Here is a 57,671-nt window from a genome sequence, read left to right as displayed (position 1 = left end):
ACACCCTTACCATCAGCAGAGAGCGGCATGTCTACCCGCATACGCTAAAAGATATGTGCGACCGTTACGCCATCCCGCTCGTCGGCGGACATCGTGCTCTCAACGACGTTATCGCTTGCTGGGAGCTGTTCCGCACATTAGATGAAGAGCAGCCTGTACACGATTATCTCAACACACTAGGCTACATGCGCAAGTACGGCCCGCCAAAGTGGAGCCCTCCCAATGCCAAGCTCAATGCCATTGACTTGAAGTACGCACCTCGGGAAGCGTGATGATGGCAGATTGTTCTGATTGTCTTGCAAAATCGAAAAGATTGGACTACAACAGCTGTAGTCCAATCTTGATCGCAGCGCCGTCCTATTCTATTGCTTGCCCGCCTGGCGCCACCATCTTTACTTCGTAAAATGAGTAGGCGAATACCCGACATACTTCTTGAACACTTGACTAAAATACTTGTATTCCTTAAACCCTACCAGCTCCGCGATTTCATAGATAAGCTTGCCGCTATTTTCCATAAAATCAATCGCTTTAATAATTCTGTACCGGTTTAAAAAATCATTAAACGTATAATTCGTTTCATCCTTGAACTTGGCATTCAGATACACCGTGGATACCTGCAATTTTTCGCTCAGATCCGTTATCGAAACTCTATGCGGGTAATTTCCTTTAATATAGTCCAGCATGGCCGATACATAGGTGGAATGAACCGATAACGCTTCAACATCGAGCACCTCCTGATACATATGAAGGTATTCATGCTTCTTTTCTTCATGCTGCCTTGCATCGATTTTCTTTCTAATTTTCTGAATCGCTATATCAAGCAATCTAAAATCAATCGGCTTTAAAATGTATTCACTAACTCCCAGCGAAATCGCTTTTTGGGCATAATCAAATTCACTGTACCCTGAAATAATAATCGTTTCAAAATCATGTACAGCCAGTGCTTCCTCCAGCATGATAATTCCATCCTTAAAAGGCATCCTTATATCGGTGATCACGATGTCAGGCTTTAGCTCTTTTATTTTATCCAGCCCATCATTCCCATCGATCGCACTGCCAACGACTACACAGTTATTGTTCAGCCAATCCACCTTATAGGTAAGTCCTTTGCGAATGATGTCCTCATCTTCCACGATAAGCACTCTATACATGCTTTCAATCCCCTTTATTTAAAGGTATCTTGATTTCAACATTCGTTCCTTCTCCATGAACGCTGTCAATCGTCATCCCGAACTGCTCGCCATAGATGAGCTGAACGACGCGATGCGAATGAAAAATTCCGAAGTGCTCCGTGTCATTCGTTCCCCGCTCGAGCGATTGCTGAAGCAAGGCCAGCCTGTCCGGCTCAATTCCTTTCCCATTATCCTTTACAGCCATATATATATAATCGTCTTTACGCAAAATGCTGATCGCAATATCCAAATGAGCCGTGTCCTCGATGCAATGCTTTATACTGTTCTCGATGAGCGGCTGAATAATAAGCTTTGGAATTTTTATATCCCTTATAAATTCATCCGCATCTATCGTATAATCCAACCGTCGGTTAAAGCGCATTTTTTGCAGCTTCAAATAATCCTCTACATATTTGATATCGGTTTCAACAGGAACCATAGTGCTTCCATAATGGATGTTGTACCTTAACAAGTTGGCAAATGAAACGACAATTTCCGATGCATTCTGAGGATCGAATAAAATTTCAAAACGCAGCATTTCCAATACGTTAAAAGCAAAATGCGGATTGAATTGCGCCTCCAGCTGCTTTATTTCCATTTTCCTCTTCATCTCTGCTATTTCTGCATTGCTTTGCATTAAGGATTGAATTTGATCCATTTTAATTAGGAACTCATCCTGAATCATTTGAAACTCTTCAAAGGCCTGAGACTTTATCCCCTTGGAGGGCGTTTGAATAAAGTGAATTAACGAATCTACGGATTGCAGGCTTTGCCTCATAATTTTAGGCAGAACCAAATAATTAACAATAATCATAACTATGCCTATACTTATAAAAGAAATCAGCCCGATCCACACCGATTGTATGAACGTGTTAATCGATAGCATGTTTATAATATGAATATCTTGATCATGAATCGTGCGGCTCGTTACATAGTAAGTATTATTATCAATCGCAGCTGTATTTCCTTCAAGGTAGTGCTTGTTTACCTTGCCGACATGAGCCAGCAGCTTTTGATCAGATACATAAATCGCTTGGTCAAACCGGTCTGTTATCGCAACCAAATCTGCTGAATGCTGAAAGTAGCGGCCAAGATCTTCAAGAAAAAAGAATAAATAGCCTTGGATCTTTTCATCTGTCATAATCGCTTTAGCGAAAATATAGGAGCTGCTTTGTCCTTCCTTAAACAACGAATAATCAACGGTTCGCTCTATCCCATCTCTTAGATCCGTATCTCTTAGTAAGCTTTGCATCAAATAGTCACTTTTTAACGCTTCTACATTCCCTTTGTAAAGACTAGTGGTGACGATATTCCCGTTTTTATCGAAAAGAACAAAGTTCCCTTTAAATGGTCTGGAATTAATAAACGGATACAAGATATTATTTACTTCCAATAATTGCGATCGCCCCTCTGTCACCTGCTGAAAAGCTGCATTCTGGACGAGCTTATCAAGTGTATTGCGATACCTGGAAAACTCATTTGCGACAGTAGCGCGGATCTGGTCATTGACCTGATTGTTTTTCTTGACGACGACAACCATAAACGTGACGTATAGGGATAAAATATACAAGGTGAAAATAAGAGCGATCGTAATGATCGAATATTTGAGAAACACTTTTTTCATGTAGTCTCTAAAGCTTTTTTGCATATTCATTTCCCCCTTTACCCTAATACAATCACGATGCTTGAGATTCGTTAGAAAATGTGACACTGTCTTATCTGTTAAAAAGAACAGCCTCCGTTGCAAGGCTGCTCTTTATATAGTACTCTGCCGCTGCTTCTAGCCCATTTCAGCATACTTAAATACCAATTCCACGTCCAGCTAACTATACGCTTACCTCGCGTTTGCCTGTCAGCTTGAAGAATAGTAATAACGAGATAATTGACGTTACAGTCAATATTGCTGAGTATGCGGATGCATTACCGTAATTACCGCGAATGACCTCCGTATAGATCGATACAGTAAGGGTTTGCGTACCGCTCGTATACAAAATAATCGAGGAGCTCAGTTCACTTATAACCGTAATCCAGCTCATAATTGCTCCTGCCATAACCCCTGGCATCATCATTGGAACAACTACCTTACGGAATGTCTTCGCCTCTGATGCGCCAAGGCTAATCGCTGCTTCTTCAAGACTTGGGCTGATTTGGCCAATAATCGCTGTACTTGAACGAATCGTGTAAGGCATCCTTCTAATGACGAACGACATAACCATAATTAACACTGTACCGCTCAGCACAAACGGCTTATCACTAAAGGCAAAAATAAACGCAATTCCTAGTACCGATCCTGGAATAATGAACGGGAACATCGAAACCGTATCTAGTATATTCGTAATGGCATTTTTCTTCCTTACTGTTAAATAAGAAATCAATACCCCTAGCACGACAATAATGATGATCGCGATAATACCCATTTTATAAGTATTCCAAATGACAGCCGTATTTTTCATAAACAAAATATTTTTGTAATTGTCGAATGAGAAGTTCCCGGTATAAACCTGGCCTCCCTTCGTTTCCAAAAACGAAGTAAACGTTACGACTAGCTGCGGAAGAATCGCTAATAAAACAACGAAATAAACAAATGCATGAGACAAAATATTTTTAAAGCCTTTTACCTTTTCAACAGACATTGGCTTTAGCGCCGACATCGAATAAGAGAAGCGGCTGGCTACGATGCGCTGGACTAAAAACAGAACTAACGTTACAACAATAAAGATCATACATAACGCGGCAGCGAATCCATCATTACTGCCTACTTCACTCATAAACTGCGTATAGATCAAAACCGGGATAGTGCGGTAGCCTTCGCCAATCAGCATCGGCGTACCAAAGTCCGCAATGACTCTCATAAAGACAAGGAGCGCGCTAGCGAGCATGGTTGGGATAATGAGCGGGATAATGATTTTGAAAATACGCTGGATATTCGAATAGCCAAGACTCTCTGCGGCTTCATTGAGCGAGTTATCCAGATTTTTCAGCGCGCCCGAGATATAAAGATAGATGAGTGGAAACGATTGCAAAGATAGCACCAATACAATGCCTGCAAATCCGTAAATCCCATCAAACTGCGTGCCGAACAAATTATTGACGAACTCCGTGATTACACCTCTGCGTCCTAATAGCTGAATCCATGCATAGGCGCCGATAAATGGGGGAGAAATATACGAAATAATAACAAAGATTTCAATAAACTTACTGCCTTTAATTTTTACTTTCCGCATCATGTAGGCCAGCGGCAAACCGATAACCATAGATAGCAGCGTAGCAGCCACTGTTACCTTGAAGCTGTTTAAAATCGTAATCCAATAAAATTTCCGTTCGAAAAACTTGCTCAAGTATTCAAAGGTAAATTGTCCGGTCCCGGGATCAATCACACTTTTCTTTAAAACTAGAAAAAGCGGAAACGCGATGAAAAGCAAAAATATACATAAAATAAGCAAGGTGGAGGTGTTCCAAATATTAAACGGCTTTTTATTTACTTTCATTGATCCCACCTACTTTAATTAGTGTTGTCTCATCCTCGCTGCTGAAAACGTTGATTTTAGTTGGCTTTACCTTCAAATATACGGTAGCCCCTTCCGGAATTAGCTCCTCTGCGTCGGCATCCTGGATAACCTCTACCTCTTCACCATGCTCCAGATCAATAAAGTAATGCGTATTAACGCCAAGGAACATGCTTCTAATCACTTTTCCCTTCAATCCAGCCTTTTCCTCATTAATCATAAATTCCTGAGGTCTGACCGATACTAAGACGGTATCGCCGGGTTTTGCTTGATCCTTCAGATTCGCCATCTTTTCTTGATAATTATCGCTTAGTTGAACATATTTTTCGCCGTTCTCTACTTTTAGCTTTGCTTCTATTACATTTGATGTACCGATAAATTTGGATACAAAAATATTGGCTGGACGCTCATAAATGCTCTTCGGCGTTCCAATTTGCTGAATAACTCCGCCATTCATAACGGCAATGCGATCAGATATCGCAAGCGCTTCCTCCTGATCATGCGTAACGTAGACGGTAGTAATGCCAACCTGCTGTTGAATGCTTCTAATCGCATTGCGCATTTCCACGCGTAGCTTCGCATCAAGATTAGATAACGGTTCATCCATAAGCAGTACTTCCGGGTGGATAACAATCGCTCTTGCCAATGCTACACGCTGCTGTTGTCCGCCGGAAAGCTTATCTGGCATACGATCCTTATATTTCTCAATATGAACGACGCCTAAAATATCGTTAATCCGCTTCTCCATTTCTTCCTTGCCCAGCTTGCGATTTTTTAGCCCAAATGCGATATTGTCTTTGACAGACATATGCGGGAAGATCGCATAGTTTTGGAACACCATCCCCATATTACGCTTGCTCACTGGTATATGGTTAATCTCTTTGTCTGCAATTCTAATGCTGCCGCCATCGATGGAATTAAACCCGATAATCATGCGCAAAAGAGTCGTTTTTCCACAGCCTGATGGTCCTAGCAGCGTAAATAGCTCACCTGGCTTTATTTGCAAAGAAAGCTTATTAATGACCGTTGTATCTTCAAACTTCTTCACAACGTTGTCGACTATAATAGATACACTCATGTTCGTCATCCTTTCAAGCCTTAATAAAGATAGAGCAGCTTATAAGTAGCGTATAAACTGCTCTACTTTCGAAAAACGATTAATCCATTGATCTTTCTAGCAAATCCGTAAATTTAGCCGTAATTTTATCTTTGTTTTCCGAAATCCAAGCTTCGTCATAGTTTTTAGCAAGAACAATGCTGTCAGTTGGAACCATGTAATCTGCCAATTTAACGCCGTCACGAAGAGGTCTAACCGTAAGCTCAGAGCCTACTAAAGTTTGAACCTTGTCGGAAAGCACGTAATCAATAAACTTTTGCGCATTTTCCATATTTTTTGCACCTTTAATAATTTGAACGGATTCGCCAGGGAAGATAGCGCCTTCAACCGGGAAAATAACATCTACAGGAGCGCCGTTGTTCATGTATTGAACAACTGGGTCCTCCCAAGTTAGACCAACAGGGTACTCGCCGTCAGCTACACCTTTGTGAACTTGGCCAGAGCTGCCTGCAATTTTACCGTCCAAATTAGCGATAAACTTCTCTACGAAGTCCCAAGCCTTGTCGGACATGGGATCGCCGTCACCCATTGCATAAAGCATCGCTGCCAGCGATTGGAATGCGGAGCTGGATGCCGATGGATCACCGAAGGAAACTTTACCTTTTAGCGCTGGGTTCAAAAGATCTTCAAAGCCTTTTACCTGCACATCGCCGACAATATTTTTATTTACGATAAATACAGTCGGGTCAGCAAAAGCTGGCGAGAAATAACCTGTTTTATTACGGAATGCCGGAATCATTTTCTCATCTTCAGTTGATACATATTTTTCGAAATGCTCTTTTTTGCTGGAAAGCATCGTCTCGTCAGCTGCCCACAAAATATCTCCCATCGGGTTGTTCGTCTCAGATTCTACGCGCTTGATCAGCTCGCCTGTGCCTGCGACAACGATGTCGACTTTAATGCCCGTATCCTTCTCAAAGTTAGGGATGACCGCATTGTTCAAGCTCTCGCTTCGTGCTGTGTAAATCGTTAGCGTGTTTTCATTCTTTTTACCACCGTTATCCTGGGAACAGCCTGATAAAATAAGTCCAGTTGCGAGTACTAGGGTAAAAGTAAGCGATTTCAATTTCATGATTTTTGACCTCCTCATATTTGTCTTAAGCCAAAGTATACGCTTCAATTTTCCGCTGCAAAATCCTAAAATAATAAACAAATACTAAAAAAACAAAACTAAATGAGGCTGTTCCGAACCTCTTCCTTCCTAGTCTTCCCTATTTAGGCAGAACAAATAAAAAACCACCACCGAGTTACTCCTATGCTTACGGCATAGGGCAGCTCGATAGTGGGAAACTAGAAACAACAGACTACAACTTCATTCGATATACTCCAGCTTCACCGAGAAAATCATTTCTGGTCAATCCTTTTTCTCCAAGCAATATCCGATAATTCGTTATCGTACCATCATGTGAAATAATGAATATTTTTTTATAGCTCTCCCCGATCCAATCTAATAACCGCTTAGCATATCCTTCAAAAATATCTTGTTCAATCCTATTAATCCCTTCATTCCAGCAATCCAAATTGAAATCAACAATTTCAGTATCTCCATAGAGATTTGTAATTTCAATTTTAGAAAGGATATGATCACATGTCAAAAAAGGAAATTCGGGGTTCTGAGGAAACATTCTCGGACCAACAAATCGATTCCAATTTCATTTCGCAGCTGTGTGACTTGAAATTTACCGTACTCTGTAAGGCTGGGATGCAGAGTATTCAATCGATTTGGATAATCGTTGAGATGTTCTCCATGACCGTGCCGAATAAATATGAATTCCATTTTCCGCCCTCCTAACTTCAACTCCAATATTAAGTATTCTGTAATTGTATGGAGCAATCCTACCCATAAGCTTAATAAAGCAATGTCAGTCTACTTTTAGCACAAATAGCGTCGGCTCTTCATCCGCAATTATCCAAGAGGGAATATGTGGTTTAAAGAAGATGCTCCGGATCAACTAGGCTGTGATTTATTTAATTTTCCTGTTGACCACGCTTACATCAAGGATGTAATATAAACTTAATTCACATAAAACAACATGATTAATACCGTAAGTTGCGATATTCACTTTTATTTTGGCCATTTAGGTTTATAATATAAACTTAAATAACGAACAATCGATTGAAAGTAGTGTGATGACCCTATGAATGTAAACTTACCCAGCACGATACGCAAAATGAACAAAAATATTGTTCTTAACATCATCAAAGACCTGGGACCTCTGTCCCGGTCAGAGATCGCCAAGCATTCCGGGATCACGAAAGCGACCATTTCGGATATTGTCAAAGAACTAATTGAGGAAAAGCTGATCTTTGATGAGAAGGACGACGCCGATTTAAGCAAGCGCGGCACCAACCTTCACTTCTCCAAGCATGCCTCTTTCGGACTTGCTGTAGATTTAGGCGGCACGACGATTCATATGGGGCTGTTCAATTTAGCGGGGGAATGCTTTATGAAACATACAGTATCAACCTATGATCTAGAAACGAGCCAAGCTTTCCTGGATCAGATGGTGGTCGATATGAAGGCCTTTATCGAGCAAGCGAATCAGCCTATGGGGCGGCTTTCGTTTATGAGCATTGCTACCCCGGGCATCGTAGATCCTGTAACGGGAATTGTGCTGGAAGGCTCCCCTAACCTCCCAGAATGGAGGAACATTCACTTAGCGCAGTATTTTCAAGACGTGTTCCAAATCCCTGTCACGATCGAGAATGATGTGCGGGCCGCATTGGTTGGCGAGATGTATGCCGGGGTGTTCCAGCATGTAAACTCTGCGGTTCTGATCGGCATTGGCACGGGGCTGGGAGCTGCAGTGCTCATTGACGGAAAAGTCATTCGCGGCGCCAAAAATGCAGCCGGTGAGATTGGTTACATGGTTTTCAATTCCAATCAGTTGTACGCCCCGTCAACGAAGGGCCACTTCGAAATGGCGTGCTCCGGATCAGGTCTGGAAGCGGCCGCGTCGGCGCTATTCCACCAAAAAATGTCGGCCAAGCAAGTGTTCCAACTAGCTGAGCTTGGAGATATTCAAGCCGAGCGCTTGGTTAATCAATTCGAAGATCATCTGGCATTGGGTATCCTAAACATCATTACACTCGTAAATCCGGAGAAAATTTTACTAATGGGCGGCGTTACCCAATCGCTATCGCTGGAGGACCTCCGGAAGAAGGTGAATCTCCATACTTCGGAGACCACTAGCGTAGCAATCGAAATCTCAAGTTTACAGCATCAATCGGCCCTGCAAGGCATCGCGATATTAGGACTGAATCAAGCCTTTCCATCGTTGCAATTCATGAAGGACAAACAACTTTACTAGCCAAGGAGCGTGAAGCAACATGTCAGGTATTCAATTGCACCCGCACGATATTCTCGATGAAGGTATGCCGCAAATCATGTCGCACATCAGAAAGTTGCAGGATATCAAATACATCTTCCCTGAAGTGAATACGATCTTCGAAAGGAATCCTTATCCGGTCGGCAAGCTCCCTCGCAACCCTGTTCATGAGGTCGTCTACGGGACAGGCACAATGCATGCGATCCTTCCTTCATACAAGGAATCCGGTCTGGATCAGCGCCGGGAGCCTGGTTTAAGCGCTGAGCGCGATCCGCTGATGATCATCAAGGAAGCGATGCAAGATGAGGAGATTGAGGTTATCCCCTGGTTGAATATTTTGAACGGCCACTTTGAAGGTCCTCTGCTGGAGAACAATCTTGTCATCGATTTTCAAGGACAAGCTATCGCTCATTGGCTATGTCCCAACGCACCGGATGTGATCGATTTTTGGGAGAAAACATTCGTTCACTTATATGAGCACTACGGTTTTGCTTCCTATATGATTGATCGGATTCGCTACCCGGATTGGGCTGGGCAAGAAGTGAATCCAAAAGGATTGCTGACCTGCTTCTGCTCCCACTGCCAGAAGAAAATGGCTGATCAGAACCTGGATGCCGAGGCTATCAAGCATGCGCTGCAAGCCTGGGTTATCCTGTTAAAAGACAAGCGCTTCGACGAGGCTGTTTCGTATGCGGAGCAAAATCCGACGATGCAAGCCTGGATCGCTTTTCGTCAGGAAAGCGTATCGGGTTTTGTGGAACGGTTGATTGATCGCGTAAGAAAAGTAAATCACGACTTTACAATATGGCTTGATCTATGGCCGCCTGCTTACAGTTGGATGCTGGGACAAGATTATGCCAACTTGACCAAGCTTTCGCCTGCCTTGAAGCACTTCCCCTATCACAAGCTGGGCGGGGGCGCTGACGTGCAGGGGTTGATCCATCACTTGGCGGCGACCGAGCAGGAGCAGGAGGCAGCGTTTCAAGCTTTCAAAAGATTTTTCAACCTGCCTTACGACTTATCTTACGCTACCTTCAAGCAAGAAGGCTTTCCCATTCAATTCGTAGCGGATCAGAATAATATCGTTCGTACTCAATCCGCTCCGGGGACACGCATTTTCAGCGGGATTCAAATGTGGAATTTAACTCCACACAACCTGATCCAGGCCATTCAAGCCGGAGAGAGCAGCGCTGCGGATGATCTCCTGTACTATTGCTATGGCTGGGCAACAGATGACTTATTTGACGCCATACAAACTTACCGAGTGAAAGGAAGCAACTAACATCATGGAAAAACTACAACGCTCGATTATTTATTTCCTCATCTTTGCGACGATGTTCGTGCTTGGCGGAGTTCAAAATACGAAAGGTCTTATTCTGGAAAAGGTGCAGAACGATATTTCGTTGGATGTGAGCCAGGTTGGCATCATGGTATCTACTTTCCAAATTGGTTTCTTGCTGGCTAGTCTGATCGCAGGGATTTTTGCCGACCGTAAAGGGATCAAGATTGTCATGAGCATCGGTACGGTATTGATGATCGGCGGTCTCATCGGAACAAGCGCTGCCTTTACCGTAGCATTTTTCCTGGGATTCTATTTGATTGTCGGACTCGGTATTGGTTCGATGACGGTATCGGTTGCCACTTTGATTCCTACGTTCTTCAAAGAGCGAGCGGGTGTGGTGTTTAATCTGGCGAATGCGCTGTTTGGAGTCGGAATGATCGTAACGCCGCTTTTGTTAAACTTTATCTTCGCTCATAACGTGAGCTGGCGCTTCTTTTATATCGGGACTGCGGTTGTAATCGCGGTCATATTGCTCGCCCTGCTTGCCTTTAAACCGGCAAAGCAAACCGCCTCGCAAGGGCAAGACACGGTGACGATCAGCTCTATATTGAAGCTTTTTCAGGACCGCCAAATTCTATTCGTGATTCTGTTCATTCTCTTCTATGTCGCCGTTGAGGCAGGGTTCCTTAACTTTTTCCCGATCTTCTATACTGCTCTTGATATTGCAGGTATGGATGCTGCGCAAAAAGCGGCTACGGCCGGTTACATTATTGCCAGCTTTGCGTTCTTGTTCACCATCGGCCGTTTTGTAGGCGGATTTATCATCTACAAGCTTGGCGAAAGACGCACCCTCGTCGTATTCTCGCTGTTCGCGCTCGTTTCGTTGATTGTCGGACGCATCTTCATGACTGATTTTAGCTATCTCATGATGCTATTCGGTCTTGCCTTGTCTGTGCTCTTCCCGACGGCGCAAGGGATTGCCTCCAAGCTGACCCGGCAGGCCGGATCTTTGCAGGGCTTAATCTATGTGGCCTCAGGATTAGGCGGTGCTGTCATCGGTATCCTGATCGGGCAAGTATCCCAAGTCTTCGGGATTTCGAACGGATTTAATTTGCTGATTGTGCTTACCTTGGTCATCGTAGTGTTGGCTTTGCTGATTCGCACGCCGAAGGAAAGCGTTGGTTGATCATCCTATGATTTCAAGAGAAGGCTTCCAGGCATGGGGGCCTTCTTCCCTCGTCATTTGAATCGTTCATAAGCAAACGACTATCTACAAATTGAAAAAAGCAGTCTATCCTCATCCAGGGATAGACTGCTTTTGCTTTATTAACTTAACCATCCGCTTTACGTTTACCACAAATGCGGTGAGGGATGCCTAATTTGTTCCACCATCCCACATAAGAATGGCGCCAGGATCTGGAAATGCTATTTTTTGGCACCGCTCAACCAACAAAAAAAGAGCCATCCCCCGACAGGCTCCCCTATAAGCGATACCGATACCTGAATCTCCGGCTTTGCTTATAGCGGGGCCTGTCGTTATGGGGACAGCCCTTTATGTATTAAACTTTATGCTTTCGCAAGCTTAACGATTGCGCCCAGTGCTGTAACGATTTCACGTTCAACCGCGTTCGAGACAACGTCCGTGTGCGGATCATAGTCGGCTGCCAGATCGGAATCGGCATAGCCATCCAGTGCGAGAATCGCTCCCGCTCTTACGCCGCGAAGTGTTGCTACGATGTACAGTGCTGCGATCTCCATCTCTACCGCCAGCGCGCCTGCCGCCTTGAATTGCTTATGCGGCACTTCAACCACGCCGTTGAAGAATACGTCAAGCGTAACGGTAATGCCCTTCTTGACGATCCCTTCACTCTCTTGCGCCGTCTCATACAACGCATCGACGATCGCGCTGTCCGCCACAGCCGGGAAGCCGTCTGGTACGAGTTGCTTCGTCAGGCCTTCGGCACGAACAGCTGCCGTGCTGACAATCAAGCTGCCCGCTGGATGATCGGCAGAATAAGAGCCTGCCGTACCTACACGAATCAGCGTCGTAACGCCACCGCGAATCAGCTCCTCGAAGCATACCGCCGCACCCGGTGAACCTACGCCGTGGCTGACGACAGCCAGCTTGACTCCATTGTATTCGCCCACGAAAGTACGATACTCGCGAGCAAAAGCGAGCTCAACCGTATTCGTCAGCTTAGACGCGATCGCTTCCGCGCGTCTAGGGTCGCCGCATACAATTGCATATGGCGGCAAGTCTTCCGCATTCACTTGCAGAATAGGCAAGTACATCTTAATCAAACTCCTTTTTCAGCCATTCATCTTCCGGCATGCTGTTATCGTCACTGCTGAATCGCTGCTCCTGGAACGGATCAGCGTAGTTATGGAAGCCGTTGCGTTCCCAGAAACCCGGACGGTCTTCCTTCATAAACTCGATGCCGCGAATCCACTTCGCGCTCTTCCAGAAATAGAGATGAGGCACAATCAGGCGCATTGGCCATCCGTGCTTATCAGTCAGCGGCTCTCCGTCATAGCGGTGCGCCAGAATGACATCCTCTTGCAACAAGTCTTCCAGCGGCACATTCGTGTCGTAATCCTGATCCGCATGGATCATCACATGCTTAGCTTCCGCTTTGACCCCAAGCAATGGAAGCAAATCAGCAAAACGAACGCCCTCCCACTCCGTATCCAGCTTCGACCAGCGCGTCACACAGTGAATATCGCGCACAATCTTATGCTGCGGCAGCTCCAGCAACTGCTGGAAGGTAAATACACTCTCTTGATCTACCTCGCCGAATACGCGGAGCGTCCACGAATCCAGATCATATTCCGGCACTTCTCCTTCATGGAGAATCGGGAACCGTTCCGTTACCGTCTGGCCTGGTGGCACACGATGTGCGATTTCTTGCGGTACTTCGAATACTTTGGGAGACACTTTCTTCAGTCGTGCGGCCTTGTTGTGCATGTCAGTTATCACTCCTCCAAAGATGTTCAAAGGTCAGGCGAGTCACTTGCCGCGACTGGCAAGCTCCCCCGAATTGAATAAGTTGAAGCTCAATTGTTCCAACTAGCCATAAGCGGAGGGAACCCATTGTTGTGGAGAAACGAAGTGTTCGCCTTTGCAGCCGGAAGATAACCTTAACTTATATCATCATAATCTTCCGGCTGGAACAGCGATCGGAGCAACAATGGGTTCCCGCAGCGCCTTAGCTAGCAATCTTGTTAACGCGAGCTCTCATTCGCCTTGCGCGCTTCCTGCATATAATTCTTATCCTTGAAGAAGAACATCGCAATAATCGTCACCACATAAGGTACCATCATCGTAAAATGCGTCGGCAGCGCGAAGCCCTGGAGCCTGATGCTGAGCGACTCCATAAAGCCGAACAGCAAGCTCGCTCCGGCTACGCCAAGCGGATTGGACTGGCCAAGCATCGTCGCAACCAGCGCGATAAATCCGCGTCCGGCCGTCATGCCTTCCGTGAACATCGTCACATTGCCCAGCGACAGCTGCGCCCCTGCAAGTCCGCAGAGCGCACCGCTTAGAAGCACTGCGCCGTATTGAATACGAGACACCTTGATACCAAGGCTTCTTGCCGCTGTCGGATTCTCACCCGCCGCGAGCAGCCGGAAGCCGGTCACCGTCTTGAACAGGAAGTACTGCAAGCCGAGAACGATCAGAATCGACAGGTAGACAAGCGCCGAATGGCCCGACAGAATATCGCCGATATACGGAATATCTTTAATGAGCGGAATTTCCCACTTCGGCAGGCCTTTCATGCTTTTGTCGTAAAAAGCGCCCTTCACGTCAAAGATCGCGCGCAGGGAGAAGGTCGTCAGCCCGAGCGCCAGGAAGTTGAGCGATATCCCGACTACGATGACATTCGCCCTTAGATGAATGCTCATATATCCGAATAACAGGGAGTACAGCAATGTGCACATCATTGCGAACAATACTGCAACTATAATATTGCCCGTTAAGTAATTGCCTACAATAGCTGTGAATGCGCCGACCAGCATCATCCCTTCCAGGCCGACATTGAACAGTCCCACTCTGGCACAGATTGCGCCGCCAAGCGCGGCCAGCAGGATTGGGGTTACGGTCCGCAAGGCCGAAGCGAACAACGAAATATCAAAGAGCCCGTCCATTCTTCGCCCCCGCTTTCTTCCGTTTAATAAATGAATACGTTAGCTTGGCGGACACGAACAGAATGAGTACCGCCTGAATAATGCTGGATACCTCAAGCGGAACATCCGTATTCCGCTCCATCCCCATGCCGCCAGTCTGAAGCGCAGCGATCAGGATCGCAGCAAGCGCCGTACCAATCGGATGCGAGCCAGCCAGCAAGGTTGCCATGATGCCTGACCAAGCATAGCCCGGTGAAGTCAAAGCTCCATCAATGAACCGGTACTGCGTGCCCAGCACTTCGACCGAGCCTGCAAGCCCAGCGAGTCCACCGCTGACGAACATGCTTGCGAGCATCAGCTTGCCCCGTTGAACACCGCCGTAGCTGGCGAACAGCGGATTGCCGCCCAGCATCCGAATCTCGTAGCCCTTCACCGTATGCTTCATGAACAAGAACATCAGTATGGTCACAATCACGGCAATCAGGAAGCCCGTATGCAAGGTCATGCCTTGGAACAGCTTGGGCAGCCAAGCCTCCCTGCCGAGCATGACCGTCTGGGACATTGCAGCGGATCCCGTCTTGTCCTTGAACGGATAGGTTACCATATATGCCGCAAAATAAGTCGCAATATAATTAAGCAACAAGGTGGTGATAAGCAAATTCATGCGGAACTTGGCATCCAGCCATCCCGCGAACGCCGACCAGAGGCCGCCCGCGATCACCCCGGCGAATAGGGCCGCGATTATCTTCACGACGCCAGAACCCGGCATGTAGATTGCGGTGAGCGCTGCGCTTAGCGCGCCAAGCACCATCTGGCCTTCCGAGCCCATATTGAAAAATCCGGCACGAAAGGCGAGCGCTACACCAAGGCCGATCAGAATAATCGGGGTCGCCCGAGTAAGCGTGTTCGTCAGAAAGTAGAAGCTGCCAAAGGCGCCCTTCCACATCTCCGCATAGGTCTCTGTTATTGATCCGCCGACAATGACGATTGCAATCGCGCCGACGGCAAGACCTGCGATTACCGCAAGCAGCGGCTGAATGAGCGATCGCAGGGCTGTCGTAACCTTATCCAACGTGTTTACCTCCCGCCATTAGCAAGCTGATTCTCTCTTCTGTTGCCGTCTCTGCCATCAACTCGCCAACGATCTTGCCTTCGTACATAACCAGGATTCGATCGGACAGCTTCAATACTTCAGTCAACTCTGAGGAAACAAGCAGAATGGCGCCCTTCTCGCTGCGCCGCTGAAGCAATTCCTTATGAATGATTTCCATCGCGCCGACATCTACGCCGCGTGTCGGCTCCGCCGCTATGAGAAATGGCGTCCCCTGTGCAAGCTCGCGGGCGACGATCAGCTTCTGCAAGTTGCCGCCAGAGAGGAATTGAGCCTTTGTATTTAGTGATCCCGTTTTGATGCCGAATCGCTCTACCCACTCCGCTACCATCTCCCTGATGGAAGATCCGCGCAATAGACCCAGCTTCTGATGGCGGGCTGTATGGCCCATTAAGCCATTCTCCAACACATCAGCCTCCTTGGACACGCCCCACTGGTATCGGTCCTCCGGAATATGGGCTAGACCGCCTCGCCTGATTTGACCGACAGGAGCACCCGTTATATCTTCTCCAAGCAGCTTAACCGAACCCGTGTCCGGCTTCAGCAGACCTGATATGGCTTGCAGCAGCTCCGACTGTCCATTGCCGGATATGCCTGCAATGCCGACGATCTCTCCTTCATTCACTTGCAGCGAGACATCGCTCAGCAGCGGCTTGGTCCGATCGCCGCGAACCGACACTGAATGGACTTCCAGCACCGGCTTGCCCGACTGTTTCTTCTCACGGGTAAGCGTGACCAAATCCCGACCTACCATAAGCTTCGACAGTTGCTCCTCATCCGTATCTGCGGCCTGAACGGTCCCGGTCACCTTGCCGTCGCGCAGCACCGTAATCCGGTCCGCCACTTCGATAATTTCCTGAAGCTTATGGCTGATAATAATGAAGCTTTTCCCTTGAGCTGCCAGGCTCTTGATCGCTGCCAGCAGCTCCTTCACCTCCAGCGGCGTCAGCACGCCGGTAGGCTCGTCCAATATAATAATTTCCGCCCCTTGATAGAGAACCTTCAGAATCTCGACACGCTGCTGGACGCCCAAAGAACACTCGCCGACTTTCGCCCAAGGATCAACGGGCATACCGTACAGCTTGGCCAGTTCATTCGTTACCGCGGCCGCCGCCTTGCGGTCGAAGCCAATAGGTGTGGAGGGCTCTCTGCCGATCACGATATTTTCGGCAACGGTGAAGGAGGAGAACAACATAAAATGCTGATGCACCATGCCAATGCCGTTCATGATCGCGTCAGTAGGAGAGTGAAAAGAAACCGGCTTCCCGTCCAGCCTGATCCCCCCGCTAGTCGGAGTTTCCATGCCGTACAGAATGCGCATGAGCGTCGTCTTGCCCGCGCCATTCTCGCCTATAATGGCATGAATCTCTCCTTTGCGAAGATCAAAGCTTACATCGCTGTTCGCTGTGACGTTGCCGTATGTCTTCGTAATATTGTCCATTTGCAGCAGCATATCGTCGCTCCTTTCAACAAGCAAACCGGCTGCGGGTAGCAGCCGGTATCATGGAATATTCAACAAAGGGTATTATTGAGCCAATGGATTAACTACTTCAATTTTACCCGATTTGATGTCTTCCGCAATAGCTTTTACTTTATCTACCGTTTCTTGGCCAATGAACGGGCTCAGCGGAGATTTGCTGTCTTTTGTAACAAAGGTAAGACCGACGCCATCTTCCTTCACGCCATAGTCTGCGGAGCCGAATTCGAATGTTCCTGTTGCAAAAGCTTTTACCGTCTCGTAAGCTACAGCGTCTGTCCCTTTCAATTGGGACAGAACGATATGCTCAGGGTCCAGTTCTGTACGGTCAACGTCCTGGCCGGAGGAATAGAAGCCAAGTTCCTTCGCTGCTTCGAATACGCCAAGGTCGCCTACAGCAGCCATACCAGCGATGAAGTCTGCGCCTTTGGAATGCTGCAGAATGGCCAGCTCTTTGCCCTTCGCGGAATCATCGAATCCGCCAACGTAGTTCACCAGGAATTTCGCGTCCGGATTCGTGTAAGCCAGACCTTGCTTGAAGCCTTCAGTGTACTTGCTCAGAAGCGGAGCGTCGATCGCTACAACTGCGCCAACCGTGTTCGTTTTTGTGGAAAGACCAGCCGTTGCGCCCAGCAGGAACGCTGCTTCATGTTCGCGGAATACAACGCTGCGTACGTTCGGCAGATCAACCACCGTATCGATAATGGCGAACGACTTGTCCGGATTTTCTGGAGCTACTTTATTGAGAGCATCTTCCGCTTGGAAAGTTGCCGTAATGATCAGATCGTAGTTTTCAGCGACCGTTGTACGCAGGTTTTGCTCGAAGCCTGCAGGGTCTGTCGATTCAATGGTCTTTACTTCAACGCCGAACTCTTCGCCTGCGCGCTTGAAGCCTTCATCCATCAGTGCGAAGAATGGGTTCACGCCGATTTGCTCCGGCAGTACCAGCGCAATACGCTGCTTTTTGCCTTTATCCGCATCTCCGCCGTTTGCCGGAGTGTTGCCTTCACTGCCTTTATTATTGTTTGTAGAACCGCATGCCGCGAGGACGCCAATCGCAAGAACCAGTGTCAGCAGCAATACCAGATGTTTCTTCATGCCGATCTCCCCTTTTTTGTCCGTGAAATGTGCTAATTCCTATTTATCCTAGTAGTTTTATAGGAATTTGTCAATCCTATTTATTCGACATTTTTCTACTTTATTCTACATTAATAACTCGCAGAAGCAATGTCGCACGGACAAACGTTCAAAAAGTTGTAACATTGATTCCGTTTTCATTCTTCTCTTTCCATATTGCCCTTCATTGTCGAGAACAGGTCAAGCGCTTTCTCCATATCTTCTGTGCTCATGCCGCGGAACAGCTTGATCATGACTTTCTCTCTTACTTTGAGCATCGACTGGACCATCGCCTCGCCGTTTTTGGTCAGCATCAGCATCACTGCCCGGCGGTCTTCCTCGCTGCGCTCCCTCGATACATAGCCAAGCTCGATGAGCCTGTCAGCAATGCCTGTTACGCCGCCGCTCGTAATTTGGAGTCCTTCCGCAAGCGCGGAAGCTTTCTGAGGTCCGGATTCCGACAATATAATCAGCATTCTGCCGTGGGTCATGCCAAGAGCATGCTCGTTCTCCCTGTTCCACTCCGCCTGAATCAGCTTCCTAACCTCGCGGAACGATTCGTCTAGCGACTTCATTAACTCCATTCTTTCTTCCATGGAAGTCATATGGGCCGTGTCACTCCCCTCTGGACTTTAGTCCCGATTTCTTGAACACAGTATAGACTTGACTCGGTGTAACGTCAATGTCCGGAAGCAGAATGAAGCCAGCCGGATCTCTATCCGGCTGGCTTCATCTAATGGCCGGGCAGTCAGCCCGTTATCGGGTATGGCACAACCACCAGACGCGTCCCCTCCGGAAAGTCCGCCTCTACCTGGACCTCCCGAAGCATCTCGGCAATGCCGCACATCACTTGATCCTTACGCAGCGTGCTTCGCGCCAGGTCGGCAACCTGCGCCACGCTCATGCCTTCGCGGGCACCCTCCATCATCCGGGAAGTGATCAGCGCCACACTTTCCAGGTAATTCAGCTTAACACCGCGCTTTAATCGATGTTTGGCCAGATCGGCTGCTATCGCGTTAAGCAGCAGCTCCTTTTCCCGTTCGGTCAAAGCCACATCCACTCTCCCCTTCCGGAATGTATTCGCTCTTCAATCAGCCAATCATGCCGCAAAAGAAAACGTATTCTTATATGTTATATAATATAACATAAATTATTCCGTTTGAAGAGGGAATCCACAACTTCACGAAGGAAAAATAACATTTTCATCACACGATCCGATCCAATACTATCAAAAACCTAACGCTGTTCTCAGTCCTGACTTCCCTTTCACTTCAAAACCGTATTCGTACAGCTTTATCGTCTCCAAAAATCTGGAATCTATATTGTCTGCTCCCATAATGACAGAGATCAACCGCGTATCATCCTGCTTCACAGTTCCCGTAAAACAATAACCCGCATCCGGCGTATAACCTGTCTTAAGGCCGTCATTGCCGGGATAAGCGAATGGCTTGTCGGCCAGCATCAGATTCGTAGACGCCAGCGTCTGTCTCTGAGTCGATACGTTGACGCTGCCTCGGCTCGTAACCGCAAGCACCTCAGGATACTTCCCGATCAGATGTCCCGCAATGACTGCCGTATCCTTCGCTGTCAGCAGCGTATCGCGTGCACTGGCTGAGCCGTTGTACGGCGCAATATCCGATTTGCTTAATCCAGACGCATTGCCAAATACTGCCCCATGAGATAGCCCGATGCTTGCAGCTTTCTTATTCATCAAGGTCACGAAAGCTTCCTCGGAGCCTGCCAAATGCTCAGCCAACGCTACGGCCGCATCATTGGCCGAATGGATGGTCATCGCGTCGAACAGTTCTCTTACGGTCACCTCTTGACCTTCGATCAGCCCCATTCTGGCGCCAGGCACTGCGGCCGCGTAGCTGCTTGCCCTCGCTATATCGCTCCAGCGGGCTTCGCCTCTTGCTACAGCGTCCAGCACTAATATTTCTGTCATCATCTTCGACATGCTTGCCGGAGGCAGCGGCTCGTTCGCATTTTTCTCAAAAATAACCTCTCCTGTCGTCGCATCGATCAGGATCGCAGATGCTGAGGCCAGTTGCAGCACATCCTTTTTTATAAAGCCGTCTTTCAGCCATCCCGCACCTATATATACAATCGCGACTACTGCCGCGACCATCGTCAACCGCATGCCGTATCTAGGTTTTGTCTTTACGATCATCTTCAACAAAAAAATCCCCTTTCGCTCAGTTGTCTATACTGTTCAGTATAGGCAGCCAAGCTTAAGGAGATTGTAACTGTTTCATAAATAAACCTTAAGACCTTCTTAGTTTTATCTATAACCGGGCACTTCAGGAACCCACTATGGCTCCGATCGCGGCTGTAGCCGCTTCACTTCCCATCCTCATCTTACTGCAAGGGCAGAATGACGCGGAAGACCGTACGCTCCGTGTTGCTGTCCGCATCAATGGTGCCGCCGTGCTTCTCCACGATGCTCTTGCATATCGCAAGCCCAAGGCCGGAACCGCCGGACCATCTGGTTCTCGACTTGTCGGCCCGGTAGAAGCGGTCGAAAATATGGGGCAGGTCAATCGCAGAGATCGGCTCGCCATAGTTCACAATCGCGACGGAAACCTTGCCTTCAATTAAAGTAATCCACACATCAATCCGCTTGCCCTCGCGTCCATATGACATGGCATTCGAGATCAGATTCTCGAATACGCGCGCCAGCTTGCCGGCATCCGCCTTGACCGTAATTTGCTTCTCTTCGCTATGCAGCTGACTAACCATTCCCGCTTCCTCCAGCGGCATATGGTACTGCACCAGCAATTGCCCCAGCATCTCAACCAGATTAATCGGCTCCAGCTTGAGCGCAATCGTATCATGCCTCATCCTCGTATATTCGAACAGATCATCAATCAGCTCGTGAAGATGCTGCGACTTCTTATACGCGATCGCAATATAATGGCGCAGCTCCACTTCGTCCCGGTACCGGTCCTGTTCGATAAGGCCCAGATAACCCACTACCGAAGTGAGCGGCGTGCGCAGATCATGCGATACGTTCGTAATCAATTCGTTTTTCGCTTGCTCCGCGCGGCGCTCTTCCTCGAGCGCATGCTGAAGACGATCAGACAGCCTGTTAACATTGCGGGCAAGCACGCCGAACACGCTTCTTTGACGGACGGCAATCTGATGGTTCATCTCCAGCTGGCCGTCTGCAATCTGGCGTACGGTCTCGTTGATTTTGCCGAAGGCGCTGAATTGCACCCACTGCAGGATAAAGAAGCAGGCGCCGAATAGCAGCACCCATATGAACCAGAGCCCCAGCGCATAGGGTAAACCGTTAACAAAAAATATACCCAGGTCCCGCAGGAACCAAAACGATCGGAAGTTGCTGGACAGGAAGAGCGCCACAACATACAATAGCGCGACCCCCACCAAAGACAGGATGGCAGCAAAGAAAATATTCAGAAACGACCGGAACACAAGCCGGAAGACGACGTTATCCTTCAATTTTGTAGCCAACCCCCCACACGGTGACAATCAGCTTCTCGCCCAGCTCCTTCTCCAGCTTGTCCCGAAGCTTGCTGATGTGCACCATGACCGTATTGTTTGATTCAAAATACTTCTCCTTCCACACCTGCTGGAAGATATCCTCGGCGCTGAACACCCGCCCCGGCTGGCTGGCCAGCAGATGCAGAATACCGAACTCTGTCGACGTGAGGTGAAGCGGCCTGCCGTCTACGTTGGCGGAATGGCTTAGCTTGTCAATACGCAGTGCGCCTAGCCGCAGCTCCTTGCTCTCGCTCTCGCGGCTCCCGGCGGCGGAATCAGCAGGCTTGCTGTACTGATAAGACCGCCGCAGCAGCGAGCGTACGCGGGCGATCAGCTCCAGCGGATTAAACGGCTTCGTAATATAGTCGTCCGCTCCCGTCATCAGGCCCATGATTTTATCCATATCGCCAGTCTTCGCGCTAACCATCAGAATCGGCACATGATGATCCTTGCGAATTCGGCGGCATACTTCCAGCCCGTCCAGCTTCGGCATCATAATATCGAGAATGACAAGATCGGCAGCTTCCCGCTCGAACGCTTCTATCGCCTGCTCGCCGTCGAATGCGACCTCTGTCTGGAATCCTTCGTTTCTCAAATAAATTTCGATCAGTTCGGCGATTTCACGCTCATCGTCCACGATCAATACGCGACGCTCCACACCATTCATCCTCCTTGTTTTTGTTGATTCTACTATACATGAACCAAAGTCGAAACGTAATCGGGAAAGCCGTATTTTCACAAAGCTTAAGTCATTCTTAAGGATTAATTAATGAAGCGGCCGGATATTGGCAGTGGTTCCCTTTATATAGCCAACGGTTGTCCGTTATGATAAAATTATGAGTATTCATTATTTTAGGTCATAAGCGCCGGGGCGCATGCAGCGCTCTGGCTATTTTTAAGGAGGTTCTACATTAATGGCGGCCAAAAGAATGCGTTCTGACATGATCAAAAAAGGCTTCGACCGCGCGCCACACCGCAGCTTGCTGCGTGCTGCGGGCGTGAAAGATGAAGACTTCGGCAAACCGTTTATCGCGGTATGCAACTCTTATATCGACATCGTACCAGGCCACGTTCACTTGCAAGAATTCGGCAAACTGGTCAAAGAAGCAATCCGTGAGGCGGGCGGCGTACCGTTCGAGTTCAATACAATCGGCGTAGACGACGGCATTGCCATGGGCCATATCGGCATGCGTTATTCCCTTGCCAGCCGCGAGATTATTGCGGACTCCGTAGAGACAGTTGTGAACGCGCACTGGTTCGACGGCATGATCTGTATTCCGAACTGTGACAAAATTACGCCGGGCATGATTCTGGGCGCACTTCGCGTTAACATTCCGACAATGCTAGTCAGCGGCGGACCGATGAAAGCCGGCAAAACATCCGACGGACGTCCGATCTCCCTCTCCAGCGTATTCGAGGGCGTAGGCGCGCACCAAGCAGGCAAGATCAGCGACGACCAGCTGCTTGAGCTTGAGCAATACGGCTGTCCGACTTGCGGCTCCTGCTCCGGCATGTTCACAGCCAACTCCATGAACTGCCTTGCGGAAGCGCTTGGCCTTGCTCTTCCGGGCAACGGCACGATTCTGGCGGTTGCGCCTGAGCGCAAAGAGTTTGTTAAAGAAGCTGCTCGCCAGCTGATGAAGCTGATCGATCTTAACCTGAAGCCGCGCGATATCGTAACCAAAGAAGCGATCGACAATGCTTTCGCTGTCGATATGGCGATGGGCGGTTCCACGAACACCGTGCTTCATACACTTGCCATCGCTCATGAAGCAGGTATTGAATACCCAATCGAACGCATTAACGAAGTTGCTGAGCGTGTGCCGCATCTGGCTAAGATCGCTCCGGCATCCGATTATCATATCGAAGACGTTCACAATGCGGGCGGCGTAAGCGCCGTATTGAACGAGCTCTTTAAGAAGGAAGGCGCGCTCCACGGCGATACCATGACCGTGACGGGCAAGACGCTGCGCGAGAATGCTGAAGGTTGCGAAGTGAAGGATAACGATGTGATCCGTTCCATCGACAACCCGCATACCGAGCGCGGAGGTCTAGCTGTCCTGTTCGGCAACCTTGCACCGAATGGCGCCATCATCAAGACAGGCGCAGTCGACAAGTCGGTTGGCGGCTACCACAAAGGTCCTGCGATCTGCTTCGATTCGCAGGATGATGCGCTCGCTGGCATCGCTGGCGGCAAGATCAAAGAAGGTCATGTCGTTATTATCCGTTACGAAGGACCAAAAGGCGGCCCAGGCATGCCTGAGATGCTTGCTCCAACATCCCAAATCGTCGGCATGGGTCTTGGCGCCAAAGTCGCTCTCATCACGGATGGACGCTTCTCAGGCGCATCCCGCGGTATTAGTATCGGCCATGCTTCCCCGGAAGCGGCTGAAGGCGGACCGATCGCATTCGTTCGCGATGGCGATATCGTTGAGATCGACATGAACAACCGCACGATGAACCTGTTGATCAGCGATGAGGAGTTCGAAGAGCGCCGCGCCGCATGGCCGGGCTTCGAGCTGAAGATCAAACGCGGCTACCTTGCGCGTTATGCTCATCTCGTTACATCCGCCAGCACTGGCGGCGTTATGAAGATGTAGTTAGGATGTCCCAAGCAGAAAGAACAAAGAAAGGGCCCAATGAGGGCCCTTTCTTTTGTTATAGTTATTTATCCAATATCATTCTTAAAAGGCCCGGCTTATTGGTAATTATTCCCGCTACGCCCAAACTTATAAGTTTTCTCAAATCTGCTTCTCCATCCACCGTCCATGGATAGACGGCTTTGCCGGCAGCATTAGCGGTCTCCATATAGGATTCAGTGACGAACGGGTAATGCGGATGCAATGAAAATACTTCAACGCCCGATTCCTCTTCGAATTTTTTGCAGTCCGCAACCTCTTGATGATATAGCAAACCAATGCGAATTTCAGGCAATTGTTTTTTAAGCTCCGCCAAGCTGCCATAATGAAACGATGATACGACCGTACTTCCGATACGATCCGTTTTTCTTAATACATCCATTAGGCTGCTTACCAAACCTGGCGTTCCCGCGGCTTTTATTTCCACATTAAACTGGACATGGGCAGGCACTTTCGTCAATACTTCTTCAAGCAGAGGAACATATTCCCCAGCATATTGAACGCTAAACCACTTGCCGCAATCAAAACCTTTAATATCCTCGTAATTAAGATTAGCGATGTCGCCTACACCGTTAGTCGTGCGATCTAACGTGTGGTCATGAATAACGACGACCTGCTTATCCTTCGTAAGATGAACGTCCAGCTCGATCATATCGCATTCCTGCATTACACCTAGCATAAATGCTGCTAATGAATTTTCAGGAGCCTCCGCAGAAGCACCGCGATGTGCGATTACAAGTGGCTTTGCTGCTTTCATTTTGTTTCCTCCATTATAAATAAAAATAACGGCGCATAGCTACGGCGTAAAGGGAATCCCGCCCGCCGCATTAATTCTCACCTTATAGCTAGCTGTTTTTCCTTGATAAGAAGCGGTAATCGTGACTGCACCCGGACGATGAGCGGTTACCACACCATATTCGGATACAGATGCTGTCTGCGGCTTGCTGCTTGTATACATAGCGCCATCGCTTATCGTTTGCCTTGTTCCATCCTCATAGATGGCGGTAAGGACTAAACTTAAGGTAGAATTGGCCTGCATTCGCGGATCCAATCCGCTAAGCTCCAAGCGATTCAGCTTCTTGTCGGGCTCATCTTTCTTAACAACGATCAGCTCATAGGATGAAATCAAACCTGCATACTCTGCCGTGATGAGTACGGTTCCTTCCGACTTCGCTGTGACTACACCGCTAGCGCTGATCTCCGCTATAGTTGGATTACTGCTTGTATAGGCAACATTGGTCTCCACGTTTTCACGGGTTCCATCGCTGTACACAGCGGCAGTCATCGTCTGGTCATTCTCTCCAACGACCAGTGTAAGCAGCCCTTCGAGCTCAAGCTCAATCAGGCTAACTGGCTCTTCTTCGTTGCCCTCTGATACGGATTGTAAAACAGGACGTTTGGCTATATTATCCCATCTCCAAATCTCGTTAAAGTCCCACCCTAACCGTTCTGTATAGGTGGACGAAGTCTCTATTTCAGTTCCAGATAGGCCTAAGCCTTTAAGGGTTGTTAATGCTCCTTCAGCAACACCTTCCTTATTCACAATCATACCGTCAAATGCATAATTATTTTCGAGCGTGGCGGTATGCCCCGCAAGAACCCGTCCCATCACACGGTTCGCCATAGTTGGCGCCGTAACCGAAGGGCCCAATGCAATGACATTTCTGACGACTGTATCATTATAGCCGTAGCCAGTCACTCCGCCCGCATTGCTCGTGATCGCCCGAACGGTTCCAGACGCATACACGTTTTCTGTTAAGCTGCCTGCGTTCGTAATTCCGATTAGTCCGCCGGCCTGACTTACCTGGGCGGTGATATCCGCAGTAGAATAGCTGTTCCTTACGATACCATTGGAATAGCCAACTAAACCTCCGACTGTGCTAGAGCCTGCAATGGAGCCTGTTGAAAGACTATTCTCTAGCTCGCCATTGTTCGTGTTGACGAGTATGCCTATTCTGCTCCCGCCAGTGACGCTGGCATCTATCATCGCTATATTTTTAAGCAGTCCGCCATTGAGATGGAATAAGCCACCGCTCGAAGCATTAAAGTGATAGATTTTCTTCCCGTCTCCATCGAAAACACCAGTAAACGAAACAACTTTAAATAGCGACTCCGCCGTTTGTCCAGCGTAATCCAAATCCTGATCTAACATATATTTTTCTGCCGGGAAGTCTTCCATCACGTTCAGATCAGCAATGGATTTGATTTTGTAATAACCCGCTTCATTTCTTTCCAATGGCACGGCAGGCTCTCCTGCCTCTTCAGGATTACTGCTCAATACCGGACGCTTTAATGTATCATTCCACATCCACACCGACTCAAAATCCCAATTTAGTTTATCGGTATACGTATTGGGATCTTCAACCTGCTGTTGGGATAGCCCTAAACCTTTTCTGTTATTAGCAGCGCTAATACTTTCGCCTTCTTTATCCACAATCATGCCATCGAACGCATAATTATTCTCAAGCGTTGCGGTATGCCCGGCAAGAACGCGACCCACCACACGGTTCGCCATAGTTGGCGTCACGACTGAAGGATTAAGTGCAATAACATTTTTAACAACCGTATCATTATAGCCGTAGCCTGTTACCCCGCCTGCATTGCTTCTAAGCGCCTGGACGTCTCCCGATGCATACACGTTTTCCGTTAAACTGCCCGAGTTCGTAATGCCGATCAAACCGCCGGCCTGGTTCAGCTGAGCCGTTACATTTGCCGTAGAATAGCTGTTTCTCACGATGCCATTGGAATAGCCCACAAGACCGCCCACCGTGCTGGAGCCTTCGATTGAGCCCGTTACATAACTATTCTCTACCTTTCCGTTGTTCGTATTAACGAGTATGCCTATATTACTCCCGCCTGTGACACTCGAATCTACCATAGCTAAGTTTTTAATCGTTCCGCCATTCAGATGGAATAAGCCGCCATTTCCTGAGTTGAAATGGGTCAAAGATTTATGATTCCCATCAAATACGCCAAGGAAAGGCGTCCCCTTGAATAATGGCTCAAAAAGCTTCCCTTCAAAATCAAGATCGTTTTCCACTATATAATTTTCATTCGGAAATTCTGAAATGGTGTTCAATTCATTAATCGAACGAATCATGTAGTACCCGTCTTCGTTTTGATCAAGCTTCGGCTTTGGATTATGATCTTCGTTAATGGGTTCCAAATTGCTTTGCAGCAATGGACGTTTTGCATCTTCATTCCAGATCCAGATTGAATCAAAGTCCCAACCGAGAGTTTCTGTGAAAAATGATGACTTCGTGAATGCTTCTGTACCAACACCCTGTCCCTTTTCATTGTTCGGATCATTCACTGTCACATTCTCACTGCTGACAAACATATTTTCATCCGCGTAATTATTTACTAAAGTGGCTGTATCGCCAGCTAATACTCTGCCGACAATTCGATTAGATGCAGTACCTGTAACAACAGACGGATTTAATGCCATACTATTTTGAATGACGGTATTGTTGTATCCATATCCGCTGATGCCGCCCGCATTTGATTCGTCTGCTATAACGGCTCCCATTGCATAGACCTGATCTGTTACGCTGCCCCGATTTGTAATCCCAATAATGCCGCCGGCTTGCTTGCCTCGTGCATGGACTCGAGCCGTTGAATAACTGTTCTTAACGGTACCGTTCAAGTAGCCCACAAGACCGCCAACCGTAGAGTTGCCTTTAATGGACCCGGTACTGTAGACGTATTCCATGATTCCATCATTCTGATCAACCAGAATCCCCACATTACTCCGGCGGACATCAATATCAGCATGGATGATACCCACATTTCGAATGATCCCTTCATTAATGGCAAAGAGGCCCGCTCCGCCTGAGGAGACAATAACGCCTGTAATCGTATGCCCTTGCCCATCAAACGTCCCCGTAAATGGAGTTCCATTGGCGCCAATGGCTTCGAAAAACACGCCTTTCCCATCAATATTCCGTTCTAAAACATAGTGTTTGTCCGGGAACTCATGCATTTTATAAAGTCCCTCTACACTTTTAATTTGATACGGGTTGTCTTCCGATCCATCGCCCAGCATTCCCTCTTTCACTATTAAAGGGTCCGTTAACGGCTCTCTGTCGATTGGGTTATTAACTAATCTTACAATGATCATATGTTCATCCCCAAACGCAAGCGGGCTGTCAAGCAAGATGATCTGCTCACGTCCGAGATGTTCCAGCGTCACTTCTTGAATAACCGTTTCTATCAGCTGTTCACCCGTATGATCACGCTTTTCAGCGATAACCGTAACCCGTTCAAGCGAATTGGGGTAATTTAAAACCCCCACGCCCTTCAAGACGTTATTTTCTACAATCGCGCTTGTTAAGTTCATATAGCTTTCAGGTTGTTGAACCGTAAATGTATCTATTTCAACACCGTCGCTGTTGTAAGCTTTTAAAATGAGAGAATGTTCGTTCGATTCTAAAATAACACCCGTCTGCTTATGTTCATCATAAACGATATGATCCCAGTCAAAGGTTTTGTTATCATAGAACGTTGGACCTGATGAACCAACTGTCACAAAAGTTGTTCCAAGGTTTATCGCTGCTTCCGATAGATCCTTTACACCGTTTCGTATGGTTGTCCGTTTATACACATGATCATGACCGCCAATATACAAACTGACGCCAAGCCTTTCAAATGCCTGAGACAATTTCACTCTCATGATGTTCATCCCGGTCTCATCGCCAGATTGACCGCCATAATAAGGATAATGTCCCATTACGATTTTCCACTTTTTATCCGTTGCCCGCATATCCTTTTCCAGCCATGACAGCTGCTTCTCGAAATCCAGCACAGAATTCAGAACAGCAATGTGCATATCGCCGTAATCAAACGAATAATTCGTTTCTCGATAGCTGCCCTCACCGTTCTTCGGCAGGTTGAAGAACCCGGAGAATGCCCCGAATTTCCGTTCCGTCACACGTTCACGGTCCCCGGCAACATGAGCAGAAATTAAACCCAAATCGTTGTTGTAAATGTTGTTAAACACATCATCCCATGCATACATATTGCCGCCAAGCCAGGCCAAGTCTCCGACTTGAATCATAGTTTGTCCGTTAGCATTTTTCTCCTGCAGAACGTCCAGCATATCTTTAAAGAGCCGGAAGCTTTCCGGATTTCGATCCGGAACTTCAAGATCCCCCATCACATACATAACGGCATCCCCTGAAGCTGATGCGGTCCTAAAACTATAACTATCGCTCCAAGGTCCCGTCGGTGAAATGCCATACCGATAGTCATACTTAGTTCCTAAGTCGAGATCGGATAAATTCGCTTCATGAGCTGCAAGCACACGATAGTTACTCTTGGCAAATGTATCGCCATACGCGACTTGAAAATAAGAGGCTCCCGCTTGTACGGCTTCAGCATTGTCCCACGACGCCTCTGACTCAGGTTTATACTGAATATAGGCTGCTTCTAATGCCTTATCGGTTACTACATTTATTCCTACCTCACGTTCATTTGCGCCTACATTAACAATGGGTTGAAATTCATTTAAAATGTTGTCTGCATCCAGATTGTGTTGATCAACAAGCAGCCGGATAAGTTCAACGCGCGTATTTCCTTGATTGTCGGTAGCGACATATTTAATGAAATATTCGCCATACATCTCTACCTTGAATTGCTGATCCAGAGCGGCTGCTTCTCCCTTATCATTTAAAATGATTACTTCCACCGGTATAGATTGACCGCCATTATCCGTCGCCGAAGCGTCCAGCACTTCTACTAGATCCCCAAGCTCAACGGTATCCGGATATTGTCCATGGACCGTAATTTCAGGCGCATGCACCGTGCCTCTCGTTACATCACCAATCCATATTGGAGCGCTAACAGCTTCTTCACCATCTCCTTGGAAAGCTCTAACGATAAAATAATCCCCGTCTGCGCTTGCAAAGGCTTCTTCGATTTCAAATGAATGGCTGGCAATATTGCTGTACTCCTTGACTACTTCACCGCTGTTTTTGTACACAACGACTTTATCCAACTGATCGCTGGCATCAGGGTCAATGATCCGTACATACAGATCAATTTCATGGGTATCAGCTGGAAGGATCGCCCCCATCATCTGACCGTTTGCCGAAACCGCCATTTCTAAATTTCGATCAAATGATACATAGGTGCGGTGATTGCGCATCGCCTCATATAGACCTTCTCTTGATAGATTATCCCCCCATATCCCGGTTACATGAGGTTGAACCATTCCCCAATTTCCTTTGTGCTCGTCTCCGCCAAATACAGGAGACACATGCCAGCCTCGATCTAATGCCTTGGTATAGATGGCAAAATCATTGGAGGATTTGTATTCGATCATATTCAGATTTCTGTCCACATCTCGGTTATAGTGTTTAAATTCATTGAAACTCCAATTTCCTGACGAACGCGGATGGTTGAATTGAGCAATCGCATCAGGATCTTGAGCAAGTCTTGCGTAAAAGGTGGGCAAATCGTATTTGATGTCGCTCCAGCCCCACGTGCCATCCGCACCTAATCCATGTGTTCTTGGGAACCATGCTGTATTAAATAAGTTGATATGACCCGCTTCATCGTACCAGGTCACTTCCGTACCCGGCAGCGTAATAAATTCATCATCACGATTGTGAGCATCGGATTGCTCATGCAGCAATTTGTATTCTTCTGAATAAGAGTCTTGCACATTCGTAATAAAATCACTGCCCGTACTGATGTCATAAGTCACGTCGTGTTCCGTCACAGCATAAAAATCAAAATCTGTATTAGCTTTCACAAAACGGTAAGCATCATCAGGCAACAATATCCCATCACTGAGAGAGGTATGGGTATGCATGTGACCCTTGAACAATGAATATCCTAAGTACGCCTCTCTATCTTTTTTAGAGACACCATCAGCTTTCTCTGAAGACGCGAATACCATAATGCCGTAACATAGACTAGCAACTCCAGCAATTAAGCAGACCATTACGATTAAAGGCAGGTTTCTACTATTGGATTTCATTAAGATCCTCTCCTTTGTCGTCTTAACATGTATTACAGGTGTCTGATAGACAAACAGCCCTTAAACTAAAACATGCAGTCTGAAGGCTGTTCCTATCATCTATCTGGTTAATCACAGTCGCAAGAATGGCTTAATAATAGGTGCAAGCGATTGTGCCATGCGCAAAAAACCGAGGTCAGTCGGATGTGTTCCGTCAACCGTACAATCATTGACGAAATCATCGCCTAGCAGCTTCAAGCCGTCAACGAAATGGATATTGCGGTCTCCTTCTATCCGCCTCTGTTCCACATTCTCGATCTGAATCAGCCTGCGGCGATCATTAAGCTCCCTTCTCTTCATATAGAACTGGTCTTCGGCCGTGCTAATCCTGGAGACGACTAATATTGGAACTACGGGATGCCGCTCTCTCAATATTTGAATAAATGCAGGCAGCGTTCGTGCGATGTTATCGGCATCGCCCGTATTCCCCTCATAATCAAGAATGAAAAGCGCCGGATCATCGATTTCCGACATGATATGCGCGAGCTCCGGCTCGCCCTTTCCATTGCCTGAGAAGCCAAGATTGACGAACTCCACCGGAATCATCCGGCTGAGAATATTCGTATAAGCCATACCCGGCCGGGAGGCGCATCCCCCTTGCGTAATCGAAGTTCCATATATAATAACGGGTCTGCTGCTTGCATAGGCAGGCGCTTCGCTTATGACAGCGTCCTGATCTACACCGATCCACACCTCTTCCACTCCTTGGTAGAGCGGCAAGTTTAAGGTGACGGCCACATCTTTTTTTGTATCCCACTGATAAAGCTGTGATTCATATTCATTTGCCGTTGGCTTGAATTTAGCCGTGGTGATAAAGCTCTGCTCGCCCGGCTCTCCAAGATAACAGTCAATCCCGCACTGCCCTGTAGGCGCCATATGATACATATTGGCCGGTCCGGCAAGACGCACCCTTATGACCAGCCTCGAAGAATTGGTGCGAAAGCGAATCTGCCCGCCTGCCGTACAATAAGCAAGCGTATCAACCGCAGGCGGCAAGACAGCCCCCGAAGCGAGGGGCAGGCGTCTGAATAGCCCATCCTGCGCAAGCCAAGGGAATCCCGCGATGTGAAAGGGGGCCTCAAGCGGAGAATGCCATCTCAACTGTTCTCCATTTATGGTCTCCCGGTATATCGTTTCGCCCAATTGATCTAAATTTATCTCTTTCGATTGAACGTTCATCTATGACTGCTCCCCTCTATCTCTACATGCATACACTTACTGCATTTATTCGATCTGGAATACATGCTTCCGAATCGCCTCAGCAACGCCGTCCTCGTTGTTGGTAGCCGTGATGACGTCCGCTATGGATTGGATATGCTCTTCTCCGTTGGCCATCGCCACACCGAGACCTGCCGCCTTCAGCAGCTTCGCGTCATTATAGCTGTCTCCTATAGCGATGACATCGGACATAGACAAGCCCAGCAGCTGACAAACCTGGCGCACTCCGCTTTCCTTTGAAATGCCTTGCACTGAAATCTCCATATTGACAGGGGCAGAGTGGGTAATCTCAAGCGTTCCCCAACTGAGCAGCTCTTTCTTTATTCCCGCAAGCTTCTCTTGGTCATGGCTGCCGATGCCGAATTTCATCCAATCCCGCTCGAACATCTCCGGCGTCCAGTCCGCGGCGCCTGTCAGGCTTTCTACACTGTAGCCCCAATACCATTCACCCCGTTCAGCAGCAATCGCGTGAATGCGGCGAATCGTGTCCCGAGGAATAAAGACGCGTTTATTAAGTCTGCCCGGCCCTTCCCAAATCTCTGCGCCATTGAGCAGCACCATTGGGGAATCGAGACCGAGCTCATCCCAGAAGCCCTTCGCATTTTGCAAGCCTCTTCCGGTAGAAAATATGACGGTAACTCCGTTGTCTACGGCATATTGAATCCACTTTTTCGTCTCTTCCGTAATTTGCTCCCGGTCTGTCAGGAGAGTCCCGTCCAGATCCAATGCCATCAGCTTATACTTCGCTTCTACCTGATGCATGACATTCATCCCTTCACCCCGCCCATTGTCGCGCCTTCCATAAGAAGTTTTTGGAATAGGATATAAATAATAATGGACGGTACCATCGCAATGGTTACCCCGGCAAACAAAGTTACCCAATCCGCAGTAAACTCCATTTGCTTGTTCGCAGAATACATTTGCACCGCAATGGGATATTTCTTTGGATCGCTCAAATAGATGAACGGCGCCAAGAAATTGTTATAGAATCCTAGGAACTTGAATACGCCAACGGTTACAATTCCCGGTGTAGACAAAGGCACAATAACGCGCCAGAACTTTTGGAATAAGGTGGCGCCATCCATCGTTGCGCTCTCTTCAAGCTCCACTGGCAGAGAGCTCATAAATCCTCCGAGCAGCATAAGGTAGAACACGCTTTCCCCCAGACTGGACAAGAGAATTAATCCGGTCAAGCTATTGGTCAAACTCAACTCCCGCATAATGACATACTGGGGTACAAGCGCATTGATGCCCGGCAGGAACAGAGACAACATAATCAAGCCCCATATCAGTTTTCTTCCTTTGAATTTCATTCGAGTAAGCGCATAGGCGTTAATGGTCGTAAAGAATAGACCAAGCACCAGACTTCCTCCAACATAATATAGGGTATTTAAGAGTGATTGCCCAAAACCGTATTGATTCCAGGCCTTGGAATAATTCTGCCATCGCAGTTCCGAAGGCAGCGCCCATATATCTTTAAAAAACTCAGGATTGCTTTTTAACGATTCGTAAATAACCCAGACTAAAGGAAATAATATGGTCAGCGCCCAGACATACAGCACCACACGCCACACAATGTCCATTAACGTTCGTTTTTCCTTCAAACAGATCCCTCCGAACCTTTATATGGAAACTAATACTCGTAGCCTTTGTTCGGCACAAATTTATCGATTAACAGCTTTGCTGTTACTAATATAGCGAACAGAATCATACCGACTGCCGAAGCGTAGCCGTAATTCCGATACTCTACGCCAAAAGCTAAGTTAAACATGTAAAGGCCGATGACGTCCGTCGACCCGAATGGTCCCCCATTCGTCATAATGAGGATGATTTCGAAGCCCTTCATTGTGCCGACGACGAGGAACAAAGCGCTGACGCGGATAATGGGCGTAACGAGCGGCATTGTAATTTTAAACAAGCGTGTCATATGTCCGGCTCCTTCAAGAATCGCCGCTTCGTACAATGACTTTGGAATCCCCAGCATCGCATTGGCAAAGATTATGACGTACAAGCCGACGCCGCCCCACACCCATGCCGGGATAATAGCTGCAAGCGCCGTGCTTTCATTGCCCAACCAATAGAAATTCCCGATATTAATGCCAACGAATTTGAGAAGCCCATTGAGCAAACCGTACGATCCGTCATAAATGAAAGCCCAGAGGAGGGCGACTACGACCGTAGATAAAACATTCGGAAAGAAAAACAATACCTTCAAAAATTTATTTTCTTTATACGATTTATTTGTAATTAAATAGGCAAGGAGCAAGGAGATGATAATCACAAAGAAAGGCACGGTTATCATAAAAATTAAGTTGTGAGTAAGCGCGCGCCACACATATTTATCTTGGAATGCGGTGATGAAATTGGACAACCCGACAAACTTGGCATCCGTAAATCCGTCCCAATTGAGCATCGCATAATAGACAGATAGAATGTTCGGAAACAATGTAAAAAGCAAATAGCCGCCAAAGGGAGGCACGATGGCTACGAACAGAAAGATCCACTTCTGCGTATTCGCCTTATCTAGACCCAGCTTGCGCACAGTCTTCTCAGCGGTTGAATCAGACATGAGAGGTCAACTCCAATCTTACGAGACGTTTATAAGTCAGTGTGAAGCCTATGGTTGCAATGGAAGAGCGGAGATGATCCTCCCCGCTCCATCACGTTTTTTTATTTCTTTTCAGCCTCTACAGCCTTCTTCAGCAGCTCTTCAGCTTGCTCCAGAATCGGCTTCGGGTCCTGCATGCCCATAGCAAATTTCGCAATATTCTCATTCATTAATTTTTCCGCTTGAGCAAGATTCGGATCGGAAATGCTGACAGACCGGCTTGCTTTGTAAGTATGAGCCTGATTATCCGCAATGTACTTCAGTACAGATTGGGCAGAGCTGGACAGCGTAGCCGTTCGGGCAGCATCCTCCGTAAAGTCCTTGCGCATGGGCAAAGCGCCTGCTTTTTCGGCAGCAAATTGTTGATTTTCAAGCGTAACCAGCCATGCGATCAATTCTTTGGCCCACTTTTTATTCAGCTCCGGCTTAGCTGCCCAGATATAGTTGAAGTTTGAAGTACCGCTTCGAATCCAGAGCTGTTGATTCGTGTTATCTCTGAAAGGAACAGCCATGTAGCCCCAATCGAAATCCTCAGGCGTTGCTTCCTTCATTTCATTCTCGACATGAGTCCCTGTCGATACCATCGCGGCTTGCCCCTGAATAACCTGCATTTGCGATTGCGTATGGTTCAATGCCGGAAGTCCCTCTGCAAAATATCCTTGTTGACCAAGCTCGTAGAAACGCGTCCAGGTTTCAACTGTCTCCGGATTGGTGTATTGCGGCAGACCATAGGTTCTAAAATTTTCGATAAATTCATCGACATGGCCATTGATATCAGCCAGCTCAAAGTTTTTCGCTGTTCCGAAAGCCCAGTTATGGTAGCTTGGATGAATGCCCGGGAACGTAATTGGAGCTATGCCGTCCGCTTTAATGTCTGCTAGCAGCGCTTTAAATTCATCCCATGTGTTCGGGTTTTGGTTCCAGCCATGCTCTTCGAATAGCTTTTTGTTAAAAAACAACCCGCCAAAGCTGCTCGCCGTCGTAAATTCATACCTTTTCCCATTGATCAGCGGCGTTGACTCGTACATGCCGGGCATCATAAGATCCTTGACCTTTTTGTCCGGCACGTCTGGAAGAGGATATTCCCAAATATCATCCATTGGCTCAAGCTTACCGGCTTCAGCGAGCCCCACAATACCTCCAGATGGCTCTGTATTGAATAGATCAAACATGTCATTATCATTGCCTGCAGAGATTTTTGTAGAAAGAATCGTCTTCATATCAGCTGAAGCCGTGATGTCTACTTTGACATTTGGATACTTGGCTGTGAACGATTCAACTGCATAATCAAACCACTCTCGGCCATAACCCCCTACAAAGAAGCCTACCTTTAGCGTGACTTTCTCATTCTTTGACAAGCCATTCTCATAAACCTCTGTCTCTGCAGAGACACCTGGCTTATCCGAGCCAACAGGAGTTGTACTTGGGCTAGTCCCGTTCTTCCCGCCGTTTCCAGCGCATGCAGCCAGCATCGTTAGAGATAATACGGCTGCAACACCCGTACTCATTAATCGTTTCATTTTTGCATTCAACATTTTAGTTCCCCCTTTAATTAATAAATAAATTGGATTAACTATTTGAATATAGCTGTATTTTGTTAATTACCAATCAAATCAGGGTTAATCATTTGTAAATAAGTTAATGGATTTCCTCTTTTAAGCCTCACCTCCCGCAATTACTTGTAAGCGTTTACAATTTTAATATTATTTGTTGGACCGTTAACCTTCTTACCCATTATTTTGATCATGAATGGCCCTTTTAATAATCGGGAGCGTTAACCTGAAAGCCCGAATTTCCAAAAAGGTTAATTTGAGCTGAAAGACCGCAATACTTCTAAAGCTTCGATTAGCGCTGAAACCGCCTTCCATCCCGAGTCGATGCATAATATACTTCGTGCGGCGAATATGGAATAAATTTGATATAATAATAAAGGATTCTAGCTGATACTGCTCCATCAATTGCTTGCTAAACATTAAATTCTGAACCGTATTAGATGATTTGTCTTCTTTTAATACTCTTTTTGCTGGAACGCCCTTCTTCACCAGATACTTTTTCATCAGCTCCGCTTCCGATCGGCGTGAACCAACTGCTCCCCCCGATACAATGATATATTGGTGCCCATACTGCTGAAAAAGTTTGTAAGCCTCATCCAGTCTTTCCTTAAGCAAAGGATGTATTCGGCCGTCTTTCGATACATAACCAAGCACAATAAGCGCATCTGCCCTGCCAGGTTTTAACACAACTGCATGCAGCCAGCATATGTAAGTCAGCGCCGCCATCGCTGCTGCTGCAAGCATCCATCCCATCCATCCCATGAATTGCTCCTCTAGACGTCTATTTGTTTTCTTTAATCAAATCAGTTTACAAATTAATCATATCTATTTTTTCCACATTGTCAATACAATCCTTTGTTTTTTTGGTATTGTGGGATTAAAAGTTCCTTTTATCGGCCTGACTAGCAACTTTTATTCACTTGATATTAATGCTACACTTGAAGCAGAGCAGGTGAATCATTTATCAAATGTTTTGAAGATCGATTAATATATAATAGTTGTCGGAAAGAGGATGCATATCGTGAGCGATTCGGTCAAAAAAACTAGCCATATGTTATTAAAATCAATTAATCAGCAGAAGGTTCTTTTTCTCATTTATTCAGAAGGACCGATCTCTCGCGTAGAGCTTTCAGAAAAGACTGGACTTAGCAGGCAGACCGTAACCAATATCGTGAACCGCCTGTTAGAAGAAAAAACAATCGTGGTAGGAGAACTCATGGATCTGGAGGCAGGAAGCGGACGAAAAAGAGTGGGCCTTCATATCAACAGCGGCAGCTTTTATGCCATTGGGCTTGAACTCGCCGGCAAATATATTCGCGGACAAGTCTACAACCTACGTCAAGAAGCTGTCGCATCAGCAGAACGTACGATTTTCAAATATGGCTCCGTAGATGTGCTGCTGAAGCTGCTTCATGAAGTCATTGATGAATTGATCAGTCAAATGCCCAACACCTCCAAAATAAAAGGAATTGGCATCAGCATACAGGGCCTGGTGGATTCTCAGCACGGTATCGTTCTCCGTACGCCCGGCATAGGTTTTCATCGTCTGCGGCTCAGTCAGTTGCTCGAAGACAAATATCATATTCCTGTGCATATCGAGAATGACGTTAATCTTCTTTCCGTCTACGAGAACATGAACGGCAGCTTGAAAGAATCCACTAACAATATCACCATTAAGTTCGATTATGGTACAGGCGGCGCTCTCGTCCATGATAAACAAATTGTAGCGGGATCCAACTTTGTCGCAGGGGAATTCGGGCATTATAAAGGGTTCTATGGGGAAGACGCTTATCCTTGCCATTGCGGCAGATCCGGATGCTTAACGACGCTTGCTTCCAGCAGCGGACTGGGTGTGTCGATCAAATGTACGCTTGCGGAGTTTGCCGAAGGCATCAAAACAGGTGATGCCAAGTTTCTTGGCTTGTATGAAAAAATAGTCGATGGCATCTCGGTAGCTCTCGCCAACATTATTACATTCATCAATCCAGACAGCTTGCTTATGACGGGCAGTGTCATTCAGTCTATCAGTCCCGAAATGTTCAGCGAAATCAAAGCCAGAGTCATGCACCAGCTGCCAGTAACGGTTAATCACGTCCAAATGATGTACCTTTATAACAAACCGGATGAAACGAAGCTTGCTGCCGGGTTAGTTATTAAACGGGCCTTTGAAATCCCGCTGGATACTTTGTCTCTTTAATTTTAATTCTTGCTGGAACGGTTCATTTCTGACTCAGAATGAACCGTTTTTACTTTTTTAAAACCCACATATCCTTAGCCGCACATCTCTTACAAGCCAAATCATCCGCACACTTCTTACCACATCCATGACAAAACCGGCTTTACAAGTAAGACATATGGTTCTAAACAACAAAAGAACGGTCCAGCCCGTCATGAGGGCTGGACCGTTCTTCTCTTGCTGCCTTGGAGCATTAAATGGCCGTTGTCTTCGAACCAATCGAAGACGCATCCTCCGCAGCACCGCTAATGACCCGGTCTACAGATTCGGACACGCGCTCCACTTCTTCTTTGATCATTCTCGTCTGAACCGTCGCATACGACACAATCTTCTGTACAGGCATCAGCAGCATGCGCGGTGAGATGGCCTCACTTCTGTCCTTTCGCTTCCGCTCCTTGCCGTATTGCTTCGTATTGGTCAATACCTTAAGCAGCAGCTTCAAGTAAATGCGTGTCGACTTGGCGAATAGCCCTTCCCTCAGCTTGAAAATTTCAAAGCCCAGCCGGTCTGCCCCGCGATGAATCATCGTAACACCATATACTGCCTTAATATGCTTAGCTTCAGGATCGGCTGACAACTGGTCCGCAAGCTGCGGCAGCGCGCGCTCCACTTCCCTCAGCATACGAATGCCTGTAGCAAGCGGCGACTTGGACGTAGCGGCGATGCTCGACAACATCCGGTTGTCGAAGTGCAGCTCCGCTACAGTATCCCCTTTCGCAATGCTGCCGCCTTGCTCGAACTTCAGCTCGTCGCCGTTATACTTCGTCACGCGATAATGGAAGGCCGGCGTATCGCTGTCGCCGACTTTCTTCAGACGGAACAGGGTATGGAAGGCCTGCTCCCACATCAGCCATAACGAGATGATAATTCGCTTGCCCAGCGAGCGGTGCATCGCCCGCTTCGCATCCGTCAGCTTCATCATCTCTTCGATGGCAACGAACGTATAGCCTCTCTTCGTTGCTTCTTCCATATACGCTTCCAGTGCACTTAGCATATTGCGGGGTGCATCATGATCGGCGCCCAGCGTATTGCCGCAGTCGTGCAGCAGCAGGACTTCGCCTGGACGAAGCTTCTTCATCATCCGCTTCTTCAGGCGTTCCGCGCCCACGGACTTTCGCCAATCCCCGAACATAGCCGACCATAGAATGATTCGCAAATAACCGAGATTGGAGTAATCGAACACATTGACGATCCCCCATGGTGGACGGTAGTAGATCGAGCGGGTGCCTGTAGCCTGCTCAATAATATCGTTCGTCTTCTCAATCTGGCGCCTAACCGTTCGAGGACGCATAACCCAGTTCGATTTATGCACATAATTATGAATACCGATGGTATGTCCTTCCTCTTGCATCCGGCGCAGCAATTCTTCTTGCCCATCAGCATGCGACCCAACGACAAAAAAAGTCGCTTTCGCATTGTAGCGGGCGAGCAAATCCAGCAGCTGTGGCGTATAGACAGGATCTGGCCCGTCATCGAACGTCAGTGCGATCTCCTTCTCCACTTTCCCCTTCTTGAATACGCGAAAGCCGAACGTTCGGCTTATCACGCCAGGGAGAAAGGCGTAGAACGTCATGACGTAGAATCCCCATAAAAACAAATTTTCCATCTTGTTTTCCCCACCGTTTGATGAAATAGTCGATGAATGATTAGCGGTTCAGAACAACAACAATACCTCTAATTGTATCATACTCAAATAAAAAATAGGCACAATTCATAAAATCTATAGTACAATCTTAATGGAAAGATAACCAAATCAAGATCCCGAAAATGGGAAGAAGGGGAACCGAATGCTGCCTTTCTACAAAAAATACTGGAGAACCGCATTTGACATTGCACTCATCGCATTAACCGTCTATTTGATCATGTATGCCTTCAGTTATGTGTACAAGATCGCCACTCCAATCTTTTTTGCGTTCCTGATCTTCCTTATCATTGAGCCGCTCGCAAAAAGATTGAACAAATGGGGCGTAAAGAAGTCCATCGCCTCCGGTATATCCATACTTATATTTACCCTGCTCATTCTGGGCGCCTTCTCCGGGGCGGCTGTGCTTATTACAAAGCAAGGTAACGCGCTGATTGAGAACTTCCCTAGATATCAAAGCATCCTTGCCGAACAAATCGGCAATCTGGCGTCCCAGGTAGAGAAACAGCTGGACAAGCTTCCTAATGACGTCAGCCTTTCGGAAGAGATCAAAAACCTGACCAAAGGCGCAACCGATAATCTGCAGAAGTGGATTACCGCCTTCCTGAACGGCTTGATCGGATACGTATCATCCTTCTCCACCTTTATTTTCAATTTTGTGGTCGGGATTATATTAGCTTATTTCTTAAGTATCGAAATTAAAACCTGGAAACAGGCCGCAACGGACAAAACGCCAAAAACTTTTAAAAATGCTTTTTTCTTCCTTAGAAACAATGTATTCAGAGGCATCGCATCGTACATCAAGGCACAAGCCAAAATGATCAGCATTACGTTCATCGTTATTCTGATCGCTCTTATCCTGCTTGGTGTAGATAATGCCTTCATCATAGCGGTAGTCGCTGCTATCTTCGACGTGTTGCCGCTGCTCGGTGTCAGCACACTGTTCATCCCATGGATTATTTATTTGTTCATCGTTGGGAAATTATCGCTGGCCATTTGGCTGTCTGCGCTGCTGCTGGTCGTCATTCTGACGCGCCAAATTCTGGAGCCGAAGATTACGGGCGATTCGCTGGGCGTTTCGGCGTTCACTATGCTGTCGTTCATGATTATCTCGCTTTCGCTGTTCGGCATCGCCGGCGTCATCCTGTCGCCGATACTTGTCATTCTCGTCAAGTCGCTGTACGACCAAGGCTACTTCCACCGCTGGATTCGCACACCGGTCGACGAATTCGATGAACCCGTCGTCGCAGCCGATGTGGCGAATGAGCCTGGGAAGCAAGATACCGCCTTTATTGACTCACTGAAAAAATAATACAGTTACGAAAAAGCTCCCGCCTCTGCATCAGAGTGACGGGAGCTTTATTTTTGGTCGCTGGCCCACCGGGTAGAACCATGCAACTAGCCGCTGTAACCGACGCCATTAGCGGTGTCGCCTAACACTATTTGCTCGATTATGCTTATCCAAACGATTTAGTGGTGCCTCACAACGCTAATCTGCCGAAATAGCTCATCCATCCCATTTAGTGGTGACTCACAACACAAACCTCCCGAAAAAGCTCATCCATCCCATTTAGCAGTGCAAGGTAACGTTAATTTCTGATTAGATAGCTCAGAAGCGGTGATCATGCCTATGAGGCTCATGCGCATGCTTCGCCGCGATGTCCATGACGCCGCGGAACAGCTTGGTCGCTTGGTGGGAGCTGCCGATAGGACGATTAGCCGCAAGCACCGCTACCGCATAGCGAGGCTTTGCAGCAGGTCCATATCCGGCGAACCACTGGTGATTAAGCGCCACGCCGTTTTTCTCCGTCTCCGCTGTACCGGACTTGCCCGCTACCTTCCAGGTTCCCTTACGTATCGATTGCCCTGTACCGTGATCGACGACCGCCTCCATCCCTCGCAGCAATGCCATTGCCGTATCCGTACGGATGCCTCGGCCGGTCAGGGGCAGCTTACGCGCCGGAAGCTCGACCATTTTCTCGCCGCTCGCGTAGCGGACCTCGCTGACAATTCTCGGCTCCATAACTCGGCCTCCGTGGATGAGCGTTACCATCAAATTCGCGGCCTGGAGCGGCGTCATACGGACGTCGCGCTGCCCGATACCGCTCTGAACGCGCACACCTCCGTCCTCCCCGCTCCGCTCACCCGCGAATAAGCGCCCCGCTTCCTCTTCCGGCAGCAGTCTGAGCGGCTTCGGGAACGGGCCGAAGCCTTGGCTGCTATGCCAGCCTATGCGCTCCTTCACACCAAGCGCCTCCGCCGTTCGATCCAGTTGCTCTGCTTCCAGTCGCTCCGCAATAGTAGCGAACACAATGTTGCAAGATTGGGCTATTCCTTCCTGGAAGGTAAGCTCGCCATGTCCGCCTTCCTTCCAGCAGGATAGCCCATACCTGCCGTAATGACCGTTGCAATGAAACTTTTCCCTCGGGTCTACCACGCCGTGCTCCAACGCAGATGCTGCCGTAACCAGCTTGTATATTGAACCCGGCTCTACCGCGGTCAGCGCATAGTTGCGCCACTCCGATCCGTCGCTGTTGCCAAACTTGCCGGGCCTCAGCTTCGGCCTCGACACCATCGCCACAATGTCGGCATTGCGCGCATCCAGCACGACAATTGACCCTTCCTGCAACCCCATGGCATCGGCATACTCTTCTATTTCATTCTGCATCGCCAGATCAATTGTCGTTACAACCTTAAGCGGATAATACCGGTTGCTCGGCTGTACGACGCGCAGATCAAGCCCGTGAAGCGGCGCATTGCGGCCATCGATAAAGTAGGAGACCGATGTTTCTCCAATGCCGTGCAGCAGGCCATCAAGCGATCTCTCCAGCCCTGAGCCGCCAACCTGTTCCGTTAGCTTCCTTCGGCCTTTCGCAATGTCCTGCTCATGAGCGGACATGAGCCATTCCGGATGCTGGCTTGTAAAGCCGATCACATGCTTCGCATCGAACTGGGACAAATAACGATTACGGTATGGAAGCACACGGACACCTTCTACCTTTAGACTTCTAATCGCGTTGGCCTGAGCTTCTGTGAGTCTGACCGGTCCGTCCTTCCCTGATCCCTCCCGCCAGAAATCCGGCTGCGTCATGTCATTCCAGCGATGGATGAGCTCTTCCTTGGAGATGCGCAGCTGCTCAGCCAGCTTGCCCAGTTGCTCCTGGCTACCCCGCACATCAGGCCTCACGGGGAATAACACGACCGTCATATAAGTCTCGCCTGTAATGGACAAACCGTTCCGGTCGAGGAAATCCCCTCTGCCCGTATCCAGAACAAGGCTCCTCTGCCGCTGCACAACCGCCATCCGCTTCCAGCCGTCCCGTCCGCCTGCTGCAGGCGATGCAGTCGGGATATGCGACGGGAGCAGCTGAAGCCATGCCATTCGGACCACGAACAGCAGCAGTACGAGGGTAATCAAGATGCCGATAGCTCCTGCTCTCTTCGTAATCACCGGACTCACCCTCCTGTTCTTTCAGCTAATCGCATTCCAGCTACTCTTAACGAGAACAGCCTCTTCTCACTATTGTTGCCTTTTGCCGATCTTCCAAACTTCGACAAACATGAGACAATCGGAGAATCAGAAATCATGGTTTACGAACCAAGCCATCCCATGAAAGCGCAAAAAAGCTGCCCCCATTACGGGGACAGCTTGCAGTATCGTTCTATTATTGCACTTTAAACTGTGACAACGAATCTTTCAGTCCGCGGGATACGGAATCCAGCTTCTCGGATAATCTGACCAGTCCATCACTGATGCTAAGCTGCTCGGTGCTGAGCGAAGCCACTTCCTCGGATGTAGCAGAGGACTCCTCGGCTACCGCGCTGACATTCGTCATAGCTTCCGACAATACGGATTGCGACTCGTCCAGTTGGCCGATCGATGTGGTCGCAAGCTCCAGCTTCTCGACGAAGTGGCCCATTTGTGCTTGCACCGTCAGGAAGATCTGATTCGCTTCCTTGACCGACGTAATCTGCTCCTGGAAGATCGGATATGCTTCGGACAGAACCTTAACCGTCTCTTCAATCTCTCCTTGAATCTTCGCTGTAATTTGACCAACAATATCGATCGATTGCTTCGATTGGTCAGCCAGCTTGCGGATTTCATCGGCAACGACCATAAAGCCTTTGCCTGCCGCGCCTGCGCGCGCCGCTTCAATCGTCGCATTGAGCGATAGAATATTCGTTTGCTTCGTCAAGTTGTTAAGCACATCCAGGATCTTCACAATCGAACCGGTGCTGTCCTTCAGCGCATCAACCTTCTCCACCATGGAACGCGTCATCTCTTCCGTCAGACCCGTCTTCTGGATCAATTGGCCCATGTACGAGGTACCTTGCTGGCTCGCTTGATCCACTTCGGATGCGGATTGCGACATTTGCTCGTTCGCAGAGATAACTTCCTTCATCTGCGTATTCATATGATTCGTCAGGTCGCTGCCGCGCTCCGCCTCAACAGCAAGACTTGTTGCGCCGTTGGCGATTTCATCCGTTGCCACTGCAATCTCTTTGGCAGCGATCGCGGTCTTCTTCGATGCGTCTGTCAGCTCGGATGCCGTCTGTAGAACCTCTGCTGCCGAATGAGTCGTTTGCAACGCCAAGGACGTGATTTGCGTCATCATGTCATTGAAGCTGTCAGCCAGCTGGCCGATCTCATCCTGGCGCTTCTTGATCGAAGAGCGAACCGTCAGATTGCCTCTTGCACCCTCAACCATCAGATTGCGGAGCTTCACAAGCGGAGTGGCAATTGTACGTATGACCAGAACCCCGATCGCGATGGCAATTAGCGTTGCCAGACCAACCATCAGCCATGTTAAGTTACGGATAACCGACGCTTGCTCTACCAGTTTCTCAACCGGAATCGTCGCTACGAATCTCCAGCCCGTAATCTCGGAAGTCTGATACGCAGCTAGCACGCTGTTGCCCTCTACCGTAGTCATCTTCTTGCGATCCGACTTAGCCTCTTCGCCCTCAATCGGCAGCGTAACAATATGCGGCTGTCCCAGCAAAGCCAGATCATTGTTCGTCACGTATTGACCCGCGCCATTCACGATGGCAAGCGTGCTGCCTTCGCCAAGCTGTACATCCTGGTATCGCTTCACGATCGCGTCCAGATTGACTTCCATGACCAGGACATAAGGTCTGTTTGCCGCTTTGATCACACGCGCAAGTGCGATCGAGTTAGGCGACTTGGAAGCAATGATCCCTGTGCTGCTCGGCTCGACCCACACGAGTCTGCCGTCCTGCTCAATCGTCTGCGTGAACCAGTCCGCCTTAGTCAGCGTATCGCCACGGTAGCCGTTATTGTTGCCAGCTGTAATGACACCTTCTTCTTCGTCGGTTGAAATAATAGCCGCACCTGTAATCGTGGTGTTGCCCATAATATAAGTAGACATACGATCAGATATCGTTCTGCTGGACTGCAGGATATCGTAAGAATCATTAGTTGTGGACAGAACTTTCAATTCTGTCTGAAGCTCTTTGTCGATTAGCATTTGAAGCGTCAGGTCAGCATACGTCTGGAATACGATATCCAGGTTGTTGGTTACCTGATTGACAGTCTGGTAGCTAGCTTCTGATACGTTCTTCTCCACCAGATTTTTGGCTTGGGAATACGCGATCAGCCCGACAGTCAATACGCAGGCAACGATACTGACGATAATAATAAAGAAAAGCTTAAGCCCAACAGATTTGACTGGGCTGGAAATGTTCACATCTTTCAGGCTGCTTTTCATCCAATTTGCTGTCGACTTAACGCTGGCGCCTGCTTTCTTCTCGCTCGCAAGCTTGTTTTCAATTTGTTGCTTGTTGTCCAATTCCTTTTCCTTTTTCTTCCCTTTTGTACCCGGCATGAAGGTAGACACCGCCTTTGTAGTATGAAATCCTCATATGTAATGTGTATTAAAGCCTACGTCCATAGAACGATACTACTAGATTTATCGACAATTAACATCTCATTCATAATACTAAAAACAAAAAAATAGGACTGATTATACCGAAGTATCCATTCAGTCCTAGATTAGGTGAATCCATCAATACCTAAAGTTTGAATTGAGCAAGTGAATCCTTCAGTCCTCGCGATACGGCATCCAGCTTCTCTGACAGCAGCACCAGGTTATTGCTGATATGAAGCTGCTCGCTGCTTAGGGAAGCTACTTCCTCCGACGTTGCAGAGGCCTCTTCCGCTACCGTGCTGACATTGGTCATCGCTTCGGCCAGCACCTGCTGCGACTGCTCCAGCTCCCCGATGGAGCTTGTTGCGCCGCTCAACCGCTGGGCAAATTGCGACATTTGTTCCTGTACGCTGACGAATATCCCGTTTGCCTCTTTGACGGACCCGATTTGCTCTTGGAAGAGCGGATAAGCCTCCGTCAATACTTGTACCGTCTCATCAATCTCGGATCTGATCTTGTCCGTAATCTGAGCAACGACATCAATAGATTGCCGTGATTGGTCAGCCAGCTGCCTGATCTCGTCCGCGACGACCATAAAGCCTTTGCCCGCTGCGCCTGCTCTGGCAGCTTCTATCGTTGCATTCAGAGAAAGAATATTCGTCTGTTTTGTCAAATTGTTAAGCACATCCAATATTTTCACAATCGAGCCTGTGCTTTCCTTCAGCGCATCGACCTTCTCCACCATGGAGCGAGTCATCTCTTCGGTCATGCCTGTCTTCTGAATGAGTGTCTTCATATAAGCGGTTCCTTGCTCGCTCGACTGCTCCACGCTTGCAGCGGAACCGACCATCTCTTCATTCGCCGAGATAACCTGCTTCATCTGCTCGTTAATATGGACTGCGAGCTCATTGCCTCTCTCCGCTTCGACTGCGAGACTAGTCGCGCCTCCTGCAATCTCTTCCGTAGCCGCGGCTATTTCTCTGGCGGAAGCCGATGTCTTCCGCGAAGCCTCCGTCAGCTCGGATGCCGTCTGCAGCACGTCTTCCGCCGACCTTGTCGTCTGCTGAGCCAATCCCGTAATCTGATCCATCATTGCATTGAAGCTTACACTCAGCGTCCCAATCTCATCCTGCCGCTTGCGCATGGACGAGCGTACAGTCAAGTTGCCCCGCGCTCCCTCCATCATCAAGCTGCAGATTTTCACAAGCGGCTTTGCAATCGCAAAAATGACGAGCACGCCAATTGCAATCGCAAGAACCATTGCGGCAAGCGCTGTGATCAGCGTAATATTGCGGATAGACTCCGCATCCTTCACCAAGTGCTTAACCGGTATCGTTCCCGCCAATCTCCAATCCATCGATTGAAGCTTCTGATAGACCGCAAGCACTTCTACGCCATCGGTCGTATACAGCTTCGGCGATCCGGCTTGCGCCAGCTCTCCGGATACCGGCAAGCTAATACTGGCCGCTTTTCCAATCTTCGCATTATCGCTTGCGATGACATAATTCCCGTCACCGTCGATAATCGCCAGCTCGCTTTCGTCCCCCAGGACGACATCCTTGTAGCGATTCACGATCGTATCTGCTTCAATCTCCAGTACCAGCATATATCCGGCTTCGCTCGATACCGTATTTTTCAACAGTCGGGTCAAGGCGATTGTTGGCTTATCGCTTAGCATCGAGATGCCTGTAGGCTGCGGGGCAATCCAATTCACCTTGCCGTTCAACTCGATCGTCTTCTGATACCACTCCGTCTTCAAAAGCGGCTCCGCTCGAGTCGTCAGCGACGAGCCTGCCGCCACTACATGCAGTTTTTCCGACAACGGCAGCAGCATAATGCCTTTGATCGAGTTATTGCCAAGCGTCATGCCTTGCATCTTATCGCCAAGCCTTCGAGCAGCCTCGAACTTCTCGTAATCATCAGTGCTCGTTGCAAGCTGGTCGACGATGGCATGGAAATCCTTGTCGATCAACAATTGAAGCGATAGGTCCTCGTAGGTTTTGAAGATGACATCCAGATTGCTGGCTACCTGATTGATCGTCTGCAGGCTGGCATCCGATACTTTTTTCTCAACCAACGTCTTCGCCTCGGAATAGGCCAGCAGCCCTACCGTCAATACACATGCCAAAATGCTTCCGAAGATGGCAAAAAAGATTTTCAAACCAACCGATTTAAAAGGATTCGTCAAGAAAGAGCGCCAGACGGACGACTCTTTTATGTAACCGTTTTCAATTCTCTTTCCCTTCTCCCCTGTCTCCTTCGCAGACACATGAAGCAGCTTTTTCTCTTTACCGGCCATGATGGCAAGCACCGCCTTTAGTTTGGTCGAACGCATACGATCCTTTTTTTTAGCGAATTATGCCGAACAATGTATGTAGTCTATTTCCTATTATTTGATATTGTTGGTTTCTTGTCAATTAGTAGAGAAAAAACCCTATTCCTCGTAACCGGCATTCATACCGCCGCGGAATAGGGTTGCTTCATATGTCTTTTAATAATCGGTCAAGCACGTTTCTCCATATTAAATTGGGCAAGCGATTCTTTGAGCCTTGTGGACACTTCATTAAGCTCCCCGGACAAGCTGACCAGACTGCCGCTAATACCTAGCTGCTCATGACTTAGAGATGCTACCTCCTCGCTCGTCGCAGATGATTGATCGGCCACTGAGCTTACACTAAGCATCGCTTCAGACAACGCAGCCTGCGAATGCTCCAGCTCGGCCACTGAGCCTGTTACGCTGTCGAGCCCTTGCACGAATTGCTCCATCTGCTGCTGAACGCTAATGAAGATGCCGTTCGCTTCCTTAACCGAGCCGATCTGCTCCTGGAAGATCGGGTAAGCTTGCGACAATACCTGCACCGTCTCGTCAATACCGTGCCGGATCGTCTCTGTCGTACGTGCTACGATCTCAATGGATTGGCGGGACTGCTCTGCCAGCTTGCGGATCTCATCGGCTACGACCATAAACCCCTTGCCAGCCGTTCCTGCACGAGCAGCTTCAATGGCAGCATTCAAAGACAAAATGTTCGTCTGCTTTGTTAATTGTTGCATCACTTCCAGAATACCCGCAATCGACGCTGTACTGTCCTTGAGCGCGTCTACCTTCTCGGCCATAGAGCTTGTCATCGCTTCCGTCATGCCCGTCTTCTCCAGCAATTGCTCCATATAGGCCGTACCTTGCTCGCTAGCGCGCTCCACCTGTGCAGCGGAAGCCAACATCATCTCGCTTGCCGACAGGACTTGCTTCATGCCTGCATCGATACGTCCCGTTAGCTGGCTGCCGCGATCAGCCTCGGATGCCAGATTGGATGCGCCGCTTGCGATTTCCTCCGTCGCAACGGCAATCTCCTTCGCCGCTGAGGACGTCTTATGCGAGGCGTCCGACAGCCTAGAAGCCGTAGCGAGTACGGCCTCAGCGGAACGCGTAGCCTCCTGCGCTAATTCCGTCATCTGCCCCATCATGCGGTTGAAGCTGTCGCTCAGTCCGCCGATTTCATCCCGCCGCTTCCTAATCGAAGAGCGAACAGCCAGATTGCCATCCGCGCCTTGCAGCATCAGATTACGCAGCTTCACGAGCGGACGGGCAATGGTCATAATGACCAGCCCCCCGATGGCGACGGCGATCAATGCGGCAGCCAGCGCGGTAATCCACGTCAAGCTCCGAATAGCCTCCGCATCCTGCGTAAGCGCCTTCACCGGTATTGTGCCGACCAGCTTCCAATCCATCGCCTGGAAAGTCTTGTATACGGCTAGCACCTCACTGCCGTCTGTCGTTAAGCCCTTCCAGGAGCCGTCATCCGAAGGCACACTGATGGAGGCTGCTTGCCCGATTAATGCGGCATCCTGCGCCAGCACATACTTGCCTTCCCTGTCCACGATAGCCAGAGCGCTGCCTTCGCCAAGCTCGACGCTTGCATAGCGGCCGCTGAACGTAGCCGCATCCATCTCTAGCAGAAGAATATAAGACGCGTCGCTGGACACTCCGTCCTTCAACAGTCGACTGAGGCCGATTGTCGGAGTCTTGGAATCGTAAGAGATTCCGCCAGCCTGAGGTGCGATCCATTGGGTTTTGCCGTTCAGCTCCAACGTCTTGCGATACCAGTCCGATTCCTTAAGCGCTTCTGCTTTCGTGCTGAGCGAGGAACCGGAGGCTACCACATGAAGCCCTTGCTTTACCGGCAGGAGCATCATTCCCTTCACCGACTGCTGGCTAAGTGCATATCCCCGGAACTTATCCGACAGCGCCTTGGCCGATGAATAGCGAACCGATTCGTCCTCATGACCAGCAATATTGCGAGCCATAGCAAAAAAATCCTTGTCCACCAGCAGCTGCATCGTAAAATCCTCATACGTTTTAAAGACGACATCCAAATTATCCGCAGCTTGTACAATGGTCTGGTGACTGGCTTCCGATACATTTTCTTCCACCATTTGTTTGGCTTGTGAATAGGAAATTAGACCCACGGTAAGCACACATGCCAATATGCCGACAAAAATAATAATAAATAATTTAAAACCTACTGACGCCCATATTCGCGTAATATTAAATGACGCTATTTTATGTAATTCCTGATTCTTTGGCTTTCCGCTTTTTAGTCCATCTCTGTTTCGTTCAGATTTACTGCCGTCTTGCTCCATCTTTGTCAACATACCTGACACCCACCTTGTTTGTTGTGGTATAGAACGTAAAACAAACAACAGCTATAGACAAAATGATAGTGACACAATCACTAGTTCCTAGGTTCTATTATTTAGGTTCCTAGTCCCTGTTGTCAATGGAAAAATACAAATAAACCCTTAACCAATTTGGTTAAGGGTTTATTATGACTTTATGTTGGTTTTTTTCTAATTTCTACTAAACATAGTTAACGAATTTTCTTGCGCATCATATCCATCGGCTTTACCGGCTTTAGCGTGCGCACGCGTACGGTTTGCAGGGGATGTCTTGCCACATCCAGAGCAACTCCAGTCTCATCCGTCAGCTCCGTCACCGTCTGCTTGAAGAATGTGCCGCCCGGTCCTACGAATTCTACTTCCTGTCCTACCTTGAAGTGATTGCGCTGCTGCAGGGTTGCGAATCCGGTCCGATCATCATAATCCAGCACAATGCCGGCAAAGTCGTACGGAGCCGCTTTTTCCTCAGGGCCATAAATATGATCCTCCACCCCTGGGGTATCCAGGAAAAAGCCCGTATTGAGCGGACGGTTCGCGGCTTTGTTCATCTCCTCGATCCACTCCTGCTTCAATTCGTAGCCTTCCGGATCGGCGAAGTAAGCGTCAATCGCCTGCCGATAGACATTAACCACCGTAGCCACATAATGAATGCTCTTCATGCGGCCTTCAATCTTGAAGCTGTCAACACCAACCTCAATAAGCTCCGGCAAATAACCGATCATGCACAAATCCTTCGAGCCCATCGTGAACTGGTCTTCGCCTTGTTCGTACATCGGTGCATCGTCCACGAACAAATCATACTTCCATCTGCACGACTGGCAGCAGCCGCCGCGATTGGAATCCCGGTCGGTGAAGTGGTTCGATAAAACGCATCTTCCGGAATACGACGAGCACATCGCGCCATGAATGAACGCTTCAATCTCGATATCGACATGCTTCTTGATCTCTTCGATCTCCTCGAAGCTAGTCTCGCGCGCAAGCACGACCCTAGGCAGTCCTTCATCCTTCCAGAACTTGACCGCCTGCCAGTTCATCGTCGATTGCTGTGTGCTGAGATGCACCTCCAGCTTCGGCGCAACGCGCTGTGCCGTCTCAATAATGACGGGATCAGCGGCAATAATAGCCGAGATGCCGACTGCCTCCAAATTACGCAAATACTCCTCGATACCTTCAATATCCTCGTTATGCGCATAGATATTGGTGGCGACGAACACCTTCGCTCCGTAGCGATTGGCGAATTCGACGCCTTCTCTCATCTCTTCGAAGCTGAAGTTGTCCGCATTGGATCTAAGACCGTACTTTTGTCCGCCGATATAGACGGCATCCGCCCCGTAGTGAATGGCGAATTTCAGCTTCTCCAGATTGCCTGCCGGAGCGAGCAACTCCGGCCGATCCAGCCTGTTGCGCTTGCCCTGATAGCGGCGGGAAGCCGTTCTTATGCCTGTAGTCATCGTGGTTCACACCTCCTGCATGTATCCGATCAATAGACTTGTTCCTTATAAAAGAAGCCATAGCTTAGCTCGCGCTTCGGATCTTGCACTTCCTTGATCGAATCGAGCCACTCCTCTTGGAAGCGATAGCCTTCCGGGTCAGCCAAATAGACATCAATCGCTCTGCGGTAGACGCTAACGACTCTCTCATTGTATTCGACCGATTTCATGATGCCTTCGATCTTGAAGCTGTCAACCGAGACGGCCAGCAGCTCGTGCAAGTTTTCGAGCATGCAAATATCGCTGGAGCTCATAACATGCGTGCCGTTAGCATCCTCGAAGATGGGATAGCGCTCGTCGGGACGATCCGCTTCCATCATATACAGTCCGCGCTCAATCTCCGCATCCGGGATGCGCTCCGGGTCCCCTTTATGCTCCAGATAGCTGTGCACCAATGAACGCTTCGAATGATAAATATTCGTCATGCCATGCACTTGAACTTGAATTTCAAGCTCCGACCTTGCCTTCGTATCTTCGATCTGCTCCATATTGAGCTCCCGAGCAAGCACATAACGTGTTGCGCCTCTACGCGCCCAATATTCGGCCGTTGCGAAGTTCGTCGAGGTCATCTCCGTATTCCAATGCAGCGCCATGCCGGGCGCATGAGACTTCGCAGCCATTAGCACGGCCGGATCGCCGAATACGATGGCGTCTACTCCCGCTTCATGGAGAAACGCTACATAATCGGGCAGCTCTTCAAGCGCAGCGTTATCGATAATATTGTTGACCGCCGCATAGATTCGAACATCTTTGGCGTGTGCCAGGCTTACGGCTTCCTTGATCATCTCTCTCGAGAATTCACCGGCAAGCCGAGTCCCGTAACGGGACTCGCCAATGACGAACGCGTCGGCGCCGGCTGCTATAAGCCGGGACAGCTCTTCAAGCGACGATGCGGTGACAAGCAATTCAGGTCTGTACGTCATTATGGTTCTCCTTCGTCTATACTAGGGGTGCCAATTCACAAAGTTGGTCTGCCGGCACCTGCTATTGCGTCGTTTTTTCACTCAATGCTATATTCTTCTGATGCTCCTTGAACGTCTCTGCGAACAGATGCGACTGTGAGCCATCCTTTTTCGTCACATAGAATAGATATTTGGTATCCGCAGGATACAACGCCGCTTCAATCGAAGCAATGCTCGGACTTGCAATCGGTCCCGGCGGCAAGCCGTCGATCTTGTACGTATTATAAGGGCTGTTGATTTCCAAATCAGACAGAGACAGGCGTGCCTTCGGCGTATCCAGGGCATATTGGACCGTAGCGTCAATCTGCAGCCGCATTGGGGCTGCAATCCGGTTGTAGATGACACCGGCAACCAGCGCGCGCTCCTCGTCTACGACAACCTCGCGTTCAACCAGCGATGCGATCGTCAAGATTTCGTGCAGTGTTCTGCCCGTAGCTTCCATTGCATCTTGCCAGCCTTCCGGCAAAGCGCTAAGCTTGCGGTCAGTCTCTGTCAGCATGCGAATAATAATATCTTCCTCGGTGCTTTCCTTCTTCATTTCGTATGTCTCCGGGAACATATAACCCTCAAGACGCTTATGCAGCTTATCCGACTTCGGCAAGCCGCGGACCGTCTCTGAGTCTCCCCAGGCGCGGTCCGTCTCGGCCAGCTCCAGAAACTTGTCTTTATTAATGAGTCCATCAGCCGACAGCTTGTCCGCAATCTGCAGGACAGTGAAGCCCTCCGGAATCGTGAATCTGATCGTCTCTGCTGCGATCGTATCCCCCGCGTTAAGCTTCGCAATAACCGCAGTTTTGTCCATGCCGGGCTGCAGCTCGTACGTGCCGGCTTGGAACTTGGCTCCTTCATCTTTCATCTTCAAATAATAGCTGAATACAAATCCATTTCTAATAATGCCATTCTCTTCGAGCAGATCGGCCACTGAATTGGCAGACATGCCCCGAGTGATCGTCACCTGCTTCATCTCGCCCTTGGGCGTAGGTTTAAGATTGTTCCACAAGTAAAAAGCCGCACCGCCGGCGACCAGAACCATAATGCCCACCAGGCTGACAAAGACCCACAAATTAATGAGCCATGTTCTAGGCTTCTGATTCTTGCTCCGCTTTTTCTTCTTTTTTTGCGTTTGCTTCTCTTCCATCGTATCCAACCAATCGCACCCTCTTCTGCAAGTTTCCGAAAAAAAGAGCGGTGGTAAGCCGCCCTTTTGGTTCCACTATACGAATGTATTTATTGCGCAATGACAAGCTGCCGAATGATAACGCCGTACAGGACGCTATGGGCGCTCTTCTCCGTCAAACAGCAGATCGTCATAGGCTTCCGAGACCGATTCCCATTCCTCATCGTCCTCAATCGTCTCCAGATGAGGCTCATCGGAGTCCAGATTGATGCGGAACAGCTCAACCTCGTCTTCGGCGCGCATCGCCTCGCTTTGCAGCGCAACATACTGCACGCCGCCTAGCTTGAACTCGGCTTTAATCCGGAAAAATTCGGCTGTGCCATCTTCAGACACGAGTTCCACTTCGGTGCCGAACAATTCCTTCAAGCGGCTAAGCCGCTCAGGATTGTTATGTGAAACATCAGTCATTTCCCTGCTCCTCCAACTCACCGAGCAGCGTGTTGAACGTTTCCTCGACCATGTTCCATTCTTCTTCGTCTTCAATCGTATACAGCTTCAGATCGTCGCCATCTTCTTCATAACGGAAGGCATAGACTTCGTCTTCCTCGTCATCCGCGCCGATCAGCGGCACAACCATCATATATTTCTGATCCGAATCATCTACTTCGAACTTCATGATGACTTCGAATTCCTCTTCGTTGCCCTCTTCATCCGGAATATAAATGATTTCCGGCTCTTCGTACTGCATGTCGTCCTTTGTCATCGTAACCCTCACCTTTTCGTTTTAGAATCGAGATAATTTTGCAAGATGATCGTTGCGGCCATCTTGTCTATGACTAGCTTTCGCTTCTTCCGGCTGACGTCCGCTTCCAGGAGCGTTCGCTCGGCTGCTACCGTTGTCAGCCTTTCATCCCAAAGGTGAACTGGTAATTCTAGCTTCTGCCCAATCTGCTCGGCAAATGCGATGCAAATTTCGCCACGCGGGCCGACGGATCCGTTCATATTCTTCGGCAAACCAACTACGACTTCGGATACTTCATGTTCCTTTGCCAGCTCGGATAACCGATCCAGCTCTCCTCCGTCGCGTCGTTTTTCCACGACTGTGATGCCTTGAGCCGTCCATTGGAAGGCATCGCTGATCGCCACTCCAATATTGCGGTCCCCATAGTCCAGTCCCATCACTCTCATCTAATTGTCCGGCTCCTTGTTATTGTTTCTTGTGCTGCAAGTAAAACCGGACCAACTCTTCGATCAATTCGTCGCGTTCCTTCTTGCGGATCAAACTTCTGGCGTTGTTGTGCCGCGGAATATACGCGGGATCTCCGGACAGCAAATACCCAACGATCTGGTTAATTGGATTGTATTCCTTCTCCAGCAATGCTTCATGCACGCTAAGAAGAATATCTCCAGAAGAAGTCTCCACCCCCTCAGCCTTCACGTTAAACTTCATTGTTTGGTCCATAGAACTCATCAACAGCACCTCGCTTTCCAAAAAACCGTTAAAGAGACATTGCCTAGCACTATCATATCACATTCGCCCGGTTAACAACCAGTTCTTCCGCAACTTTCAGCGCTTCGTCCAGCTTCGTAATATCCTTGCCGCCTGCTTGGGCCATGTCTGGGCGTCCGCCGCCGTTGCCGCCGCAAATAATCGCCGCTTCCTTAATGATCTGACCGGCATGGAAGCCCTTCTTCACAAGATCAGCGGATACCGCTGCCGCAAGATTGACCTTGTCGTCCGCAACCGCGCCCAGCACGATGACGCTTGCGCCGAGCTTCGGCTTCAGTTCGTCCACGATGCCGCGCAGCGCATCCATCGACGGCGCGTTCACCTTCGCGCAGAGTACCGTCACTTCGCCCGCCTTCACCGCTTGCGATTCAAGTGAACCCGCCTCGATCCGGCTCAGCTTCGCCTGCAGCGATTCGTTCTCGCGGGACAGCTCCTTCAGTTGCGCGTTCAGGCCTTCAATCCGCTTCGGCACGTCAGCTACGCCTGACTTCAGCAGAGCTGCCGATTGCTTCAGCAATTCCACTTGCTCCTCGTAATACGTATAAGCATGTCTTCCGGTTACAGCTTCAATTCGGCGAACGCCGGAACCGATGCCGCTCTCGCCAAGCAGCTTGAACAATCCGATCTGCGAAGTGTTGCGAACGTGACAGCCGCCGCACAGCTCAAGGCTATAATCGCCAACACGCACGACGCGCACGACATCGCCATATTTCTCGCCGAACAGCGCCATAGCACCCATCGCTTTTGCTTCCGCCAGCGATTTGTTCGAGATGTCGACATCTGTGCCCAGCCAGATTTGCTCGTTCACTTTGCGCTCGATTTCTGCCAGCTCTTCCGCTGTAACGCTGCCGAAGTGGGAGAAGTCAAAGCGCAGACGGTCTGTCTCCACCAGGGAGCCGGCCTGATTCACGTGATCGCCAAGCACTTCCTTAAGCGCTTTGTGAAGCAAGTGTGTTGCCGTATGATTCTTAATAATATCTTCACGCGCAGCCTTGTCGATCGCCGATTCCACGGTTGCGCCTGCTTTGGCCGTGCCGGATACCACAACCGCATGATGAACCGTCTGACCATGCGGAGCCTTGGATACATTCTCTACGCGAAGCTCGAAGCCGTCGCCTGCAATCGTGCCGCGGTCTGCGGTCTGTCCGCCGCTCTCTGCATAGAACGGTGTGCTGTCAAGCAGCACCAGCACCTGATTGCCTTCGCCCGCTTCCTCTACGAATGCGTCGCCCAGCACGATACCCTTAATCTGGGAGTCAGTTATCAGATCAGTATAGCCAACAAATTCGCTTTTATCCGTATATTCGGACAGCGGTCCGCCCTGCACCTTCATGCTTTCGGTCTCGCGGCGTCCGCCTCGTCCGCGCTCGCGCT

At 48.7% G+C, this 57,671-nt stretch carries 44 protein-coding genes (2 of these 44 only partly in view); 7 read left to right on the top strand and 37 right to left on the bottom strand.

What is annotated here, in order from left to right; genetic code table 11:
- Positions 1 to 272, top strand: the 3' end of a protein-coding gene (locus tag AC0YNW_RS01285; protein WP_475830446.1) for a 3'-5' exonuclease. It extends 361 nt beyond the left edge of the window; the window shows 272 of its 633 coding nt (coding positions 362-633); the start codon falls outside the window, past its left edge; the stop codon is at positions 270 to 272.
- A 120-nt stretch (positions 273 to 392) separates the two neighbouring features.
- Here the strand turns inward: AC0YNW_RS01285 and AC0YNW_RS01280 are convergent, their stop codons facing one another.
- The 5 genes from AC0YNW_RS01280 to AC0YNW_RS01260 form a co-directional block, all read right to left on the bottom strand.
- Positions 393 to 1,151: a response regulator transcription factor gene (locus tag AC0YNW_RS01280; protein WP_475830445.1), complete on the bottom strand. Its 759-nt coding sequence runs from the start codon at positions 1,149 to 1,151 to the stop codon at positions 393 to 395.
- Between the two features lie 4 nt (positions 1,152 to 1,155).
- Positions 1,156 to 2,820 carry a sensor histidine kinase gene (locus AC0YNW_RS01275; protein WP_475830444.1) on the bottom strand — a complete coding sequence of 555 codons (1,665 nt, stop codon included), beginning with the start codon at positions 2,818 to 2,820 and terminating at the stop codon, positions 1,156 to 1,158.
- 178 nt (positions 2,821 to 2,998) lie between these two features.
- Positions 2,999 to 4,660 carry an ABC transporter permease gene (locus AC0YNW_RS01270; RefSeq protein ID WP_387472546.1) on the bottom strand — a complete coding sequence of 554 codons (1,662 nt, stop codon included), beginning with the start codon at positions 4,658 to 4,660 and terminating at the stop codon, positions 2,999 to 3,001.
- On the bottom strand, positions 4,647 to 5,756 hold the full coding sequence (locus AC0YNW_RS01265) for an ABC transporter ATP-binding protein (RefSeq protein ID WP_475830443.1): 1,110 nt from the start codon (positions 5,754 to 5,756) through the stop codon (positions 4,647 to 4,649). The genes AC0YNW_RS01270 and AC0YNW_RS01265 overlap by 14 nt, the downstream gene beginning before the upstream one ends.
- A gap of 79 nt (positions 5,757 to 5,835) precedes the next feature.
- The gene (locus AC0YNW_RS01260; RefSeq protein WP_475830442.1) at positions 5,836 to 6,867 is read right to left on the bottom strand and encodes an extracellular solute-binding protein; all 1,032 of its coding nucleotides are present in this window, start codon (positions 6,865 to 6,867) and stop codon (positions 5,836 to 5,838) included.
- A gap of 1,066 nt (positions 6,868 to 7,933) precedes the next feature.
- On the opposite strand from AC0YNW_RS01260, the gene AC0YNW_RS01255 reads away from it, so the two are divergent.
- Genes AC0YNW_RS01255 through AC0YNW_RS01245 form a run of 3 tightly spaced genes read left to right on the top strand, consistent with a single transcriptional unit; the run spans position 7,934 to position 11,592 of the window.
- A complete protein-coding gene (locus AC0YNW_RS01255) occupies positions 7,934 to 9,106 on the top strand; it encodes an ROK family transcriptional regulator (protein WP_475830441.1) in 1,173 nt (390 codons plus the stop codon).
- Positions 9,107 to 9,125: 19 nt separating this feature from the next.
- A complete protein-coding gene (locus AC0YNW_RS01250; RefSeq protein ID WP_475830440.1) occupies positions 9,126 to 10,406 on the top strand; it encodes a hypothetical protein in 1,281 nt (426 codons plus the stop codon).
- Positions 10,407 to 10,410: 4 nt separating this feature from the next.
- Positions 10,411 to 11,592 carry an MFS transporter gene (locus AC0YNW_RS01245; protein WP_475830439.1) on the top strand — a complete coding sequence of 394 codons (1,182 nt, stop codon included), beginning with the start codon at positions 10,411 to 10,413 and terminating at the stop codon, positions 11,590 to 11,592.
- Positions 11,593 to 11,972: 380 nt separating this feature from the next.
- Here the strand turns inward: AC0YNW_RS01245 and AC0YNW_RS01240 are convergent, their stop codons facing one another.
- The 11 genes from AC0YNW_RS01240 to AC0YNW_RS01190 all read right to left on the bottom strand — a co-directional run bounded on the left by AC0YNW_RS01240 (position 11,973) and on the right by AC0YNW_RS01190 (position 22,406).
- On the bottom strand, positions 11,973 to 12,698 hold the full coding sequence (locus tag AC0YNW_RS01240; protein WP_475830438.1) for a nucleoside phosphorylase: 726 nt from the start codon (positions 12,696 to 12,698) through the stop codon (positions 11,973 to 11,975).
- A gap of 1 nt (position 12,699) precedes the next feature.
- Positions 12,700 to 13,371: a sulfite oxidase-like oxidoreductase gene (locus AC0YNW_RS01235; RefSeq protein ID WP_475830437.1), complete on the bottom strand. Its 672-nt coding sequence runs from the start codon at positions 13,369 to 13,371 to the stop codon at positions 12,700 to 12,702.
- Positions 13,372 to 13,628: 257 nt separating this feature from the next.
- Positions 13,629 to 14,552: an ABC transporter permease gene (locus AC0YNW_RS01230; protein ID WP_475830436.1), complete on the bottom strand. Its 924-nt coding sequence runs from the start codon at positions 14,550 to 14,552 to the stop codon at positions 13,629 to 13,631.
- Positions 14,536 to 15,603, bottom strand: coding sequence for an ABC transporter permease (locus AC0YNW_RS01225; protein WP_387472564.1), 1,068 nt, complete (start codon positions 15,601 to 15,603; stop codon positions 14,536 to 14,538). Before AC0YNW_RS01225 ends, AC0YNW_RS01230 begins: the two co-directional genes overlap by 17 nt.
- A complete protein-coding gene (locus tag AC0YNW_RS01220; protein ID WP_475830435.1) occupies positions 15,596 to 17,095 on the bottom strand; it encodes an ABC transporter ATP-binding protein in 1,500 nt (499 codons plus the stop codon). The genes AC0YNW_RS01225 and AC0YNW_RS01220 overlap by 8 nt, the downstream gene beginning before the upstream one ends.
- A gap of 72 nt (positions 17,096 to 17,167) precedes the next feature.
- Positions 17,168 to 18,217 (bottom strand): BMP family lipoprotein, encoded by a 1,050-nt coding sequence (locus AC0YNW_RS01215; RefSeq protein WP_387472568.1) that lies wholly within the window; start codon positions 18,215 to 18,217, stop codon positions 17,168 to 17,170.
- 176 nt (positions 18,218 to 18,393) lie between these two features.
- Positions 18,394 to 18,840 carry a MarR family winged helix-turn-helix transcriptional regulator gene (locus AC0YNW_RS01210; protein ID WP_387472570.1) on the bottom strand — a complete coding sequence of 149 codons (447 nt, stop codon included), beginning with the start codon at positions 18,838 to 18,840 and terminating at the stop codon, positions 18,394 to 18,396.
- 143 nt (positions 18,841 to 18,983) lie between these two features.
- The gene (ureA, locus tag AC0YNW_RS01205; RefSeq protein WP_475830434.1) at positions 18,984 to 19,289 is read right to left on the bottom strand and encodes an urease subunit gamma; all 306 of its coding nucleotides are present in this window, start codon (positions 19,287 to 19,289) and stop codon (positions 18,984 to 18,986) included.
- Positions 19,290 to 19,463: 174 nt separating this feature from the next.
- Positions 19,464 to 20,405: a D-alanyl-D-alanine carboxypeptidase family protein gene (locus AC0YNW_RS01200; RefSeq protein ID WP_475831244.1), complete on the bottom strand. Its 942-nt coding sequence runs from the start codon at positions 20,403 to 20,405 to the stop codon at positions 19,464 to 19,466.
- Between the two features lie 188 nt (positions 20,406 to 20,593).
- Positions 20,594 to 21,709 (bottom strand): sensor histidine kinase, encoded by a 1,116-nt coding sequence (locus AC0YNW_RS01195; RefSeq protein WP_387472574.1) that lies wholly within the window; start codon positions 21,707 to 21,709, stop codon positions 20,594 to 20,596.
- Positions 21,687 to 22,406 carry a response regulator transcription factor gene (locus tag AC0YNW_RS01190; RefSeq protein WP_475830433.1) on the bottom strand — a complete coding sequence of 240 codons (720 nt, stop codon included), beginning with the start codon at positions 22,404 to 22,406 and terminating at the stop codon, positions 21,687 to 21,689. The genes AC0YNW_RS01195 and AC0YNW_RS01190 overlap by 23 nt, the downstream gene beginning before the upstream one ends.
- 247 nt (positions 22,407 to 22,653) lie before the next feature.
- Between AC0YNW_RS01190 and ilvD the strand changes: the two genes are divergently transcribed.
- Positions 22,654 to 24,339, top strand: coding sequence for a dihydroxy-acid dehydratase (gene ilvD, locus AC0YNW_RS01185; protein WP_387472578.1), 1,686 nt, complete (start codon positions 22,654 to 22,656; stop codon positions 24,337 to 24,339).
- 64 nt (positions 24,340 to 24,403) lie between these two features.
- Here the strand turns inward: ilvD and AC0YNW_RS01180 are convergent, their stop codons facing one another.
- The 8 genes from AC0YNW_RS01180 to AC0YNW_RS01145 all read right to left on the bottom strand — a co-directional run bounded on the left by AC0YNW_RS01180 (position 24,404) and on the right by AC0YNW_RS01145 (position 37,522).
- On the bottom strand, positions 24,404 to 25,135 hold the full coding sequence (locus tag AC0YNW_RS01180; protein WP_475830432.1) for a glycerophosphodiester phosphodiesterase: 732 nt from the start codon (positions 25,133 to 25,135) through the stop codon (positions 24,404 to 24,406).
- Between the two features lie 39 nt (positions 25,136 to 25,174).
- Complete coding sequence (locus tag AC0YNW_RS01175) at positions 25,175 to 31,360, bottom strand: CehA/McbA family metallohydrolase (RefSeq protein ID WP_475830431.1); 6,186 nt, start codon at positions 31,358 to 31,360, stop codon at positions 25,175 to 25,177.
- A 111-nt stretch (positions 31,361 to 31,471) separates the two neighbouring features.
- Complete coding sequence (locus AC0YNW_RS01170) at positions 31,472 to 32,578, bottom strand: SGNH/GDSL hydrolase family protein (RefSeq protein WP_475830430.1); 1,107 nt, start codon at positions 32,576 to 32,578, stop codon at positions 31,472 to 31,474.
- A gap of 45 nt (positions 32,579 to 32,623) precedes the next feature.
- Positions 32,624 to 33,388: a Cof-type HAD-IIB family hydrolase gene (locus tag AC0YNW_RS01165; protein WP_475830429.1), complete on the bottom strand. Its 765-nt coding sequence runs from the start codon at positions 33,386 to 33,388 to the stop codon at positions 32,624 to 32,626.
- Positions 33,385 to 34,221: a carbohydrate ABC transporter permease gene (locus AC0YNW_RS01160; protein ID WP_387472588.1), complete on the bottom strand. Its 837-nt coding sequence runs from the start codon at positions 34,219 to 34,221 to the stop codon at positions 33,385 to 33,387. Before AC0YNW_RS01160 ends, AC0YNW_RS01165 begins: the two co-directional genes overlap by 4 nt.
- A gap of 29 nt (positions 34,222 to 34,250) precedes the next feature.
- Positions 34,251 to 35,186: a carbohydrate ABC transporter permease gene (locus AC0YNW_RS01155; protein WP_475830428.1), complete on the bottom strand. Its 936-nt coding sequence runs from the start codon at positions 35,184 to 35,186 to the stop codon at positions 34,251 to 34,253.
- A 101-nt stretch (positions 35,187 to 35,287) separates the two neighbouring features.
- On the bottom strand, positions 35,288 to 36,760 hold the full coding sequence (locus tag AC0YNW_RS01150; RefSeq protein ID WP_475830427.1) for an ABC transporter substrate-binding protein: 1,473 nt from the start codon (positions 36,758 to 36,760) through the stop codon (positions 35,288 to 35,290).
- A 192-nt stretch (positions 36,761 to 36,952) separates the two neighbouring features.
- Positions 36,953 to 37,522, bottom strand: a complete 570-nt coding sequence (locus AC0YNW_RS01145) for a YdcF family protein (protein WP_475830426.1) — start codon at positions 37,520 to 37,522, stop codon at positions 36,953 to 36,955.
- Positions 37,523 to 37,799: 277 nt separating this feature from the next.
- On the opposite strand from AC0YNW_RS01145, the gene AC0YNW_RS01140 reads away from it, so the two are divergent.
- Positions 37,800 to 38,975 (top strand): ROK family transcriptional regulator, encoded by a 1,176-nt coding sequence (locus tag AC0YNW_RS01140; protein WP_475830425.1) that lies wholly within the window; start codon positions 37,800 to 37,802, stop codon positions 38,973 to 38,975.
- A 232-nt stretch (positions 38,976 to 39,207) separates the two neighbouring features.
- Here the strand turns inward: AC0YNW_RS01140 and AC0YNW_RS01135 are convergent, their stop codons facing one another.
- On the bottom strand, positions 39,208 to 40,620 hold the full coding sequence (locus tag AC0YNW_RS01135) for a polysaccharide deacetylase family protein (protein WP_475830424.1): 1,413 nt from the start codon (positions 40,618 to 40,620) through the stop codon (positions 39,208 to 39,210).
- A gap of 181 nt (positions 40,621 to 40,801) precedes the next feature.
- On the opposite strand from AC0YNW_RS01135, the gene ytvI reads away from it, so the two are divergent.
- A complete protein-coding gene (ytvI, locus tag AC0YNW_RS01130) occupies positions 40,802 to 41,968 on the top strand; it encodes a sporulation integral membrane protein YtvI (RefSeq protein ID WP_475830423.1) in 1,167 nt (388 codons plus the stop codon).
- A 297-nt stretch (positions 41,969 to 42,265) separates the two neighbouring features.
- On the opposite strand, the gene AC0YNW_RS01125 is transcribed toward ytvI, so the two are convergent.
- The 12 genes from AC0YNW_RS01125 to alaS form a co-directional block, all read right to left on the bottom strand.
- Complete coding sequence (locus tag AC0YNW_RS01125) at positions 42,266 to 44,107, bottom strand: peptidoglycan D,D-transpeptidase FtsI family protein (protein ID WP_475830422.1); 1,842 nt, start codon at positions 44,105 to 44,107, stop codon at positions 42,266 to 42,268.
- 214 nt (positions 44,108 to 44,321) lie between these two features.
- Positions 44,322 to 46,502, bottom strand: a complete 2,181-nt coding sequence (locus AC0YNW_RS01120) for a methyl-accepting chemotaxis protein (protein ID WP_475830421.1) — start codon at positions 46,500 to 46,502, stop codon at positions 44,322 to 44,324.
- Between the two features lie 187 nt (positions 46,503 to 46,689).
- On the bottom strand, positions 46,690 to 48,879 hold the full coding sequence (locus AC0YNW_RS01115) for a methyl-accepting chemotaxis protein (RefSeq protein ID WP_475830420.1): 2,190 nt from the start codon (positions 48,877 to 48,879) through the stop codon (positions 46,690 to 46,692).
- A 167-nt stretch (positions 48,880 to 49,046) separates the two neighbouring features.
- Positions 49,047 to 51,194, bottom strand: coding sequence for a methyl-accepting chemotaxis protein (locus AC0YNW_RS01110; protein WP_475830419.1), 2,148 nt, complete (start codon positions 51,192 to 51,194; stop codon positions 49,047 to 49,049).
- Between the two features lie 215 nt (positions 51,195 to 51,409).
- A complete protein-coding gene (locus AC0YNW_RS01105; RefSeq protein WP_475830418.1) occupies positions 51,410 to 52,669 on the bottom strand; it encodes a peptidase U32 family protein in 1,260 nt (419 codons plus the stop codon).
- A gap of 29 nt (positions 52,670 to 52,698) precedes the next feature.
- On the bottom strand, positions 52,699 to 53,631 hold the full coding sequence (locus tag AC0YNW_RS01100) for a peptidase U32 family protein (RefSeq protein ID WP_475830417.1): 933 nt from the start codon (positions 53,629 to 53,631) through the stop codon (positions 52,699 to 52,701).
- Positions 53,632 to 53,692: 61 nt separating this feature from the next.
- Entirely contained in the window at positions 53,693 to 54,808 is a 1,116-nt protein-coding gene (gene mltG, locus AC0YNW_RS01095) for an endolytic transglycosylase MltG (protein WP_387472876.1), read from the bottom strand.
- Positions 54,809 to 54,943: 135 nt separating this feature from the next.
- Positions 54,944 to 55,255 carry a DUF1292 domain-containing protein gene (locus AC0YNW_RS01090; RefSeq protein WP_387472614.1) on the bottom strand — a complete coding sequence of 104 codons (312 nt, stop codon included), beginning with the start codon at positions 55,253 to 55,255 and terminating at the stop codon, positions 54,944 to 54,946.
- Positions 55,248 to 55,550 (bottom strand): DUF1292 domain-containing protein, encoded by a 303-nt coding sequence (locus AC0YNW_RS01085; RefSeq protein WP_387472616.1) that lies wholly within the window; start codon positions 55,548 to 55,550, stop codon positions 55,248 to 55,250. Before AC0YNW_RS01085 ends, AC0YNW_RS01090 begins: the two co-directional genes overlap by 8 nt.
- 8 nt (positions 55,551 to 55,558) lie before the next feature.
- Complete coding sequence (gene ruvX / locus AC0YNW_RS01080) at positions 55,559 to 55,975, bottom strand: Holliday junction resolvase RuvX (RefSeq protein WP_387472618.1); 417 nt, start codon at positions 55,973 to 55,975, stop codon at positions 55,559 to 55,561.
- A gap of 19 nt (positions 55,976 to 55,994) precedes the next feature.
- Positions 55,995 to 56,258 carry an IreB family regulatory phosphoprotein gene (locus AC0YNW_RS01075; protein ID WP_116045679.1) on the bottom strand — a complete coding sequence of 88 codons (264 nt, stop codon included), beginning with the start codon at positions 56,256 to 56,258 and terminating at the stop codon, positions 55,995 to 55,997.
- Between the two features lie 52 nt (positions 56,259 to 56,310).
- Positions 56,311 to 57,671, bottom strand: the 3' portion of a protein-coding gene (alaS, locus tag AC0YNW_RS01070) for an alanine--tRNA ligase (protein ID WP_475830416.1). 1,273 nt of this gene lie beyond the right edge of the window; only the last 1,361 of its 2,634 coding nucleotides appear in the window; its start codon lies beyond the right edge, outside the window; the stop codon is at positions 56,311 to 56,313.

The organism is Paenibacillus sp. J31R120 (assembly GCF_056269225.1).
This window is presented reverse-complemented; position numbering and strand designations above follow the sequence as displayed.

Bases quoted from the DNA above. Each gene is read 5' to 3' on its own strand.
- AC0YNW_RS01075 (WP_116045679.1), bottom strand. From the start codon at position 56,258: ATGAGTTCTATGGACCAAACAATGAAGTTTAACGTGAAGGCTGAGGGG.
- AC0YNW_RS01260 (WP_475830442.1), bottom strand. From the start codon at position 6,867: ATGAAATTGAAATCGCTTACTTTTACCCTAGTACTCGCAACTGGACTT.
- AC0YNW_RS01085 (WP_387472616.1), bottom strand. From the start codon at position 55,550: ATGACAAAGGACGACATGCAGTACGAAGAGCCGGAAATCATTTATATT.
- AC0YNW_RS01145 (WP_475830426.1), bottom strand. From the start codon at position 37,522: ATGCTTGCAGCAGCAGCGATGGCGGCGCTGACTTACATATGCTGGCTG.
- AC0YNW_RS01215 (WP_387472568.1), bottom strand. From the start codon at position 18,217: ATGAAGAAACATCTGGTATTGCTGCTGACACTGGTTCTTGCGATTGGC.
- AC0YNW_RS01170 (WP_475830430.1), bottom strand. From the start codon at position 32,578: ATGAACGTTCAATCGAAAGAGATAAATTTAGATCAATTGGGCGAAACG.
- AC0YNW_RS01210 (WP_387472570.1), bottom strand. From the start codon at position 18,840: ATGACTTCCATGGAAGAAAGAATGGAGTTAATGAAGTCGCTAGACGAA.
- AC0YNW_RS01255 (WP_475830441.1), top strand. From the start codon at position 7,934: ATGAATGTAAACTTACCCAGCACGATACGCAAAATGAACAAAAATATT.
- AC0YNW_RS01265 (WP_475830443.1), bottom strand. From the start codon at position 5,756: ATGAGTGTATCTATTATAGTCGACAACGTTGTGAAGAAGTTTGAAGAT.
- AC0YNW_RS01180 (WP_475830432.1), bottom strand. From the start codon at position 25,135: ATGAAAGCAGCAAAGCCACTTGTAATCGCACATCGCGGTGCTTCTGCG.
- ytvI (WP_475830423.1), top strand. From the start codon at position 40,802: ATGCTGCCTTTCTACAAAAAATACTGGAGAACCGCATTTGACATTGCA.
- AC0YNW_RS01105 (WP_475830418.1), bottom strand. From the start codon at position 52,669: ATGACTACAGGCATAAGAACGGCTTCCCGCCGCTATCAGGGCAAGCGC.
- AC0YNW_RS01275 (WP_475830444.1), bottom strand. From the start codon at position 2,820: ATGCAAAAAAGCTTTAGAGACTACATGAAAAAAGTGTTTCTCAAATAT.
- AC0YNW_RS01220 (WP_475830435.1), bottom strand. From the start codon at position 17,095: ATGCTGCTGCAAATGGACAATATTACGAAGACATACGGCAACGTCACA.
- AC0YNW_RS01280 (WP_475830445.1), bottom strand. From the start codon at position 1,151: ATGTATAGAGTGCTTATCGTGGAAGATGAGGACATCATTCGCAAAGGA.
- AC0YNW_RS01270 (WP_387472546.1), bottom strand. From the start codon at position 4,660: ATGAAAGTAAATAAAAAGCCGTTTAATATTTGGAACACCTCCACCTTG.
- AC0YNW_RS01135 (WP_475830424.1), bottom strand. From the start codon at position 40,620: ATGGAAAATTTGTTTTTATGGGGATTCTACGTCATGACGTTCTACGCC.
- AC0YNW_RS01250 (WP_475830440.1), top strand. From the start codon at position 9,126: ATGTCAGGTATTCAATTGCACCCGCACGATATTCTCGATGAAGGTATG.
- AC0YNW_RS01245 (WP_475830439.1), top strand. From the start codon at position 10,411: ATGGAAAAACTACAACGCTCGATTATTTATTTCCTCATCTTTGCGACG.
- ruvX (WP_387472618.1), bottom strand. From the start codon at position 55,975: ATGAGAGTGATGGGACTGGACTATGGGGACCGCAATATTGGAGTGGCG.
- AC0YNW_RS01230 (WP_475830436.1), bottom strand. From the start codon at position 14,552: ATGGACGGGCTCTTTGATATTTCGTTGTTCGCTTCGGCCTTGCGGACC.
- AC0YNW_RS01110 (WP_475830419.1), bottom strand. From the start codon at position 51,194: ATGTTGACAAAGATGGAGCAAGACGGCAGTAAATCTGAACGAAACAGA.
- AC0YNW_RS01090 (WP_387472614.1), bottom strand. From the start codon at position 55,255: ATGACTGATGTTTCACATAACAATCCTGAGCGGCTTAGCCGCTTGAAG.
- AC0YNW_RS01155 (WP_475830428.1), bottom strand. From the start codon at position 35,186: ATGTCTGATTCAACCGCTGAGAAGACTGTGCGCAAGCTGGGTCTAGAT.
- AC0YNW_RS01115 (WP_475830420.1), bottom strand. From the start codon at position 48,879: ATGCGTTCGACCAAACTAAAGGCGGTGCTTGCCATCATGGCCGGTAAA.
- AC0YNW_RS01235 (WP_475830437.1), bottom strand. From the start codon at position 13,371: ATGCACAACAAGGCCGCACGACTGAAGAAAGTGTCTCCCAAAGTATTC.
- AC0YNW_RS01165 (WP_475830429.1), bottom strand. From the start codon at position 33,388: ATGAATGTCATGCATCAGGTAGAAGCGAAGTATAAGCTGATGGCATTG.
- AC0YNW_RS01120 (WP_475830421.1), bottom strand. From the start codon at position 46,502: ATGCCGGGTACAAAAGGGAAGAAAAAGGAAAAGGAATTGGACAACAAG.
- AC0YNW_RS01190 (WP_475830433.1), bottom strand. From the start codon at position 22,406: ATGAATGGTGTGGAGCGTCGCGTATTGATCGTGGACGATGAGCGTGAA.
- AC0YNW_RS01175 (WP_475830431.1), bottom strand. From the start codon at position 31,360: ATGAAATCCAATAGTAGAAACCTGCCTTTAATCGTAATGGTCTGCTTA.
- mltG (WP_387472876.1), bottom strand. From the start codon at position 54,808: ATGGAAGAGAAGCAAACGCAAAAAAAGAAGAAAAAGCGGAGCAAGAAT.
- ilvD (WP_387472578.1), top strand. From the start codon at position 22,654: ATGGCGGCCAAAAGAATGCGTTCTGACATGATCAAAAAAGGCTTCGAC.
- AC0YNW_RS01100 (WP_475830417.1), bottom strand. From the start codon at position 53,631: ATGACGTACAGACCTGAATTGCTTGTCACCGCATCGTCGCTTGAAGAG.
- AC0YNW_RS01240 (WP_475830438.1), bottom strand. From the start codon at position 12,698: ATGTACTTGCCTATTCTGCAAGTGAATGCGGAAGACTTGCCGCCATAT.
- AC0YNW_RS01150 (WP_475830427.1), bottom strand. From the start codon at position 36,760: ATGTTGAATGCAAAAATGAAACGATTAATGAGTACGGGTGTTGCAGCC.
- AC0YNW_RS01200 (WP_475831244.1), bottom strand. From the start codon at position 20,405: ATGATCGTAAAGACAAAACCTAGATACGGCATGCGGTTGACGATGGTC.